Raw genomic sequence first — 57,311 nt, forward strand, 5'->3', positions numbered from 1 at the left:
TCGGAGTTGGTCGAAGGCTTTTTTGATATCGTGCATAAGGCTATCTCCGTGTTTTATTATGAGCTTAGCACCCATAATATACACCGGAGTAGCCTTCTGTACGAGTCTTTTTCTGTTCATCGAGTTTCACACAACGGGTCTTAGTAAATCATCCCCCACTCCGCGCCTCATCCAGTCGTTCCCGAAATTCTTCTACATCAGAGATCGGTGCCGTACAGCTGGTTGCAGTGCAGATGAGCGCCACCGGCTTCCCGGAATCGAGGTTTCTGACAGCGCTTGCTGCAACCTCCGGGATATACTCATTCTCCTCTGCATCCGAGACACGCTGCAAAACCTCCAGAGGATATTTCTCCCGCTTCGCAGTCTCCCACAGCTCCGACTCACCATCACCGATGACCAGGATATGCAGCGGTTCACGGATTACTTGTGATACTGCCAGTCCAAAGGTGGAGGCAAAGGTTCCGTACCGGGATGCAGATTCGGCAAACCGTTTGAGCGTAACTTCCGCTTTTTCATGATAGTGTACGTTATCGGACAGTAAATAGTACCGTTGGAGCGCCAGGGCTGCGATGCTGTTCTCTGCAGGGGTTGGCGAATCCTGAATCGGTTGGGAGCGGATGTCCAGGAAACCGAGCGTATCGCCGTTCCCGGTCGCGGTGTCATAAAATCCCCCGGCCTCCTCATTCCAGAGATGCTCAAGCGCATAATCCAGACACTGTTGCGCCCGCTCCAGATATCCCGTCTCTCCGGTTAACTCATAGGCCAGGAGGGAGGCTTTGGCGTAAAAGACTTGATCACCAAGCAATCCCCAGTCCTCGCCGGGCGTATCGCCGAGTCGGTGTACCAGCCCGCGTTCCCTGTGCCAGCCCTCCTCCCAGATCCTGTCCAGGGTTTTGAGGGCCAGTTCTGTCAAATCCTCTCTTTCCAATATCCGGCCTGCTTCCAGGATTCCCGCCGCCATCATCCCGTTCCAGTCCACATACAGTGTGGTGTCGATAAATGGCTCCGGGCGCTGCTCTCTCGCCTCTAACAACTTCCGGGAACCAGATTCAATAGCCGATTCAACGGTTTCGACCTCTTTGCCTAGTTCTTCGGCAATGTTCTCCGGAGATTTTCTGATCCACAATACGTTTTTCGCCGGATTCTCCTGCATGTCCCCCTGATTGCGGATGTCATAGTATTCCTTAATAATCGTCGCCGTCTCTTCATTCAGTACCGCATCAACTTCCTCCACCGTCCAAGTCCAGTAATCGCCATCGTCCTCCATGGAATAGTCCGCGTCCTGGCTGGCATAAAATACACCATGCCGGGTATCGGCACCTTTTTTCATGATATAATCCACAAGATTTTCTGCGACCTGGCGATAATACTCATCTTCAAACAATTGCGCCCCGTATGCATAGAGCCGTAGTAGTTCCGAGTTCACATACGACATCACCTCGAAGTGCGGCACATGCCACTCTTCGTCCACCGAATACCGATGAAATGCACCGCCCAGCTGGTCGTGAAATCCCCCGCGGGCCATGGAGGTCAGTGTATGCGTTACCAGATGCCGGATTTCCGATTCCCCGGAATTATTCCAGAAATGAATTGCCAACTCCAGTGCCGTGGTTCCGGGAAACTTTGGTTTGTTTCCGAATCCACCATGCTCGGAATCGTATCGCTCCCGGATATTGACAGCAAACGAGTCGAGCATCTGCGGCGAAAGTTCACCAGCTTTGAAGGATTCGGCCTCCTTGGAGAGATGCTCTCTAATTTTTGCGGCATTCTCCAGCGCCTCATCCTTGTTCTGCCGGTAATACTGTGCCACTTTCGGGAGCAATTCTTTCATCCCCGGACGGCCGTATTGGGATTCCGGTGGAAAATAAGTCCCCCCATAAAACACCTCACCTTCCGGCGTCAGAAAGGCCGTCAGCGGCCAGCCGCCTTGTCCGGAGAGTGCCTGCACCGCTTTCTGATACCGGCTGTCGATATCCGGCCGCTGGTCACGGTCGACTTTGATGGCGACAAAGTGCTCGTTAATAATCCCGGCGATTTCCTCTTCACTGTAGGATTCCCTATCGATCACGTGACACCAGTGACACCAAACGGCGCCGATATCCAACAGGATCGGTTTATCCTGCTCACGCGCTGCCTGAAACGCCTCTTCGCCCCACTGGTACCAATGAACCGGCTGATCGGCGGCTTCCCGTAGGTACGGGCTTGTGGCGTCTGCTAGTCTATTCGTTCTTTTTCCCGTCCTCTGGTCCATATTACATCCTCTTGTTCCGATGATGCTAACACTTACCATCACCATAATGATAATCTTTATCCGCATGAATATGGATAATAACCAGTTCCGATAAGAGGTGCAAACCGGAGTGTCGGGCTTTTCCTTGCGTTTATTCCAAGGTGCATCTACATTTTTGCATGGCAAATCATGAAACCTCACTATCAATTCCACTTCAGCTCGGTTTAATGGGTGCGCTCATCATCAATATGATGAACGGTGTCATACACCTGTTTCGGGCCTTAATTTGGGCGCAAATTAATATCTGGCTAACGCTCACGATACTCGGAGTGTTAGTCGCGGCGGTTTTAAGTTGGCAAATTTTGCAGCTCATTGATATCCAGCATATCAATTACGGATTTCAGCTGGGGGGCCTTTGGGTGATTACCACCGCGATTCTGGATTTTTTTCTCTATATTTTGCCCAGAGAAGGTTCCATCACGTCGGCATATGCCCAATTAAGTAACACACTTTTATTATATTATAGTTTAATTTTGGGGATACCGACTCTGGTAGGAATTGTTCACGCAATTCGTGCGAAGGAAAGGAATTAAGATATGGCTGAGTCATCTGTGAGTGACCGTTCATCGGAAACCACCACTGCTATTATTGTTATCAGGATATTTGCGCTGTTTATTATATTGGCGGGGATGGCATTGGTCGTTGTTCCTATCGTTATTGGGGAACGGAATACACTCACACTATACGCCTATCTCTTTTCCGGTATTGGATTAGTCGTCGTGGGGTACGGCCTCCTTCAGCTATACATTTGGGGGATGTATTTGCTGCTCGGAGCGGATGCCATCGCCATTGTTTCCCTCATAATTACCTATCGTACACTCCCCTTTTTCAAGAGTTTGTTTATTATTCTCGGCTTGCTACTTGCCGGATATTTTATTCTGAACCGGGATCTCCTGAAACGCAGCGATAAAATCTAACGCCACCGCGCCTGCAGGTATTTAGACTGACGGAATGCGAATAGCAAAGGATTCGAGGTTACACATGGACATTTTCGAAAAGTGCTGGGAATTTACGGACGCCAAGACCGCGCGGGAGGAGGGCTGGTACCCCTACTTCATTCCAATTACCGAAAATAAAGATGGCCAGGCCATTGTTGACGGTGTTGAGCGAATTATGATCGGTTCAAACAACTACCTGGGCCTCACGTATCACCCCAAGGTGTTGGCGGCGGCCAAAGAGGCCACTGACAAGTACGGCAGCGGCTGTACCGGAAGCCGATTTTTAAACGGTACTCTGGATATGCACGAAGAACTGGAAACCAAACTCGCCGAATTTATGCACTGTGAAGCCGCGCTGGTGTATTCCACGGGATACCAGACAAACCTTGGTGTCATCAGCACTCTGGTAGGCAAAGATGATTACGTCATCATGGATAAACTCAATCACGCCAGTATCGTTGATGGCGGATTGCTCTCATTCGGTGAAACGGTCAGATATCGCCACAATGATATGGAAGATCTGGAACGGGTACTGTCCAAAATTGATGAGGACGCAGGTAAACTGATAGTGGTGGACGGCGTTTTTTCCATGGAAGGCGACATCGCACCGCTTCCCGACATTCTGGAAATTGCAAACGAGTACGGCGCCCGCCTGATGGTGGATGATGCGCATTCTATCGGTGTGCTGGGCGATCACGGGCGCGGCACCGCCGAGCACTGGGGGGTCGAAGAGGAAGTGGATCTGATTATGGGCACATTCAGTAAATCGTTTGCGTGCGTTGGCGGGTTTATCGCCGGGAAAAAGGACGTTGTCGATTTCCTGCAGCACAAATCCCGGAGCCTGATTTTCAGCGCCAGCATGACGCCGAGTTCGGTGGCGACGGTAATTGCTGCACTGGAGGTCATCCAGGAAGAGCCGGAACGCCGCGAACATCTCTGGGAAATTACCAGATATATGCAGGAAGGCTATACGAAACTTGGATTCGACATAGGCAAAAGCGCCACGCCCGTGATTCCTGTAATTATCGGAGACAATATGAAAACGTTCGGTTTCTGGAAGGCGTTGTACCAGGACGGGGTTTATTCGAATCCGGTCGTGTCGCCGGCGGTGCCGGAGAAATCGTCGCGGCTGCGGACCAGCTACATGGCCACCCACAGCAAAGAGCAGATGGACAAAGTCCTGGCGAAATTCGAAGAGCACGGAAAACAGTTTGGAATTATCTGAGATGCAGTTCGAAAGATCCATAGGCCGACAGCTCATACTGTGGCTTGTTGCCACACTTCTCCTCTGGGGGTGCGGCGCGTCAGACAATCAGGAGTTTACATCAGTTACTGACAATTATTTCCGGCAATGGGCGTCCCAACATCCGGTCGAGGCGGGGCAGGTTGGTTTTCGTGAGTACGATCACCGCCTGCCGGATCTGACCCAAACCGGGCAGGAAGATCGAAAAGAGTTGTACCTCTCTACGCTCGATGATTTGGACGGGATCGATCCGGCAGACTTAAGCACGCAAAACCGCATAGATTACTATATTTTAAACAAAGCGCTTCGATATCAGGTCTTCCGTCTCGATACGCTGAAGGTATTTTCCTGGGATCCGACGCAGTATACGGAGACAGTGACGTCAGCACTCATTGACTTCGCCAGCGATCCGGTAGTCCCCGATTCCCAGCGTGCTAAGGCTCTGATACGGCGCTTGCAAAATCTCGGCGGCTGGCTCGGTCAGGTCATCGGACAACTCGAGAACCCCACCCCGGAACATACCGAGGTAGCAATCCGGCAAGCCCGGGAAATTGCAGATTACCTGTCGAATGGCGCGTTCCTTCCTTTATTTGAGTCACTGGATCAACCGACCCGGACTTCATTGGAGAACTGGGCGTCCAACGGCAGCAATGTGTTAAATAAATTCGCCGGTCAATTAGAGAGCCAGGTATTGCCGAATGCCTCCAGGCAAGTCCGGTTGGGCGGTTCATATTATGCACAAAAATTCAGGTACCTCATCAGTTCTGAGGTTCAGCCGGAACAGATTCTGACACAAGCCGAAGAGCAGGTCACGGCTCTTAGAGATACGCTTTTCCTTGCGGCAGCAGGATTGGCTGAGGAGTGGTGGAGTATCCGATATCGCAACCCAAACCGGGGGCAGAAAACCCGGTTAATCCAGCGGGTAATGAACCGTATTCGAGAGAGTCATTCTGCAGAGGATGAGATCGTCCAATATCTGAACTCGCAGCTCGGTCCAATGGAAGAATTCGTCCGGCAACATAAGTTGATATCCCTGGCACACGAGGTATCCCTGCGTGCCCGTTCGGACGTACTTTTGCTTCAAGGCAATACTGTGGCCCGGCTCCATAATCCTGGTTTGCTGGAGCAAGAATACCTCGCGGAAATCCTATTCCGGGCAATTCCTACAGACTGGTCTGCAAAGCAAGTTCAGGAATTTCTGGAAGAGTACAATAATTTTGCACTCCAGCTCGTTGCCATGCGATACGGCATTCCGGGACAATATATGCAGGAATACTATGCCCGCCGATTTCCGTCTCTGGTGCGCTCCCTCTACGGCGGTACGGTCCTTCGCCGGGGGTGGGGATCCTATGCAGAAAAAATGATGGTTGATGAAGGCTGGGAACAGGAATCACCTGAAATCAGAGTCTTACAGGTACAACGCGAAATTCGGGATGCACTCATCGCCGTACTGGATCACAGAATTCATATCCAGGGATTAAACCGGGCTGAAGCGATAGCTCGTCTGCGCACCGATGGATTCATTACTACTGCAGAAGCGAACAGAATTTGGCGTTATCTCCAGATGAATGCTGTTACTCCGTCAGCCTCGTTTATAGGGAAAGAACAGATACTTGACACGCGGCGGCGATACCGTCAGCAGTATGGACAGGATTACTCGCTTCAGGAGTTCCACCAGCAGATTTTGAGCTACGGTTCTATTCCCCTGGACTACCTCCGTCAACTCCTACTGGCAGGTCGCATCTGATGCCGAAATATCTGCTCGGTCTTTCCACGGGTAGTATCACCGTCGGCCTGGCGCTTATTTTTCTTGGTCCCAATTTATTTCCGAATATCTCCATCTCCTACAGCGTATTCTGGTTACTCATTGCCGGTGCCCTGATGGGAAGTGGGATCGGCTTGGTCGGTCATTATATGGAGAATTTGAAGTTTTACGTCAGCGGCACCTTTTTGGGGATAATCATTTTTGGAATTTCCGGTATAGTCTTGGATACAAACACATTATATTCAATTCTTCTGGGAATCGGGTTAGCCCTGGTCACCGGATTTATTGTCGATAATTTCGGAATCAATGACTGGACTAAAATGGAATCATCCACCGATTCAGAAGAACAATCTGAACCGATTAACCATTAGCAAAAACGGATGACGCAATGAATCAGAACAACGCAGGTACATCCCCTCCGGTACCGGACGAGACCGGCAAAACATTCATGGGCCACCCCCGCGGACTGGCGACCCTCTTTTTTACAGAGATGTGGGAGCGCTTCAGCTACTACGGGATGCGTGCCCTTCTCGTCCTCTTTATGACTGCCCCACTCACCGTAAATAACCCCGGATTGGGGTTTGACGTTGGCAAAGCGACGGCTATTTACGGTTTATATACTTCGATGGTATATTTGCTGGCGCTGGCAGGCGGCTGGGTTGCCGATAATCTCTGGGGCCAGCGTAAGGCCGTATTTCGGGGCGGCGTGATTATCGCGGCCGGACACTTTACCATGGCGGCGCCATTAATTGGTTTCCCGGACGTGGCTTCGTTTTACGGCGGCCTGATCCTGATTGTATTAGGTACCGGCCTCCTGAAACCTAACGTCAGTACCATGGTTGGCGATCTGTATCCGGAACCGTCGGATGACGAAAAGAAAGAACTGGAAGCTACAGGGAAAGATGCCGAGGATTGGGGTGCCCGCCGGGATGCCGGTTTCTCCATCTTTTATATGGGCATCAATATCGGCGCCATTTTGGGACCGACAATTTGTAGCTTTCTCGGAGAAGGCTATAATTTTCACTGGGGATTCTCTATCGCGGGATTCGGCATGCTGCTGGGGCTTTTCCAGTACAAGCGCGGTGCCAAATACCTTGGCAATGCCGGCGAACTCAAGATCGATGATGATGCCGAGACACTCCAGCAACGGAGCAAGTTATTTTACACCGTTACTGCGGTGGCTGCAGCTGCGCTCATTTTGTTTGTTTTTCTCGCCACGAGCGGCATAATTTCCATCACGCTGCAAGCGTTTGCCACGGGACTTGGTTACGCTATCATTGTTCTGGCAATACTGTATTTTGTCTATCTGTTTGTCGCAGGCGGATACGATACGGATCAGAAAAAGCGCCTCGGTGCAATTTTCTGGCTGTTTATTCTGGCCGCAATTTTCTGGAGCGGTTTCGAGCAGGCCGGGTCATCCATGAACCTGTTTGCCAGAGATCTGACCAATCGGATGATCGGCAATTTTGAGATGCCGGCCGGTTGGCTGCAGAATATCAATCCGGCATTTATCGTAATATTTGCGCCGATTTTCGGATGGCTGTGGACGTGGCTTGCCCACAGGAACGCCAATCCCTCTATCCCGGCGAAATTTGCATTGGGACTGCTCGGTCTGGCAGCCGGATTTTTTGTACTGTCGTGGGGAGCTGTGAACGCCACAGCAGCCAATCCGGTAACGCCGGCCTGGCTAATCGTTACCTATTTTCTCCATACCTGCGGCGAGCTGGCGCTTTCACCGGTAGGCCTGTCATCCATCACCAAACTGGCTCCCAAGGACAGAGTTGGCCAGATGATGGGTATCTGGTTCATTGCCGCAGCGCTCGGAAACCTGTTCGCCGGACTGGTGGCCGGCAGCCTGGAATCCCTGGCGCCATCGTCACTTTTCTGGAACGTGGCGCTGATTATCGGTGGCGCCGGCCTCGTGGCACTGCTGGTATCACCCTGGATGAAAAAATTGATGGGGAACGTGAAATAGATCAATGAATCAGTACTGTGGCTGGCAACCCTCGGAAGGCTGCCAGCCGCGACCTTTAGAAAAAATTTCGAATTAATAACTTTGACCTTGGTATGGAGCCCCCCGGCTTTACAGCCGGGGTTCCTGCTTTGACTCCGCCATTCGGCGGAGTCTGGGCGGAATCCCGCCCAGAAAACCATTCATCTACGGGTTCACACACGTGGTTTTCTGGATGGCGGGATAAAAAGGGCTGAAGCCCCGTAAAAGTTCAAAGTACCTCAAATACCCCGCCATATCCCATGGGGATCCCGATGGGGAATGACGGACTATTCAATTATTGGGTCTCCATGCTCATAAACGCAAATGTTTTCATCGGCATGGACTTTTTGTTCGAGTAGACTCAACGTTCATTTCGTAAAGAGAATACGAGATTTTGATGGAAGCTTTGGAATCTCATTCCAAGGCCGGTTCTAGATACCCTGTAAAATCGTAAAAAAGTTACTCTTTAGAAATAATCTGTACGCCGCTGCTGGCGCCGATACGGCTGGCACCGGCTCTTACCATTTGTATTGCATCTTCTGCAGTCCGAATCCCTCCGGAAGCTTTTACTCCCATATCTGTCCCAACGGTATATCGCATCAGGGCAACGTCGTGTACCGTTGCCCCGCCTGAGGAAAATCCGGTAGACGTTTTTACATAGTCTGCACCGACTTCTTTGGCCAGAAGTGACGCTATCGCCTTTTCTTCGTCTGTCAGCAGGCACGTTTCCAGAATGACCTTGACAATACAGTTCGGCGCGGCCTCTACCACTGCGGCGATATCATCCTGCACATAGGCGTAATCGCCGGCCTTCAGATGCCCAATGTTGATGACCATATCCAGTTCGCTTGCGCCATCAGTAGCCGCTTCTCTAGCCTCTCCGGCCTTTAAATGGCCTGTATTTGCCCCCAGCGGAAACCCGACCACTGAAGCCACAGGGATTTTGCTCCCTCCAAGGGCTTTTACACAGAGATCCACAAATGAGGGATTCACGCATACACTGGCGAACTTATATTCTTTCGCCTCTTCGCAAATTTGTCTGACCTGTTCCGGCGTCGCCTCCGGCTTCAGAATAGTGTGGTCGATAATACCTGCAAGTGCAGCCGGTTGAAAATTCGTGGGAGTTGATTGAGCCAATTTTTCCAATGAAGATAATTCGGTCGAGCCGCTCGTATCAATTCCGTCCAGCCAGAATTTGTTCTCATCGTCGCCGGAAAATTCGGAAAGGATCCGGTCGGTTTCATACTGAATATTTGTGAATTCTTCCATTACAGTTCCTTGTATTAATCCGAGGCTAATTCCTTGAGCCGGTTCAGATATTTTGTTGTCAGCTCGTCAGCCTTTTCCTTACTTCCGGCCTCTCCGTAAACCCGTATAATCGGCTCGGTGTTGGACGTTCGTATATGTACCCACCTGTCGCTCCAGGTAAATTTTACACCGTCCTGAAGATCGATCTCCGCCGAATCCGATTCTTCCTGAATTTGCGATAGCATCTTTCGGGGATCGGAATCGCCGATGTCCAGTTTCTCCTTGCTCATCACAAACCGGGGCAGGCTCTCAAAGTATTCACGAATAGAAGTATCCAGATCGGTGAGGCGCTGCAGAACCAGTGCTGAGGCAACCAGCGAATCCCGGCCAAGATGACTTTCAGCGAGAATCACTCCTCCGTTTCCTTCACCGCCGATGAGGGCATCCAGATCCGCCATTCGTGTGGCCACATTGATTTCACCAACCGGTGTGCGTACAACCTCTGCCCCATATTTTTCTGCGATTTTGTCCACTGCGAGCGTTGTAGAGAGGTTCGTTACCACCGGCTTGTCCATCTGATCCGAATCCTGCGATTGGAGCTGCGCAAGGACGGTATCAACGGCCATCACCAGTGTGTACTCTTCGACCAGGTACTTCCCGTCACCGTCCACCAGTCCGCACCGGTCGGCATCCGGGTCGACCACAATGCCCAAATCGGCATTCTGACGCTTCACCTCTTCACTCAGCTGGGTCAGATTTTCCGGAAGCGGTTCCGGTTCGTGTGGAAATCGCCCGTTTGGCACACAATTGATTGGCAGGACCTCGCAACCGAGTTCTTCCAGCAGTGCCGGCAGTGCAATCGATCCGGCGCCATTGACGGCATCGACGACGACCCGGAATTTCCTTTTCGCGATTTTCTTTGGCTGAATTATTGAAAGATCCAGGATGGACTCAATATGTTCATCAATGGCGCCGTGAATCTCCCGGACATCACCTATCCTATCCCATTTTTCGAAGGTATATTCCCCGTTCCGGAGTATCGAGAACATCTCCTCCACCTGCGTGGCATCCAGGAACATCCCGTCGGCGTTGATGAACTTCAGCCCATTCCACTGCTCCGGGTTGTGGCTGGCGGTAATCATGATACCGCCGTCGGCATTCAGGTGTTCGGTCATCAGCTGAGCAGTCGGCGTTGGCGTGATCCCGATGTCGCACACTTCAATCCCTTTTGCGCGAAGCGTGGCGATCACCAGTTGCCGGATGAGCAGACCGTGCTGACGACTGTCTCTTCCCACAACGACCCGGGGACCATCAACCCAGTGTGCAAACGCTGAGATGTAATTCACGATGGACTGGGGAGTCAGCCCGGTTCCCACAATTCCACGGATTCCGGAGATGCTTTCTATTAAATCTTTGGGCATAAATGCCTCTCTTCGGGTTAATTTTTATTCATCAAATACGTCTTACAGAATTCAAAAGTATTCCTCCTCTGCATCCCGGCAGGTCATCACCCTTTTGGCTTGACCCAAAAGGGTTACAAAAGGTCAAGTCTGCGTAATTCATTTCGATCACGCTTCCGGCTCCTTTCGGGCCAGAATCAGAACTCCCTCATCCTGCAAACGGACTCGGTCAAACAGCTGATTCTGGCTCTTCCTACAGTCGCCGAGCATGTATACGAAATGAATTACGAGGCCAGAAAGAAAATCGGTTCTCTTCCATCAGTTAAAAACATAGCAATTTCATTGTGGGATGCTTCAACACAATTTTCAAGTTTAGTGTGAACCAAATGAAACCTTTCCATGCACAATTATTCCCCACAACTCCTGTTTTTAAAATTAACGTTAATCCTCTTTCATGCATAGTCTCAATAAATATTATACACTAATTTATAGCTCTGAATTTACAACTTCATTCCTGTACTGCGGATAAATTTCGGCGATTTCCCGCGTGAGTTTGATGAACTCCCGGATATCAAGTTCTTCGGCGCGCTGGCCGGTATCAAACGACAGTGTGTCCGGGTCAAAGGCAGATAGCGGCAGATAATCCAGAGCGTTCCGCAGGGTTTTTCTGCGCTTTCCGAAGGCCGTTCGAACCACCACGCGATACAGGTCGAAATCGGGAATATGCCGGCTCCATCGATCGTGCCACCGGAGTGAGATGCAGCCGGAAGCGATCCTGGGCTTTGGCCGAAACACATTGCGGCTGACGCTGAATTCGAACTCGGTGTCTGCATAGGTCTGAAGCAACACTGAAAGAATGCCGTACGATTTATTCCCCGGATCGGCAGTCACCCGGTCGGCGACATCTTTCTGCATCATCAGAAAGACATCAACAATTACATTCCGATGCTGAATGAGATGAAACAGGAGCGGCGAAGTAATGTTGTACGGGATGTTTCCCAAAACGCGGATCGGTTTATCAGTCTTTTCAGCAATCTCGGTGATGTCCGTATCGAGAACGTCCGCATGGATTATCCGGACGGTAGACTCCTCACCTAACTCTCCCCGGAGATAATCCACCAGTTTTTCATCCAGCTCCACCGCCACCGTTTCCACACCAAGCTCATCCAGATACTTCGTCAGCGCACCCTGTCCAGGACCAATCTCGATGATTAATTCATCGGTGCGCGGAGAAAACGTGTGCAGGATTTTCCGGACAACATTGTCATCAACCAAAAAATTTTGCCCAAGAGATTTACTGGCAGAAAACTTCATAGGGGCAGGCTGAACAGGCCGATGGCATTTTCGGTAGTGACTTTTTCTACTGTATCGATGTCTACCGACTTCAACTCAGCCACTTTTTCCGCTGTATGCCGGACAAATGCAGGCTCGTTGGTTTTACCGCGCTTCGGTACCGGCGCCAGGAACGGGCAGTCCGTCTCCACCATCATATGGCTGAGATCCAGTTCGCGGATAGTTCTGGTGACCGTCTTGTTACCGAAGGTTGCGATGCCGGAAAAGGAGATGATGTATCCGGTGTCTGCCAATGCCTGTGCCATATCTATATCCGAGGTAAAGCAGTGCATTACGCCGGTCTTCGGGCCGTAGTTTAGCATGAGTGATTTCATATCCTCATCACTGTCGCGGTTATGCACCACTACGGGTATATCCAGTGACGATGCCAGTTCCAGCTGTTCCCGGAAGATCCGGCGCTGAGTCTCTTTCGGCGTGTATTCCTTGAAATAATCTAATCCGATTTCGCCGAGTGCCACGACTTTAGGATGCTCCAACTGTTCTTCAATCGTTTGGAGCCATTTTTCGGGCAAGTCTTCTGAGTCGTGGGGATGGATGCCGACGGTTGCGAAGACGTTATCGTACTGTTCGGCTATTTGGATAGCCAATTCATTCGAATCGGGATCGATCCCGGGACAGACGATATACTCCACACCATTATCTTGAGCCCGTTGGATAATCTCATCCCGGTTGGAATCGTAGGTATCGAACTGAATATGGGCGTGGGTATCGATTAACATAAATCAGCGGATCGGCGAACCAGGCGGCAGTTTCTCAGGCACCGTCAGCAGACCGAATTGATCATCCCCCTCTGCAGCCAGGAGCATCCCTTCGGAGACTTCTCCCATCAACTTGGCCGGTTCCAGGTTGGCCACCACGATGATCCGGCGGCCTTCCAGTTCCTCCGGCTCAAAACGCTGGGCGATGCCGGCGACTATCTGTCGCTGTTCGCTGCCTAAATCAATTTGCAATTTGAGTAGCTTGTCCGCCTTTGGAATGGCCTCCGCTTTCGACACTACTGCCACCCGCAGATCCAAATCCTGAAAATCGTCAAAGCTGATCTGCTCCTTAAATCCCGGAGGAGAGTAAGATGCCCCCTCCTCGTCATCAGGAGACTCAGTCACCCGGTTCTGCAGTTTCTCGACCTGCGCCTGGATGACGTCATCATCATATTTTTCGAACAGAATTTCGGGGGCATTCAATGCATGGCCCGGTTCAACGCTAAATACTGCTGCACGTTCCCATTGCTGGTCGGAGACGTCGCCCTCCAGGTTCAGCATCTTCCAGACCTTGTCCGCAGAGAACGGCATCAGCGGATGCATATAAATGGCCAGCGCCCGGGCCGTCTGGATAGAATAATAGATCGCCGTGCCGCAATCCTTCATGTCGGTCTTCCGGGTTTTCCACGGCTCTTTATCGTTGAAATACTTATTCGCCGCTTTCGCTGCCAGCAGAAACGCGCGCACACCGTCCCGGAACCGGTAATTATCGAAGGCTTCTCCCATATTTTCTCCGGCTTCGGTCAACGCTTCCACCAACCGATGTTCCAGGTCACCCACAGCGGCTGGCTCCGGTACTTTACCGTCAAAATATTTATGGGCAAAGTGGAGCGCCCTATTGATAAAATTACCAACGATATCCGCCAATTCGTTGTTATTGCGGGACTGAAAGTCCTCCCAGGAGAAGTCCGTATCCCGGAGCTCCGGCATCGTACTGGCCAGAGCGTAGCGCAGCGGATCCGGCGGAAAATCTTCCAGATATTCATCCAGCCATACGGCGATATTTTTGCTTGTGGAAAATTTCATCCCCTTGAGATTCAGGAATTCATTGGCAGGAACATTCTCCGGTAAAACGTAATCGCCGTGTGCCATCAAGATCGCCGGGAATATCAGACAGTGGAATACAATATTATCTTTTCCAATGAAGTGGGTTAAATGGGTATCGTTATCCTGCCAGTATTTTTTCCAGCGATCCGGATCGCCTTGTTGTTCGGCCCACTCTTTGGTGGCGGAGATGTACCCGATCGGCGCATCGAACCAGACGTACAGTACCTTATCCTCCGCTTCCTCCAGCGGGACATTGACGCCCCAGGAAAGATCCCGGGTGACCGCTCTGTCGGAGAGCTGTTGATCCAACCAACCTTTCACCTGGGAGAAGACATTGCTCTTCCATTCGCCCTCTTTGGGAAGGATCCATTCCTCCAACTGATCCTGCAGATCTCCTAATGGCAGATACCAGTGCGTGGTCTTTCTGACCTCCGGCTCCGAATCCGTCAAGGCGCTACGGGGATTAATCAGTTCCGTTGGCGAGAGGGAGGAACCGCATTTTTCACACTGGTCTCCATACGCTTCGTCGTGACCGCATTTGGGACACTCGCCCACCACATACCGGTCAGGAAGGAACATCTGTTTTTCCTCGTCATACAGCTGCTCCTCAGTCTTCTTCTTGAAAATGCCTTTTTCGTGGAGTTTGGTAAAAAAGTCCTGCGCAGTCTGGTGGTGCACCGGCAGCGACGTCCGGCTGTAGTTATCAAAGCTCATCCCAAACGCTTCGAACGCCTGCTTATTCCTGGAGTGATATGTATCTACTACATCCTGGGGCGTGATGCCTTCTTTTTCAGCCTTGATGGTGATGGGTACGCCGTGTTCATCGGAACCGCAGATATAGAGGGTGTCCCGTCCCTGGAGGCGGCAATAGCGGGCATAGATATCAGCCGGAAGGTAGGCTCCGGCCAGCTGCCCGATATGAATCGGGCCGTTCGCGTACGGAAGTGCACTGGTAATCAGGTATCTGTCTTTAGCCATAGAAGTCAGGAATCGCTTGTAGTTTTGGATTGATTGTTGAGTTCGGAGAGTGGTTTTTCCACCATTTCTGCCCGTTCGGTTAACCAGAAATGGACGATGTCGTTAAATATATCGATATGATTGACACGGCCTTTCCCCTCGGGCAGGTCAAAGATTTCACCCTGTTCGGGAAAGTCGTCCATCTTTTCCTCATAATACGAATATTCATACCGCAGACAGCACTTGAGCTTCCCGCACATGCCGGTGAGTTTGGATGGATTCAGCGGTAGTCCCTGATCCTTGGCCAACTGGGTGTTCACCGGCTCGAAGCCTTCCATGAATGACGAACAACAAATCCGGTTACCGCAGACGCCCACGCCGTCATGCCGCTTGGCTTCGTCCCGGACGCCAATCTGTCGCATTTCGATGCGGGTCCGGTAGATCGCCGCTAAATCCCGGACGAGCTGGCGAAAGTCCACCCGCTCATCCGCAGTGTAGTAAAAGGTGACTTTTTTCCGGTCAAACTGAAATTCTATATCGGTCAGCTTCATGTCCAGGTCAAGCGCTTCGATACGCTCCTGGCAGACCTCCCAGGCTTCCTCTTCCTTCTCCTGGTTATCAATCAGATGGGCATAATCGGCCGGCGAAAGTTTCCGTAGCACTTTTTTGTCGGGCACCACATTATGGTCACACTTGGGACAGATATGGGTGACGATGCCCGAATCTTCACCGTGCTCATCGGTTTCAACAATAATTTGGTCGCCGCGCTCAATGGGCTCCTTATTTTCGCCGGGAGTATAAAGGTAGCTTCCCCGACGGTTTCCCTTGAATTCAACGAAGACTGTTTGCTGTGCTGTATCGGTGGCGATAGCCATAATTTTTTTCCTGTAATTTCCCGTGTATCGCTTGGTGTAACTGCACTTGCAAGCTGTACAGTGCAAGGCGAATATAGACGTTTCGTTCAATGAAATCAACGGCATTCTCCAGCAGTACCTGTGCCGTTTGATAATCGATTTCTTCGTAATGATTTACAAATTTTTTAATTTTATCAAGCATCTCCTGAAAGACCAGTTGCTCCACATTTTCCGTCTCTGACCACAACCGAGCGTCCCGCAGCCACAGTTGAATAAGCAACAGAAATCGGCGGAGCGCCAGGTCCGAATCTTTGGCCAGCCCCGACAACATGTCGACCTGTTCCTTGATTGCCATCGGCTTCCCCCCCATTACCGCCTGAAGGAATTTGACGATACGATCTTTTTCCTTTGCCAGGTCCCGACTGGCCAAATCCAGAGCAAAGCCGAAATCACCGTTCGCCATCCTGGCGATTTGGCCCAGGGCCTCTCTCTCCTCTATCGATGTGTATTGCTCCAGGCCCTCTTCTACCTCTTCCCGGGTCAGTAACCGGAACGGTACCAGCTGACAGCGAGATTGAATGGTCTCCGGAATGGCGTGTAGCACGCTGGTGCAAAAAACGAATGACGTGTGCTCCGGCGGCTCCTCGACGATTTTCAATATTGAGTTAAACGCCGAGTCGTTCATCCGCTCAGCTTCAAAAATGAGAACGATCTTCCGGCCGGACTCCGCCAGCCCCATATGAATATTCTTCTGCATCTGACGTATACTGGAAATCTTGATGTTCTGTGCTTTGGAGATCCGGATCTTCCTGTATGGATTTTCACTTTTGGCAAGAATGGCTTCCTGTATCTCTTCGATCACCGACCCACCTAACCCCTTCAGCGGATCGCTTTTATCGCCTCCGCCACCTGGCAGCGCGTAAATCATCGACAAATTCGGGTGCTGCAGATGTCGCATCTGCTTACATCCCCGGCATGATCCGCAGGGCTCGGTTCCGTCGGACTGACAATTCATAATGGCGGCAAATTCCATCGCCATAGCCTCTTTGCCCGTCCCCTCCGGACCATGGAACAGATAGGCGTTGGCGTATCTACTCCGCTCGGCGATGCTGTGGAGCCGTCCGAGAATATCCTCCTGACCAACGATGGGAAACAGTTGCTTCATCAGCCTTGTGTCAGCCATATTTCCGGATTCAGTTTTTCGCGATTCCCCCAGATCTCAAAGTGCAGTTTGGCGCCGTCCAGCGACCCGGAATCGCCCACCTTGGCGATCACATCACCGGTGCTCACGTAACTATTGGGATTTACCTGTATATCGACGACGTGTGTATACACCGTGTAAAATCCGCTGCCATGATCGATAATTATCATATTCCCGTAGCTCCGCATAAAGGTGATGGTTGTCACAAGTCCGTCTAGTACTGCTACAACATCCGTGCCTTTTGGTGCCGCAATATCGATCCCGGGGTTTTCAGTAACGGTTTTCAATTTTGGATGCCGGTATGTTCCGAATTTTGTCACCACGTCGCCGGTCGCCGGCCATGGCAATTTCCCTTTCAGGCTTGGAATGTCCGTCGTTGTTTCCATCCCCTGACTCGCCCGTTGCCGGGCCAAACGCCGTTCCCGCTCCTCCCGGGCCTTTTCCTCTTCCAGTTTGGCGATAAGTTCCTGTAAATCCTTTACGGCCTGCTGTCGCTCTTCGATATTCTGCCGGAGTGATTTTTGGTCTTCCTGTACGGAGGCCAGCAAATTCTGCCGCCGTGACCGATCCTTTTTCAGTCGGGCTTCCTCTTTCCGGCGTTCGGCAATCAAGCGTTCCTGCTTTTGGATCTGCTCCCGGAGTTCAGCCCGGTCACTCTCGATCTTTTCAATGGTATTATTGATCGCATGAAAGGTCTTTTTATCCGCCTCGTTGATGATGCTCAGATATTTATACCGGATGAGTGCCTGATTCAGAGAACGCGAGGTCAACAGGAGTTCGATGTCGCTGTAATTATCCTGCTTGTAAATCCGTACCGCACGCCTGGCGAACCGATCCTTGAGTTCGGTAAGTTTTTCCTCGCTCGCTGAGAGACTCTTATTCAGATGGTCAATCCGTTTCTCCCGTTCTTGTTGGGTGCGTTCCATCTGCTGGACCAGCTGTTGGGTGTAGCTGATGTCCTTTTCCAGAGAATTCAGCTGCTCCAGGAGCGATTGCTCCCGTTTTTGTTTCGTTTCCAGCTCCTGGCGAAACTGCTGGATCTCTTTTTCCAGTGATTGGAGTTGCTGCTCCTGGGACCGTATCTTTTCCCCGAGGTCCTGGGCAGACGCCGGAACCACAGCCGCACTCAGGAGTACTATGATAACGCCAAAAGTCAGTCGGTTTCGAAGCATAAGATGCCAAGATAGAGACGTCTCCGTCCAGATTCAATAATTATGATGATATCGAACAAAAGCGTAAGCTGGGCTTTCATGGAAAAATTCTCCGTTGGACAGTCTCTGCCGACGTTGTTAGTGATGGGATATCCATTTAGGAACCCCACTGTCATGGACGCTGTGTGCGGTCAACGGCGGCTGTTAAATCATTTATTCCGGGAAAATCGAACTTGACTCCATTCCACAGCCCTTCGTACCTTCACCGAAACAGTTGACACACCGGACTAATTATGATATCACCTCTTTGGGACAACATATTTAAAAAGCGGTCGGATGAATCCGAGACAGTCCTCGCACTACAGGGCGTTCCAATTTTCCAGGAACTGGACAAATCCGAATTCGTGGAAATCGAGAAACTGGTACACCAGCGGACGTACACCCAGAACGAAACAATTTTTTCCCAAGGCCAACCCGGGCTCGGGATGTATATTGTACTGAGTGGTAAGGTCAACATTGTCCGACATGACGAAGAGGGCAACAAGCTGATTCTGGCCAGCCTTTCCCAGGGAAGCTTCTTCGGAGATATGTCCCTACTGAATGATGCTCCCCGATCAGCGACAGCGGAGGCGGCTGAACTTTCCCAGATCATCGCTTTTTTCCGTCCTGACCTGTTCGACCTCCTGAACAGGAAGCCAAAAACGGGCATCAAAATTATAACGGGTGTCGCTAATGTCATTGCAACCCGTCTCCGGGCACAAAACGAACTCACCCAGGAACTCCAGGAGCAGGTGGATTCGCTTCAGAAGGAATTGAACGAGTTGAAATCCACACAGCAATCCGCAGAATCTCCCTGACCGATGAACCAACCCCAAGAGTCTCCCAAACAGGTTATTACGCTTGATCCACAGCTGATTACCGGGTTGTGGAAGTTCATTTTTGTTATCGTGCTCGGCTATATTGCCGTAAAAGCGTTTCCGTACATTTCCAGTGCGCTCGTACTCCTGTTAGTTTCGGTGCTGTTAACTGCCATTCTCTCTCCGTTTGTGGACATCCTTGAGCGACGTAAAATTCCCAGAGCCCTCAGCGCGTTAATAGTTCTGCTAGTGTTCCTGTTTACCATTGCACTGGCCTTCTGGTTTATTATTCCCATGGTACGGGAGCAGGCAATGGCAATAAATGAGTTAATCCAGTCCCAACAACCGACCGAACTCCTGGAGACCTTCCAGAATTGGATTTCAGAAAAGCTGCCTGCTGCGGCATCAGCGGAAATTCAGAAAATCGACTTTTCCGGTCGTATAAACACCTTCTTCAGCGATTTTCTCTCCGGCAGCGTCTCCTTGCTCTTTAACATCGCCGGGATGGTGTCGTCGCTGTTTATCGTCCTTGTGATCACATTCCTGTTGATGAAGGACAGTCGGAAAATCACCAAAAGCATCGTCAGTTTGATTCCCAACAGGTATTTCGAACCCGGGCTGAACTTATTGGACCATATCCAGACGCAACTAAGTAACTATATCCGGGGACAACTGACCGACGCACTGGTTATCGGTCTGCTCTCCATCATTGGCCTCTGGATACTGGATATCAAGTATTTCGTCTTTATCGGCCTGATTGCCGGTATAGCAAACCTGATCCCGTACATTGGCCCGGTAGCAGGTGCTATTCCGGCTATGCTTATTTCCATCATTAACAATCCAGGCGAACCGATTATGCTCGTCTACATTGCGCTAATGTTTGCCATCGTTCAGATGATTGACAACTCGATTGTTTCCCCCACGGTGATGTCCAAAAGTGTGAACATGCACCCGATTTCAGTCATCATCATTATTATAATTGGCGGCAGCCTGATGGGTGCCTTCGGTATGTTAATTGCCGTCCCGGCGGCCGGAATTATTAAGGTCACCTTCGAACAAGTAATGTGGACGCTGAAGCACTACAAAGCGATATAACTCTTACAGTTTTACCCGTTCCGTCTCGGTCACTTGTTCTCTCTGAAAATAGATATACTCATATAGTTGATTCGTCAATCGATAGACCCAGAGTTCGTACTGTCGTCCCTGGAGGTCTTCCTCCCGGAAAATCTCCCCGGGCGGGCCGTACAATTCTCTGACCATATCTTTGTACATTCCCCTCTCCACCTGATAGACTTCTAGCAGCGCATATTTTTTGGCTTGCTGCTCTAATTTTTCTTTAGACAGAGCAGACGTCATCTCGCCACGGAGCCGCTCTCGAACCGAATACCAGTTTTGAGCATGGAGGATTTTCAGCGCCTCGTCCGCTCGCTCCCGGAGCGACTGATTAATAGCCAACGCCCGGCGGATAAAATCTTCAGCAGCGATGGTTGCTCCTTCCGATGCCGCCCGATGCGCGTCCTGCAGATATCCCCGTGCAACCCTGAGCCGGAGATCGTACTCCAGCTCGTCATATTTAGGGACGTGTCCGATGGAATCCGCCTTGCCGATTTCCCGGAGTGCCGGCTCCCACATCCCCGCCTCTACAAATTTCTCTGCCCGATCGTAGTGGAGGTCGATCATACGCCGGGAGATGGAATCCTCCACCACTGCGCTGATGGTCCTGGCCGACTGGTACAGGGAGTCCGCAGATTGGAGATCTCCCTGTTCATGGCTTTCTACAGCTCTGCTCAGAATAACCCGGCTTATCTGCGCCTTCCGTTTTAGAAGGGTATCCTGAATCGCCGGGTCGGAAATTTCGGAGGCCATGGCATACGTTTCAAGGGCCTCTTCGTAATTCCCGTTTCGGAATTGCTGCTCCGCCTGCCTGAAATACTGGTAAGGGAGCAATCTCTCGATTTCCTCAAGTTTTCTTCGGGCGCGGGGCACACGTGAGTGACCGGGATAAGTTCGGATAAACTGTCTAAATTGACTTTTGGCCTTCAGGTAATCTTTCTGCTTCATACTTTGTCGGGCATCATCTCCAACCGTTTTCCCGCCGCCGAATAACAGTCCAAAATTAAAACTCAATCCGTGGGAGCTGATGTCGAGTGCCTTAATCGGTGTCAAATTATCCGGATCGCGGATGGCCGGAAACGGCAGCCAATGATATCGATAAGAAAATCCAATGTTTACCTTGGAGCCGGCCATGTCAATATTGGTCCAGCGCAATCCAGCCCCAAAGATCTGGATGAATTCCTGCTCCGATCGCAGATACGGTTTGCCCAGGTAATCCGAATACAGCCACAGTTGGCCCTGCCCAACAGTATAATCGAATTGAAAATAGAAGTTATCGAACGGTTGATAGAGAAGGGATTGCGTCAACCCGATTCCAAAGATCGTGGGTCTATAAGTGGCCCGGCTGCCGGATGACGTCCATGACTCCGAGCCGTATACCGATATCGCATTCCGCTGGAAAAACAGGTTGGCACCGATGAGATAATCCAAAAAATTCTGACGCCAGAGCAAATGCAAATAATTGTACTTCAGGATATCGACGGAGACGGTAATCGGAATTTTGGCCACGGCATCGCCCAAATTACCAATAGTTGTCTCCGTGGAGTCCAGGAGGTAAAACGGATCGGCGGCGTAAAAACCGCCCCCAATGTTTATATCATAGATGGAAAACGTAATCGGCTTTCGGTACGGGATGCGTCCATCCGCCTCCTGCGCGAATCCACTGATAATAATTAACAGAATGAGTCCGCTGAGGATGTTACGCAGCATTTGAGATACGGAGATGTACTTGATTTCTCTGGATAGGGCATGCGGCATGGGTCATCCCAAATTCAGTAATTCAGCGATAGCCCGATGATGGCCTGCTGAAAGGCCGATTCGCCGGTTCGGGAAGTATAAATATAGGTCCCGCGCACATAGGAAGACTGCATAAATTCGTATCGAATTCCCAGGGAAGTCTTGGTTTCCCTGGTGAGCGCTCCCTGGAGAAAGGACTTTTCCGGCACGTACGGCACACTGGCCGGATGATCGTGAGATTGCTCAAAATCGCCGGCACCGTGACGGGAATGCATCACCGTCCCGGTAATATTCCACCGGCGCCCAAACCCCTTATCCAGTGCAAGGAGCGTCCTGTCACTGTTCGGCTTCAGGGGATATCCGAGACTGGTTCCAAAGTGCCGGTAGATATTCACCCTGTCCACATGCGTGTACACCCACGGTTCAATTCGGACATATTCAAACGTCACGCTGCTCCCGGGGATATCGATGGGATCAATCCAATAAAATCCCAGGAGACCTGCCCACTTGTTCGCAAAATATTCGGTAAACGATTTATTGAACACAAAATCGTCAAACAGGGCCTCCCCGTATATGGTAACCTTGTCCCGGAGAAACGCGGTAAAACCGATGGCTCCGGTGTTATTATCCCTGTCACCCACGTTCATCTCCGCGGCGGTATATGGGATAAACGGATTCAGATAGGTGTACTCAATTCCCCGGGCATTAGTGGAGTCACCATAGATAACCGTCTCACCCACAGAGAACTGCAGCCAGCGGACCGGTTGCCATTCGAGACGGTGGCCCCCGAGAAATCGCTGCCCGTAATTGCTGTTCAGTTTCCCCATGAGAAAAGTAAACCGTAATTTTCCGAACCAGCCGGCGTAGTGCAAAAGATCAAATTCAGGTGCTGCACCCCCGATCTGGAGGCCTGCGATGCGTCCCCGCCCCCACTTCGGTGTATCGTGCAGATAGCTAATGCGGCCAAGATTCGATTCCCAGAAGATACCGGTGCGAATTCGATTGCTGTTCAATACCCCGTCCCGGACGGTATACGCCCGGCCTTCTTCAGCACCGAATTCACCATAGGTCGTATCTTCGGTGAATTCAACGAACGTCAGCCAGCGGAGATACCCAGTAATGCTACTATTCGACTCGCCGGAAGGATAGTAACTGCCGCGCATTTCCCCGCCGAATCCGATGACCGGATAGGGGGCATTATTCGACTGGAGCCGGTTAGAGAGATCGGCCATGACATCACCGGTAAACCGCCAGTTTTGATGGGAATACCTGACCAGGTGGTTTTCTCCCTGCTTCGCCTCGTATCCCTCAAACAGTCGGTAGGCATCAAATTCCTGAAGATATTTTAGTAGGCGTTGGCGGTCATATCGGGTCAAATTCTCTCCAGCTTCGGATGCCCGGTATGTTAATACGAGTAATTCGCCGATTTCCTCCCGGGTGTTCGGCCTGGAATACAGCCGGAGATCCCGGATAAAGCCTTTGGCTTCCAGGCGCTGGAGATACTCGTACACCGGATGATTAATGTCAACAATAGAGTTGGTGGCATTTGCCGGCTCAGAAAAAATTATACACAGCACAATCACTGGCAAAAATGACAGCAGAATCCGACTCTGGTTCGAGAATTTTCGCATGGTATAATAGACCGCCGTCAATTTCATTACTGAAAGGAATTTTTCCGGTGCAGTGAAAGTATGAAAAAATGGGTGCAGGAACGAATATTTTTTCTTGGGTTGGTATTGTCATTTTCCTAAACGACCCTTCAGGAGAATTGAATTACAGGAGTTCTTTGAGTTGGTGTAAGATATTATTGAACGATTAAATACAAATACGAAATTATCCAAATCTCAACCGTCTTTACATTTTTTTATTATCCCTCCACCTTTTGCCTTGATGCGCTTGTGCGGAACACTTGGACGCTAAAAGGTGGCAAAAAATCAATGCTGAGAAATCCATTGTTAGAACTTCTATACCTCACTTCAGGACAGAACCGGAACTCGGTCGCTATGCTCCCTCAAACAGCCGGTTCTGCCTGTCTTCAGTTCGGCAGAAGTTCCTACACAATGCATTTCGAGGCCAGAATAAACATAATTTATTTTGGCCTGTTAATAGCGACTGCTGGTATGAGCACGAGCGAATTAGTGTCTGGCGAAGTCCTGACACAACCGGGTATGGGAGATTGGAAACATCCGGCTTAGGTTTGTCTGGAACTATATATGATTAATTACATAACCAGTCATCTTGAGCGATTCCGCATTGGCGGGAGAGTCGTCTCGGTCGGGATGACTGGTTTTACTTTCCTTTCGTTTACCATTGCACCGTCACCGCTGCTGTGCGACCGGTGAGGGCAATTCAGTTTACGATAACATAGCATTCCGCAGACCCTTTCAGGGTCGCCAACCCCTGAAAGGGTCACAGAACGGGGCGTGAATTGACGAGACCACCATAGCCTTCTTCAGTAGTCAGCGTGTGGTATTTCGTTAAAGAGACATTGGTGAGGCAGTCTGAGCAACACCGCGCAAGCGGAGGAACCGGCCCAAGGATGATCTTTGCCGGGGAAAGTTCTCACCAGTTAATCCCCAGATGTGCCCTAACCAGATTCCTCCTCCGGGAGGAGTCCCTGCCGGGACGTTCACTTCGTTCATTTGGAATGACTCACTATTATTACTCATGAGAACACCACTAGTCCCCCTGAGCGAGCGAAGCGAGACGAAGGATCTGGTAATTTTCTTACGGAGAAACCCTCACGAGATCCCTCCTCCGGAAGGAGTCTCTGGTGAGACGCTCGTCCGGCAGCCGCCAGACTCGGTCGGGATGACTGGCCTCTACCATTTACTATATAGCCACCCCCCAGTCATCCTGGGCAAAGCCTGGCAACGGGATTTCTCCGCGGAACTTCAGACGACCGGATCTGTTTTATTCTTTAATCTTTCGGGGATTTGGTCTAATTTTCAAATTCCATTGAATAGAATTGACGGAGGCCCGAATGGACATGAATGAAATACCCGCTTTGAATAAACTTAATTTAACCCGATGAGCGTCGTACTGTACATTATCATGTGGTTGGTGGTCTTCGGATCGGTGCTTATTATCCCGTTCGGAGCGCCGGGGACGTTTATCATCGCCGGGGCCGCACTGCTGGAGGGGATGCTCACCGATTTTGTACATGTATCCTCCAATCTCGTAATCTGGCTGTTTGCCATCGCCGTAGCGCTGGAAGGTTTGGAGTATTTAATCACAGGGATGTCCGCTAAAAAATACGGTGCATCAAATATCGGCATTGCCGGCGCCATTATCGGGGCGCTGGTTGGTGCTGTGGTGGGATCGGGGATCGTTCCTGTGGTTGGCACACTGCTAGGAACGTTAGCAGGTGCATACATCGGAGCCGTCGGTGTGGAGATGTTTCGGACCAGTTCCGTCGACAAGGCGTTGCGGGCGGGTTATGGAGCCTTTCTTGGAAACGCCGGAGGCAAAATAAGTAAAATGGTCGGAGCTATCTTTATGATAATCCTGATAGTCAGGAGTTTTGTAGGTACATAATGTTAATTTTAGACCAAATTATGGCTAAGCGAATCCCCGGTAGAGACGTTTCATTTATCATCTCTGCATGGAAAAGTTTATTTGTATGTGCTAAAAAATCCGGGTCCGTTTTTATTCTCTTGGTCTTTGCGGGATTGCTGGCGTTCGCATCGCCAACCACTATCTCCGCTCAACCATATGATTTCAGTATTGCCCGCCTGCAGTACGATGGCGGCGGAGACTGGTATAGTGATCCCAGTTCCATCCCGAATTTGATCAATTTCCTTCGTGAGAACAGTGCAATGAAGGTCAACCCGGATGAGGTACGGCTGAAGCCCCAGGACCCGGAGCTGTTTCTCCATCCGTATCTGTATATGACGGGACACGGGAACATCCGGTTTTCCGAAACGGACGTGCAACGGTTGCGTCAGTATCTCACAAACGGAGGATTTCTCCATGCCGATGATAACTACGGAATGGATGAATCATTTCGCCGCGAGATGAAAAAAGTCTTCCCGGAGAAGGAATTTGTGGAATTGCCATTCGATCATCCCATTTACCATATAAAATACGATTTCTCCAACGGGCCGCCCAAAATTCATGAGCACGACGGAAAGCCTGCCCAGGGATTCGGGCTGTTCCACAACGAACGCCTGGTGGTGTTCTACACCTACGAGACAGACCTTGGAGACGGCTGGGAGGATACCGATGTTCACGACGACACGCCGGAGCAACACCGCAAGTCACTTCAGATGGGAACGAACATCGTCCTTTACGCATTAACACACTAAAAACGCCGGGAATATATGTCTCAATCACCAGAGAACAGAATTCGAAAGATACTCCACCGGTTCCGCACGTATATTGCTGCGGAGCATTTCCGCACCGGCCTCATCGGGAGTCTTTTGCTCGGAACCGTGCTGCTCGGCATCGCTATTACCGCCGAATCACTCTGGTATCTGGACGGCGCCAGCCGGACTCGCCTTCTCTGGATCACGGGTGGAACAGTGGCCCTGGTACTCTTTGGCAGTGGACTCTGGGTAGGCTTCATCGGAGCTGGTGGATCGGCCCGTTATTCGGATTTTTCCCTGGCAAAACGCCTTGGCCAACATTTTCCCGCTCTTGCCGATCACGTGGCCAATGCCCTTGCGCTCATCCGGGAGAAAAAGCAATACCACTATTCCAAAGATTTAATCGATGTGAACCTCAAATCGGTTGCCAAGCAGTTGGAAGGGATCAATCCCAGAGATGCGGTGGCGTCCGAAACCCGCCAGTTCCTTGCCAGGGGACTCGGGATTGCCATAGGGCTCTGGCTGGTACTCTGGCTCCCGTTCTTTGGGAGCGTAACCGACGGAGCCAGCCGATTGTTTCATCCGAACACCACTTACGAAATCCCGCAACCGTTTACCTTTGAGGTTTCTCCCGGCAATGTGCAGGTATTGAACTCCGATCCGGTGCCGGTAACGGTTTCCGTCGATGGCGAACTCCCGGACGACGTTCTGCTGACCCGGACCGAGCCGAATCAGTCGCAGACGATCGTCCTTACCCAGGATTCAACTGGACATTATCGCCATAAATTCCGCGATGTGCGCCGGAGTTTCGAATACACCGTCCACGCCCAATCCCCGCATTGGTGGGACCGATGGGATGAAATTCGGACGGAAACGTTCCGGGTTCAGGTTATGAGCCGTCCACAGATTCAGTCATTGGCAATGCGACTGGTGCCGCCCGAATACTCGGATCTGGAACCGCGCCAGCAGGAAATTACTTCCACGGAAATAGTGGCCTTAAAGGGTACTAAAGTCGAACTCACCGGGAAAACCAATAAGCCGGTTAAGTCCGCCGAAGTCGGATTCGAGTCCCGCAATGCCTCGCAATCCATGGACATTAACGAAACCGATATCCGATCAAGCTTTCGGATAATGCGACCCGATGCCTTCTCCATCCGACTCAAAGATTTTCAGGATATAGCAAATACGAATCCTGCAAATTACAAAATTACGCCGCTTTCCGACGAGTATCCGCGTGTGGAAATACTCCAGCCGCAAGGCGACGTGGATCTGGGTGAATCGTTGCAGATCCCGTTTCTATTGCGACTCCAGGACGACTACGGTTTCTCGAAACTCGCGGTACAGTATCAAATCGTGAAGCCGGCGGCCTCCGATCGGGATACGACCTGGAAAACCGAATCGCTTCCGCTGAGCGAGTCCGGACAAAAGGTGCGCGAGTATACCCATCGCTGGGATTTAAACCCGTATAACCTGTCGCCCAGGGATATGGTCCGCTACCGGATCGCGGTATGGGATAACGATCGGGTGAGCGGTCCAAAGGTGAGTCACAGCCAGGTACAGACGGCGCGATTTCCGTCGCTAAGCGACATGTTTGCGCGGACGCAGCAGCAACAGTCCGGCGCCATGGAACAGGCAGAGGAGATCCGACGGCGCGTGGAGAAGATTAAGAAACAGGTAGATGAACTGACTCTGGAAATGCAGAAAAAGGAGGAAATCACCTGGCAGCAGGAGCAGCAGGCGGAAAACATTGTGAAGTCTCATGAGGAGCTGAAAAAGCAACTGGACGAAGTGAGCAAACAGTTGGACAACATGTTGGAGGAAGCGAAAAAACACCAGCTGTTCAGCGAGGAGCTGGCGAAGAAATATCAGGAATTGCAGCAGGTGTTTCAGGATGTGATGACGCCGGAACTGGAGGAAGCGCTGAAGCAGCTCCAGCAGGCCATGGACCAGGCGAATCCGGAAGAAGTCCGCAAGGCTATGGAGAACCTGCAGCAGAATGAACAGGATCTGACACAAAGTATTGACCGGGCGCTGAAGCTCTTTAAACGGGTGCAGATTGAGCAGCAGATGGACGAAGTGGTGAAGCGTATCAGTGAGCTGGCGGAGCAGCAGCAAAATATCGCAGATAAGGCGGATTCCGCTTCGGCGGACGCCCGATCCGAACTGAGTCAGGAGGAGCAGCTGGCGGCCGATGAATACGAGATCGCCGAGAAACGAATGGAGCAGCTGGCGAAATCCATGGAAGAATTTCCGGTGATGCCATCAGAGCAAATGAAAGAGGCCGTATCACAGGCGAAGATGGATTCCATTCTCCGGCAAATGCGCCAATCGCAGCAGTCGTTCCAGCAGGGCCAGATGCAGTCCGGCCAGCAGCGGGCGCAGCAATCCAGTCAGCGACTTAAAAACCTGGCAAATCAATTACAGCAGACCCAGCAGGCATTGCGGCAACAGACTATGAACGAAGTTTTGGACGAATTCCGTGCGGTCCTGCGGAACGTTCTTTCGCTCTCACAGCAACAGGAGGCGCTCCGCAATCGAACTGCTCCGCTCCAGGGAAAAAGTCCGCAGCTGGGTGAACTGGCCGACGAGCAGCAAAGTTTGCAGATGAACCTCCAACGAACGGTCGGACAATTGATTCAGCTCTCCCAGAAGACATTTGGGGTGACCCGGGATATTGGTAAGGCGTTGGGAAACACCGCATCCAACATGCAGCGATCGGTCCAGAGTCTGGCTGAGCGTCAGGCGAGTCAGGCAGCCAACCGTCAAGGGGCAGCGATGGCATCGCTGAACGAAACCGCGCAGCAACTTGTCAACGCCATGAATAACCTCCAGTCTCAGGGCAGCAGCACCGGTTTCGAGAATTATCTCAAGCAGATGCAGCAGATGGCCAGTCAGCAGCAATCGCTTAATCAGCAGTCCCAGCAGCAGTTGGGGCAACAGGGCAATCCCTCACCTGCGCAGCAGGCGGCTATGCAGCGCCTCGCCGCCCGGCAGATGGGGATCCGTCAGTCGCTCCAGCAGATGCAGCAGGAGATGTCGCGATCCGGTGAATCGCAGGGCATGGGCGATATGCGTGGCATGACCGAAGAAATGAAGGAAGTGGAGGAAGATCTCCGGAACAAACGGTTTACCCGGGAAACTATCGAGCGTCAACAGAAGATCCTCTCCCGGATGCTGGACGCAACACGCTCCATGCGAACCAGGGATTTCAGCAAGAAGCGGGAATCTCAGACGGGCGAAGAAGTCGTCCGGAGCGGGCCGGCCGGCTTGCCGGAGAATTACGGCGAGCGCCGGAATCTGATTCAGGAATCGCTGGACCAGGCATTGCGTGAAGGATACAGCCAGTCGTACGAGTCGGTAATCCGGAATTACTTCAATTCGTTGAGTGAGACACAGACGGAAGAGGCTGGGTCCGGGGAATGATGCGAAATTTTTCTTTTATTGAGCGATTCAGAGAGTCACGCGTTCCCGGGATGGACTCCTCTCGGAGAAGTAGGCTCAGCGATATTAGCAAACCTAATCCCATGCATTTCTCACCCTTCGACAAGATCAGGGTAACGGCTTTTTCTCTAATGATTATTTTAGGAGTACTTTCTTTGCCGAATTTGGCGGATGGCCAGATTCAGCTGTTGCAGCAGCGGCAGTTAGAAAATGTACCACAGCAAGATGCGAATATCCGAAATCAACTGAGACAAGCCTCCGCCCTTGAACAGCAGGGCCGGCTGGAGGAGGCCTCCAAAGTTTACCGGCAGCTGTACGAGCAGCATCCGGAGCAGGAGGCAGTCTACCGGAATTACGTAGATATTTTGGTCCGGATGAGCGATTATGGCGCCGCCGAAGCTGTCATTTCCCGATATCTGAAGTCCCACCCCAGCGATATCCAATCATTGGTGAAACTGGGAACGGTATTCTACAATCAGAATGATAAGGAGAAAGCCCTCCGCCAATGGCGTAGCGTGCTGGAATCGCTGGGACGCAACACCCGGAACTATCAGGTGATACTGAACGAAATGGTGCGGAACGGTCTGTACACGGAGGCCCGCGAAACGGCCAATGAAGCCAGAGATGTCCTGGGGCAGCCGTCGTTTTATGCGCTGCAACTGGGATCGGTGTTTTCATCACGGTTAAACTATGATCACGCCACTGAGGAATATCTCCTCTATTACCGGCATCACGGCAGGAATGTGAGCTTTCTGATTTCGCAGATCTCGCGATTCCCGGACGAACCGGAGGTAAACGACCAGGTGATTCCGGTGCTGGAATCCGCTATTGAGGAATATCCCAAAGATACCAACCTGTACAAGATCCTGGCTGACTATCTGTATCGAATCCAGGAGTATGATCGGGCATTAGAACACTATCGAACTCTTGAACAACTGGAGCAGGCGCCGGGGAAATACCGGCGGACCGTGGCGGGTGATTTTCTTGAGGACGAAGAGTACGTCCGGGCCAGAACATTGTATCGAACTCTACTGAATTTGGATGAACCGATACAAAATCCGGCATCACTGCGATACGGTTATGCTGAAGCCGGCTACCAAAATCTTCTGGAAAAATATGACCATGAGTCAGGCGTCACGGTGTTCCGCCGCAACATCTTTTGGGATCCGGATTTTGTTGTGATTCCGGAAGAGGCCGGGCCTGAACTCTCTCAGGTAGTTGCGGATTTCGACTCAGTCGTAAGTATTGACACGAACACCGAATACGCTCAGCTGGCGGAATACCGACTCGGAGAACTCTACTTTCGGCTGGGCAACGATTTCGACCGGGCTATGCAATACTTCCGGCAATGCACCGGCGATCCCAACCATCTCAGATATGCGGAGTCGCTTTTATATGTTGGAAAGGTATATCTCGCCAAGGGAAACATCGAAAAGGCCCGCAACCACTGGAATCAGGCTATCGATAAAATTAAAAATCCCGAATCCTCGATCCCGCAATCCATGCGATTGTATCGGGCGGGTACCTTTTTCTATGCCGGTGACGTTGACAGCGGATTAACCCAGCTGACCGACCTGTTGAACTCCGTCAACCTCTCCTCCGAATTGTTCAACGACATTATGGAAATCCGAACGCTGGCTGATAACGCGCTCAAAAATAAATCGGCTTCCGATACCTCAACATTCCGGCAGTTTTTCCGGGGCGAGTTTTACCTGAAACAACACAAGATCACTGAGGCGCAGAAAGCGTGGCTTCGGATTCTGGACATGGAAAAGGATGCGCCGGTGGCCTCGTATGCGTTAGTTCGGGCAGCGCAGATGGGCCGGCTGCTGAATCAACGAGAGCAGGTGCAGAACTGGCTGACGTCGGTCATAGAGAATTATCCTGAGACGCCGATCGGTGATCAGGCTATGTTTCTGCTGGGCGAAGTGTACCAGGAGGAGAACAAACTGTCCGAAGCCATCCACTGGTATGAGCAAGTATTGGTAAAACATCCGGGAAGCATATTAGAGCAGATCGCCCGGCAACGAATCCGTCAACTCCAGCAACAGACGTCATAGCCTGCACCGTTCATGAAACATTATCAGGACGATTGAATGAAATCCTTGATGCGAGGTGTCAACATGTTGAACTGAAAGTAATAATACTGGAAGAATTATACCATGTAGAGACGTTCTATGGAACGTCTCTACAACATTGAAAATATTGAATTTATACCATAGCAGATTTATTGATTTATTACAAATTATGAATAATTAAAGGTAAATATGCGAAAAAAACTCATCACCATTTTTGTCGTACTCCTTCTCCCTCTCTCCATCTTTGGGCAGCAAAAACTGCTGATTCCCATGGATCAGAGTCAAACCGACCACCTGAAGGCTTACGGCGTGGCATACTGGACGCTGAAGCAGGGAATTAACGTGGAGTGGCTGCTCAATTACAAGGGCGGCTCGTTCCTCATCGATTATCACGACGGCATCGCCCGGGAGTGCCGGGTGCGAAATGTTACGCACCAAACAGTTTCGCCAGGCCAGGTGACGCAGATCTATTCGACCATCGAACAGAATAACATGGACATGGTGCTTCTGGAGAAGGCGCCAAAGATCGCGATATATACGCCGCCGAACAAGCGTCCCTGGGATGACGCGGTGACCATGGCGCTGACTTACGCGGAGATCGATTACGAAACTCTGTGGGACCGCGGAGTGCTGGATGGTGAGCTCTCGGAATATGACTGGCTGCATCTCCATCACGAAGACTTTACCGGACAGTACGGCAAATTCTACAAAAATTATCACACCGCGCCGTGGTACATCGAGCAACAGATGAAATACGAAGCCATGGCGGAGGAGCTGGGGTTTAAATCGGTGCAGGCACAGAAGAAGGCGGTCGCATGGCGTATACGGGAGTACGTAGTCAACGGGGGATTCATGTTCGCCATGTGCTCGGCAACTGATGCATTGGACATTGCCCTGTCCGCCCAGAACGTCGATATCGCCGGCACCGTCTACGACGGGACGCCGATGGATCCCAATGCCCAGCAGAAGTTGAATTTTTCGCTGACGTTTGCATTCGAGAATTTCCAGCTGGAAACCGATCCGCTGGTTTACGAATATTCGAATATCGATATCCCACCGAGTTATTCCGCGCCGATCCGCGGCGCCGAGGGCGACTACTTCAGCCTGTTTGAGTTCTCCGCCAAATACGATCCGGTGCCGACCATGCTGACGCAGAACCACGTGGCCGTGGTGAAAGATTTCATGGGACAAACCACGAGTTTCAACCGAAAGTTCATCAAAGACGATGTGGTTATAATGGGAGAATTCGAGGGGACACAGCGGGTAAAATATCTTCATGGAAACGCCGGCCAGGGGACGTTCACCTATTACGGCGGACACGACCCGGAGGATTTTCAGCATTTTGTCGGGGATCCTCCGACTCAGCTGAGTCTGCACAAAAATTCACCGGGATACCGGCTGATCCTGAACAATGTGTTGTTTCCAGCGGCGAAGAAGCAGAAGCGGAAGACGTAACTACCGTGTGAGAGTGTTCCGGTGTTTAAGTGTTCCGGTGTTCAAGTGTTCAAGTTGTACAATTCTTAGTCACCTATATTCATATATCTTAATCGGAGCCTTCCCAAACGAATGAATCACCCATAGGGGTTGGTGCTTGCAAACCCTTTATACAAACACAATAAATAGCCCCGGGCTTTGCCAACAGGGTCCATGCTGGGCAATTCACTGAGTATCGTTCTTTTTAATACCACACTTTTTTAGCCCTAAAGGGATCCCCATGGGAAAAAAGTGTACAAAAATCCGGCGGCGCCGTTTGTTTCTAGAACATCTATACTAATTTCCCCTACTTTTGGCCGGCCCCGGAAGGAATCCCTTTGGGACTATATATCTTGGGCACCGTTTCGATGAGCGACAGACAGCCAGAACCAGCTGTTTGAGGGGACGGAGTGAATTCCGGTTCTCACCCAACGAGATTGGCTTCATGTGTTTTAATCCAATCGGGTTTTCTGAGCGTTTCATTTGGGTTCTGCTTGTGAGTCTGGTCAAAAAAGGGGCTGAAGCCCCTGAAAGGTTTGGTGAAGTCTTAGTTTCCCCGCCATAAATGGCGGGGCTATTCAAATATTTTCTAATTTCACGATATTACTTAAACAAAAAAACCACTAGTCCCTTTTTAGACCGAACACACTTGTTATATTACGACCAAAACCTAACAATCCACATTTTCACCAATGGAGTAATTATTGAAATGAATATTACCGTTCGCAGGGCACGGCGTAAGGATGCCGGATACATTGCAGATTACAACATTGCCATGGCCCGGGAGACGGAAGATAAATCTCTGGATAAGAATACTGTGATTCGGGGAGTTCAAAGCCTGATGGAGACTCCGGAGTATGGATTTTACCTGGTGGCAGAGGTGGACGGTAAGGTTGCAGGATGCCTGCTGATCACCTACGAATGGAGCGACTGGCGGAACGGGCTCTTCTGGTGGATTCAGAGCGTGTATGTCGCGCCGGAGCATCGCGGACAGGGTGTGTTCCGGTCCATGTACGAATACGTGGAGCGGTCTGCCAGAGAAGATGAAACTGTTTGCGGCCTCCGGTTGTATGTGGAGGACGAAAACGAGCGGGCGCAGAGCACCTACCGGGCGCTGGGAATGGAACGGACCGGGTATCAGCTGTGGGAGGAGGAGTTCTGATTTGGGATTCTCTCCGTAAATGAATAGCACGCAGATGAACGCAGAAAAAATGGATAACCACTGATTAAAAACAGATGGGATATAACACCGAAATACACCGAAAAAAACTCCAATAAAATGGAGCCCTCAGGCTGTACAGCCGATGTTCCGGGCCATGGTCTCCATATAGCCCGGTATCAGAGGCGATAACTTTACCGGTGCTTGCGACCCTTTCAGGGGTCAAGAGCCTGAAAGGGTATTTACGAATCCTGATGCTTGCAGGTTAATTCTCCCGGCGCCAAAGCCCGAAGGAATGGAACCGAGTGATCTTGTTTGATTGCTTCCGAGGGTTCCTTTACGAGATCCCTCCGCTCGCTTACGCTCGGTCGGGATGACTCAGTTTATTGATTTCTTTAAAATGGCACTACCAGTCGTCCTGAGTGAGCCATGCCGGGAGAGTCGTCCCAGACGGGTCCCTATTGGGAATGAGCTCATAGTGCATCTCCGGAGATTCCTTTACGAGATTCCTCGGCTCACTGACGTTGGCTCGGAATGACCGGCTGGGCTGCTGGCGGTGGTCTCCTCCGCGGTGGGGTCGATGACAGTTTTTGTTTAAATCATGAGACAGACCGCCACCGACGCTGTCAGCGGTCGGCGGCGGGATTTCTCAACATCAACAGATAACCCTTTCAGTGTCTTAAGGGTTATTTTTCCATTGGGGGCGATACCTGCCGCTTGCAGGTTAATTCTCCCGGCGCCAAAGCCCGAAGGAATGGAACCGAGGGATCTTGTTTGATTGCTTCCGAGGGTTCCTTTACGAGATCCCTCCATACTCTCCGCTCAGTCGGGATGACTCAGTTTATTTTGTTACTGTAAAATGGCAATACCAGTCGCCCCGAGCGAGCCGCGGCGGGAGAGCCATCCCAAGGGGGCCCCTATAGTGAATTGCATCTCTGGAGATTCCTTTACGAGATTCCTCGGCTCACTGACGTTCGCTCGGAATGACCGGCTGGGCTGCTGGCGGTGGTCATCGTCGATGCGGTGGGGTCGACGACAGTTTTTGTTTAAATCATGAGACAGACCGCCACCGACGCTGTCAGCGGTCGGCGGCGGGATTTCTCCACATCAACAGATAACCCTTTCAGTGTCTTAAGGGTTATTTTTCCATTGGGGGCGATACCTGCCGCTTGCAGGTTAAGTCTCCAGCGCCAAAGCCCGGAGGAATAGAACCGAGGGTTCTTGTTTGTTTGCCTCCGAGGGTTCCTTTATGAGATCCCTCCATACTCTCCGCTCAGTCGGGATGACTTTTTTTGAATCTGTAGCAGTTTCCGCAATTCCCCCTTCAATCGTTTGCGTTCTGTTGGCTATATTGGAGAAATGAAAATTGCAAAAAACAGAGGATGCTTGAATTATGGAGACTTTTAACGTATCAACCGGCCAGCGTAACGAATTTACCGAGATCACCGGCAAGGTGTCGAATATCGTGCGGGATTCCGACGTTCAGAACGGGATCTGCGTGGTATTTACGCCGCACACGACGGCCGGTATCACAATTAACGAAAATGCAGATCCCAGCGTGCAGCATGATCTGAAGCTGAAACTGAATGAGGTCTTCGATGACGATCCACGATTTCGCCATATGGAGGGAAATTCGGACTCCCATCTGAAGTCTAGTACAGTCGGATGTTCTGAGCAGATTATTATTGATGGCGGACGTCTGGTGCTCGGCACCTGGCAGGGCATCTATTTTTGTGAATTCGACGGGCCCCGGACCCGAAAGGTCCACGTTCAAATACTGAGTCAGTAACTTCTAGTTGTCCCTCTGGGATTCCTCGGACTTGACGGCATCCCAGTGGGCGTCCAGCTCCTCCAGAGTCATGCCGTCCATGTCCAGATTCTCATCGTTGACCCGTTTTTCGATAGCCTGGAAGCGCCGGATGAATTTGTTGATGGTATGACGGAGGGCATCTTCCGGATTCACCTTGAGGAAGCGTGACAGATTCACCAGCGAAAACAGGAGATCCCCGAACTCCTCCTCAATTTCTTCTGTGGCGCCGGATTCGACAACTTCCCTTAGTTCTGCAATTTCCTCATCGACTTTGTCCCATACCGGTTCGGCGGAATCCCAGTCAAAGCCGACCTGGGAAGCTTTTTGCTGGAGACGGTTGGCACGAATAAGTGCGGAAAGGGATTTCGGCACGCCGTCGATCACCGATTCCCGGCCCTCCTCCATCTTGATCTGCTCCCAGTTTTTGATAACCTCATCTTCATCCTCCACATCGGAGTCGGAAAACACGTGCGGATGCCGCCGGATGAGCTTTTGATTAATACTCTCGATGACGTCATCGATGGAAAATTCGTCGTCTTCCTCGGCGATTTGCGACTGAAAGACCACGTGCATAATCAGATCGCCGAGTTCGCCCTTGAGTCCTTTGGAATCCTGATGGTCGATCATCTCCACAACTTCGTGAGCTTCTTCCAGGAGATGCGGTACCAGGGATTTGTGGGTCTGCTTCCGGTCCCACGGACAGCCGTCCGGTGAGCGCAGGATCTTCAGGATTTCAACCAGGGCTCTGAATTTGTCTTCAGGAAGATCGGGTAGGTTTTGGGGCATAGGGTCTTATAATATCCAATTTTTTTAGCCCTGAAGGGCATTTCTGTTAGCAAGTATTGAATCCCCCAGACAAGCCGCAGTATATGACCAGGCAATGGTGGGGTGGGGCTGAAGCCCCCAAGGAGATACAACCATTCCTCCCCCGCCATAAATGGCGGGGCTATTCATCATTGTCCACTCCATGCTGCTTAATACCATACTATTCAGGAGGTCTTCGACATCCCAGGTAATTTGCAAGTTAAATGCAGATATACACACAACTCACCCTCTTGTTCTCCCTCTCTTCTGAAGAGAGGGAGTCCCAATCCGCACCCTGTTGGAGGATGGAGCTGTGTTTTTAAATTCTTATTCAAGCGTATCGCTTTTTTCCGAGGACTGGGCAACGGGTTGCTGCTCAGGCAGGACTATTCGCACCCGTGTAATCCGGTTACCGTGAACCCGGTCGATGATATACCGGATGCCCTCGTTTTCGATCTCGGTTTTTTGCTCGGGAATTTCGCCGACGCGGGAATAGAGAAAACCTCCGAGTGTATCGAATTCACGTTCCTCCGGGATGTCGAGTTCCACTACGTCGTCCAGATCGTCCAGGGTCATCCGGGCGTTGACCAGGATGGTATGCTGATCCAACCAGCGGTACATCGGTGTCTCGAAATCATATTCGTCGCGGATCTCTCCAACGATCTCTTCGATAATGTCCTCCAGCGTAACCAGTCCGGAAGTGCCGCCGTACTCGTCCACAACGATAGCAATGTTGGTTTTCCGCTGCTGGAATTCCCGTAGGAGTTTGTCGATCTTCATCTTTTCCGGGACAAAGTATACCGGTCGGGAGAGCATGGCGATCTGCACGTTTGCTGCGGTTTTTCCCAGATACGGCAGCAAATCTTTGGCAAAGATAATCCCGGTGATATTATCCACGCGCTTGTCGTAAAGCGGCAGGCGCGAGTAACGATGCTCTTTAATAATATCGATGACTTCCTTCACCTTCATGGAGGTCGGGATGGCCTTCATATCAATCCGTGGGATCATAATTTCCCGTACAAAAGTATCACCGAAATCGAAGATGGAATAGATCATCTCCTTTTCCTGTTCCTGCAGCGTCCCCTGACTTTCACTCACCTCAACCAGTGTGCGGATCTCTTCTTCCGAGAGGAACAGATTTTCCTTTTTAATTCCCAGGATCCGGGTAAAAAAGTTGTTGATGCTGTACAGCACATACGCAATCGGATAGAGCAGGCGGAACACCAGCAGCATCGGCATACTGATAGCCCGGCTGAAGCGTTTTGTATTTCTCACCGCAATAATCTTTGGCGTAATTTCCCCCGTTATCAGTACGACGATCGTGACGATAACGACCTGGATAGCCACAATAATCACCTCATTGATGCCCAGCTGGACCGCCAGGGCGCTGGCAATGAGGGCCGCCAATGAACCGATGGTTATATTGACGATGGTATTTCCGGTGAGGATAGCGATGAGCAGTCGCTTTGGCTTGGAGAGCAGGTACAGGATACGCTCGTTGGGGTGATCCTGCTGTTCCCTGATCCGTTCGATTTCGTTGTCTCTGAGGCTGAACAGCGCCGTCTCAGAGCCGGAAAAAAAGGCACTCAGCAGGAGCAGCCCGAGAAAGAGTAAAATCTGGATCGCCAGGAAGGACATAGGCTCAAATAATCTTATGGAATAGAATTACGGCAGATGTTGTACAATTAGCGGTTCGTCGAACGATGCGAGGTGCCGGTCCTCTTTGGAGGTCATTATTGCCTTTTTCTCGTCCGTATCGTCTTCGTAGCCCAGCAGATGGAGAATCCCGTGAATCGCCAGCCGCAGGATTTCCATGTCGGCGGTTACATCGTACTCCATGGCTTGTTCCGCCGCCCGATGCAGGCTGATGTACACCTCACCCTCAACCTTGCTCTCCTCATAGGAATTGAGCCGAAATGCGATAACGTCGGTGTACACGTCCTGCCCGAAAAACTCATGCTTCAGTTCACGCAAATATTCGTCGTCGACCAGGATGATATCGATTTCCGCCTCTGTACACTGCTCCGCATCCAATACCGAGCGAACCGCCTTCAAAACCGGCGTTTCATCATATTCAAGCCCCTCCAGATTGGTTTCAATCCGGATACGGTGAGCCGGAGTGGCTAGGCTTTGGTCGCTTTGAGGTTCTTCCGCCATTCTTTCTGTTGGCTTTTATTGCCTTTCTGCTGGTCAGGATACTCAATCCGCAGGTGGTACATACCGAACAGGATCGGGACAAACGCCTCGCGGATTTCGCTCAGCTCTTTGATCGTGAGCGGACAGTCATCCAGCTGACCGTCCTTGAGGCGCTTATCGAACATCATATCGATAAACTGATGAAATTTCTGTGGCGTGGGGTTTTTGATGGAACGGGTGCCGGCCTCGATGGATTCGCAAAGCATAACAATCCCGGTTTCCTTGGTATTCGGCTTGGGCCCTTCGTGCCGGAAGTCCGCCTCGTTGACTTCTTCCCCGGTTTCCGCGGCATTTTCCAGCGCCTTTTGGTAGAAATATTCAATCTTCATGGTGCCGTGATGCATGGGAATAAAGTCAGCGACTTCCTTGGGAAGATTATGTTCTTTGGCCAGTTCCAGCCCCTCTTTCACGTGCGCCTGGATAATCAGCGCGCTGAGCTGTGGCTTCAGATTATCGTGCCGGTTTTCGCTGCTTTTCTGGTTTTCTACAAAGTATTCCGGCTTGTTCATTTTGCCGATATCGTGATAGTACGCGCCGACCCGGGCCAGCAGCGAATTGGCGCCGATGGCCTCAGCGGCCGCCTCTGCCAGGTTTCCGACCACCACGCTGTGATGATAGGTTCCCGGCGCTTTCATGGCGAGTTGCTTCAGCAACGGCCGGTTCAAATCAGACATTTCCAGCAGCGTCATATCCGTGGTGATCTTAAAAGACATCTCGATGAGCGCGATCAAGCCGTACGTCAGCAGCGGCGAGAGAACACCGTTCCCTGCCGCCCAGACGAAATTACTGCCAAGGTGTCTGAGATCCGGCACGAGCGTCAATTCTGTGGCGAACAGGGCCAGGTAATACGCCCCGGTAATATACAGGATGGCGTAATAGAGCTGGTTCCGCGTGCGCAGACGCCGTACCGCATAAATGGCCAGCGTACTGGCGAAAATGGTGGTAATAAAGAAATTCATCCGGTTGCCCAGGAGCACCGAAATAAGAACGGTCAGTGTAATGGTCCCAAAGAAACTGACCCGCGCGTCATAAATTATGGTGAAGAGCATCGCCGCAATGGTAATCGGGATGAGGTACTCGGAGAGCCCCCACTGGTAGTAGATAAAGTAACTCAATACGGTAAACATGATAAATACCAGCGAAATGAGGAGAACATGCTTATTGTCCTCGTAAATCTCCGGCCTGTACGTCAGCAGGAATGCTACAAAGAAAAACAGGATAATTGCCACGAACAGCAGGCGACCGGTGTAGGTATAGACTTGCGAGAGGATCCCCTGTTCTCCGCCGCGTTTGGCCTTGGCGGCTGCCAGTGATGTGAGTTTCCGCTGGATCTCCGGTGTGACCCTGGTGTTGGCATCGACAATTTTTTCATTCTCAAGGACAATGCCTTTACTGATGGGCACTCTGGCGATGGCCTCTTCCTGGCGTCGTTCGGTCACTTCTTTCTGGTATACCAGGTTCGGCTCCATGAAGTGTACCACGACTTCGAATACGGCACTGACCAGCTGCTGGTTATCCTGTCCCAGCGCGGATTGAATCTGACGTTTGGCATTAATCCAGGCCTTGTTTCGGTCGTTATGGCTCTGCGCCGATTCAATGACTTCTTCGCCGCCGGATTGAATCGCCACCTGGTTGCTTGTGATATTCTCCATGGGGATATCATAGATCCCCTCGGCGAACTGGTCCCGGGTAATCCGTTTGACAATCGGCTCCAGAAACGGGACCAGCCGATCGGATCCGTCCGGCGCCTGCGCCATCAACAACACGTTCCACTTGTCCTGGCGGATATCGATACCATAGCTATCGTTAAACGATTCCACCAGCGAGGCGAAGGCCAAGGAATCTTTATAAACGGTATTCCCCTGCTGGGTATCACCCTGGGGAGTGGCAGAACCCGGCAACTCGGAGAGCGACGACTGATATCGCTGGTAAACGCGCCGGATCTGTTCCAAATCGGCAAAAAAGTTGGAGAGTTCGGTCAGTTGGGTGTCGACGACTGCCGGCTGGCGCCTGAATACAAACGGCACTTCCTGGCGGGCTTCCCGGCGATCCTCTTCCAGTTCCTGATCGGATTTCAACACCGGAAAGGTAAACGGCGCAATAATCGGCTCATTGGTAATTTCGTTGACCTGGTAGTTATACTCGACCGCCTCACTGCGGGGAAACATCAGCGCAGTGAGTACCAGAATCACGATCAGCAATCCGACTTTTACCCAGGCGCTGGTGCGCCACGGGCTATCGTGGGAATTCTGCTTACGGGAATTCCCCAACTTTCCCTTGGACGGGATACCGCTTCCACTGTCCGACGATCCTGATGATTTATTCGCCATACCTATTCTTTTAAGACCTCACGCGCAATTATCAGTCGCTGAATTTCGGAGGTTCCCTCACCGATTTCCAGTACTTTTGCATCTCTGAAGTAGCGTTCCACCGGAAAATCTTTGATGTAGCCGTATCCGCCGTGTGTTTGCACCGCCTGATTCGTGGCCCAGGTTGCCAATTCCGAGGTGTAGAGTTTTGCCATGCCGGCTTCTAACTTAAAGTCCTTGCCCTCGTCTTTTAGCCGGGCGGCATTGTACGTTAAATGATGTGCCGCTTCGATTTTCATTCTCATGTCAGCCAGAGGAAAGCTCACCCCCTGAAACCGCTTAATCTTCTTTCCAAAGGCTTCCCGTTCGTTCACATATTTCCTGGAGGCCTCGAACGCCGCTTCCGCCAGGCCGAGTCCCATGGCCGCAATGCTGATGCGTCCGCCGTCCAGGGTCTCCATGAACTGGGCGTATCCGCGATTGATTTCACCGAGCAGATTTTCTTTGGGAATGCGCATATCCTCAAAATGGACCTGTCGCGTATCCGACGCCCGCCAGCCCATCTTTTTTTCCTTTTTTCCGATGACAAGTCCCGGCGTGCCGGCTTCCACAACAAAACAGGAAATCCCATCGCTTCCCTTCGCGTCCGGATCGGTCACGGCCGTAAAGACGATGACACCGGCCTCGCCGCCGTTGGTCATAAACATTTTGCCGCCGTTCACGACCCATTCGTCGCCGTCGGGTACAGCTGTGGTTTGCGTGCCGGAGGCATCGCTCCCGGCCTGGGGTTCGGTCAGACCGAATGCGCCCAACCATTCACCCGAGGTCATCTTTGGGAGATATTTTTGCTTTTGCTCATCAGTTCCGAACCGAAAGATGGGAAATGTTCCCAGTGATGTGTGTGCCGCCATGGTGATAGCGGTTGATGAGCAGGCTTTGGTAAGTTCTTCGATGGCCAGGGCGTAGGATATGGTGTCCATTCCGGCGCCGCCGTATTCCTCGGGATACGGGATGCCCATCAATCCGAGTTCGCCCATCTGCTCCACTAATTCCGTGGGAAAGCGCTCGGTCTGATCCAGTTCGGCGGCTATCGGTTCCACCTCGTTCTGTGCGAAATCCCGGACCATATCGCGGATCATCTTGTGCTGTTCGTTGAAATAACCGGACATATTACCCTTTGATAGTATTGTAAAACATTATTATAACCACGATTGGCCAATATAAACGCGGGTGTGGATCGTTGCAAGATTTTTTGGGAGAATCGGAGAGCGTCGAATATTAGCCAAGGTGGGCCTCATTCTTGCTATTGAATCTCTCCGCGGCAGACCACAGGGTATTACCAAGCAATCGTGGAGTTGTAAAGGTAAGGAGCTGAAGCCCCTGAAAGGTTTGATGAGGGCTTCGTTTCCCCCGTCCCGTCCGGACGGGATGGGGCTATTCAATTATTAGACTCCATGTTTCCCAATACACATATGTTCAGTATTTGACCGTCAGGGATGCTGTGAGCGATCAGTGACGGAATGAGTGGCCTCAAGAAGGGGAATCACACCCTCCGCGGATGGCCGCTTTTCGCGCCATTCGCGGTCATTTCCTTTGGACTTGGAGTACTTGGAGTATTTACCGCCAATGACGCTGGGAGCGGTCAGTGGCGTGCAAGTCCCCCTCCGCTAATGGTCACTTTTCGTGTCGCCGGTGGTGAATTCGGAGATTCCACTTTTTGTCCGTTTCCATATACCAGAAACTTGAGGCAAAATCCTTGGAATGAAGTCCGGGCAGGATAAAAAAATCCTCTTATGATTGAACATGAATAGTCCAAAGTGGCAACTCGGGGAATTGAATGATATCTTTTCAACCCCGTTCGGGGTTGTGGGCATTCAGGTAACTTCTTCGGCCCACCGGCTCCGCCGGTGGCTATTTATGTTGAAGCCCTTTGGGCGTCCTTTCTTTTTTTCTGTCCTTTCCTCTTCCTCCCCGAAAACGCGTCGGGATTTGCAACTTCGGAAGTGGAAGGGGAATAGGTTCTTTGCCTGGTTTTGGATTCACGTCTCTCCCTCTTTTTTGAAGAGAAGGAGAACAAGAGGGTGAGTTGTATTCCAGTAAGAAGAACAAGTCCTTTCGACTGAGTCCGGCAGCCGCCGGACGAACGTCCCGGAAGGGACTCCTCTCGGAGGAGGAATCTCGAAAAGGAACCTCCGAAGGGTGGACGACCAGATCCTTCCCCGTAGGGATCCCTCCGGGACGGCTCTCCCGCCAGTGCGGGATCGCTCAGGATGACTGGTATTATTCTCATGAGTAAAATGGTGAGTCATTCCGAGCGAACGAAGTGAGTCGAGGAATCTGATGAGGTATTCTCCGGAGGATAGAAAACGACATCCCTCCCCGTAGGGATCCCGTTGGGACAGCTGCTCCGATATATTGGAGCAGCCGAGGGATGACTGTAAATACTCATTTTTGAGTTGTTGATTATGGTGGTATCACCACTGTCGGGAAATGATTCGCCTTTGAATGGGATTCAAAGGCTTGCATATCAAATCAATCCTCGCAATGTTTGTGACGGCGAATATTACGAGACGGATAACCTATTCGTTTACCTCACCGACCAGTCGATATAATTCACCAACGCATCAGTGCGGCAGCCCAGGTGAATCCGCTGCCGAAGGCGGCCAGGCTGACCAGATCTCCCTTGGAAATACGGCCTTCCTCCACCGCTTCGTGCAATGCTATCGGTATGGAGGCCGCCGTTGTGTTACCATATTTATGGATGTTGCTCATATACTGGTCTTCGCTCAGATTCAGCCGCTTGGCAATGGCTTCGGTGATCCGGAAGTTCGCCTGGTGGGGTACCACCATGTCCAGATCTTCTTCGGTATAGCCGTTCGCCTCCAGGCTCTCCCGGATGACTTCCGGAAACCGGGTGATAGCGTGTTTAAAAACCTGCCGTCCATTCATCTTGGGGAACACCATGCCTTGGTCGATCATCTCTTTGGAAATCCACGGTTTCTGAAGCGTAGTCGGCGCCTCGACCCAGAGTTCGTCGGCATATTTTCCGTCAGCATGAAGGTGGGTGGACAGGATGCCCTTGTCCTCGGCTTCAGTCCCGCGAATCACAGCTGCCCCGGCACCATCGCCGAAGAGGACGGCTACGTCGCGGCCCTCGGTGGAGAGGTTCAGTCCCACGGAATGCACCTCGGCGCCTATTAGTAACACGGTTTCGTGGGTGCCGGATTTCACGTATTGATCGGCAACCGACAGCCCATAAATAAACCCCGAGCACTGGTTTCGGACGTCCAACGCCCCAACGCCGCGGAGACCGAGTTTCCGGCCGAGATAAACGCCAGATCCCGGGAAGTAGTGTTCCGGACTCAGCGTGGCGAAGATGATTAATTCCACGTCATCTATGGTACAACCGGCGTTCTCGAGCGCTTGATTGGTCGCATGGACGGCCAAATCCGCCGGCCCGGTGCCGGGTTCAACAAATCGGCGCTCCTGGATACCGCTTCGCTCCCGGATCCACTCATCACTGGTATCCATCATCTGTTCAAGATCTTTATTCGTCACAACCCGCTCAGGGACATACATACCAGTACCTGCAATATAACTTCGTCTCATGATGCCTCCCGGTTTCATGTTATTTCAAATGAACGAATAGCACGTTGTCCCCGACAAGTCGGAGAACGTCCCGGAAGGGACACCTTCCGGAGCAGAAACGGCAAGATAATCGCTGATCAAAATATGTAGGTGGTTCTAATAGCATTGCATCCTATCCCTAAAGACAAAAAGCTAGTTTTTTTGTGCAGATACTCTGTATTGCAACCGGACGATCTACGAAAATCTGCAGAATCTGCGTCATCTGTCTGCTATTAAAATATTTGGGTTTAAAAAATAGGTCAATCTTCGGTTGAGATGACAATATAGATGCAAATGAACCAAGATTCGAGAATTTTCTCCGCAGCGCACGGCAAGTTGTTTCCCAGAGATGGGTATGGTGCTCTGACTACGGCCTAGTCTGTAAGCGGCGATGCAACTTCATTCTCTTTGGAAAGAATAATATCCCGGACGTTGAGCTGGATAAATTCCCGGCCGTTCCAGCGGTTTTTTTCCACGACGAAGGCCAGATCGATGGGCTCGTTTTTGATGAGAAGCTCGTAATATTCACCCATCTGGAAGGCGATGGCGTCCAGCATGGTCCGGCCCTGTTTGACCTTGAACTTCAGGTGGTTCTCCCCCACTATCCGCGGCAGTCCGGCCACCGAGAGGTTTCTGGCGCCGAAGACCGGCCGCATATTCTTCGGCCCATACGGACCCAGCCGCTGCAGCATCTGCATCATCTGGGAGCCGACGTCTGTGAACCGGATATCCGTTTCCAGCGTGAGCCCCGGTACCAGCATGTCGTCGGTGATTTCTCTTGCTGCAATCCTCTGAAATTGCTCTTCGAACTGCTCCAGGTTTTCGGTTTCGATGGAGAGTCCGGCCGCCATAGCGTGACCGCCGTACCCGATGAAATGGTCGGCGCACTCGGTGAATGCATCGTACAGGTCAAAACCGGAGATGCTCCGGGCGGAGCCTTTGCCGACACCGTTATCCAGCGAAATGATGACGATGGGCAGGTGGTATTTTTCCTTTAGCTTGGAGGCGACAATCCCGATAACGCCCTGGTGCCAGTCTTCCTCCCAGAGAACGAGGGACCGCACTTCGCCGGAGGAGAGCTTCGGGTATTTGGACTGGACCAGGTAGATTGCCGAATCGTAGGTGCTGCGTTCGATCTCCCGGCGTGCCGTGTTCTCCTGGTCCAGTATCTTTGCCAGCGATTTCGCCTCGCGCCGGTTCTCCGTAGTGAGCAGATCCACGGCGCGGGTGGCGCTGCCGAGCCGACCGACCGCGTTAATCCGTGGCGCGATCTGGAAGACGATATTTCCGACGTTCAGGTCGGCGCCCTCCTGGAGCTTTTTCTCCAGCCCGCTGACCTTGATAAGCGCCCGGAGTCCGGGTTTATTGGATTTTGGTAATTGTTGGATTCCGGCGTGGACCAGCATCCGGTTCTCGCCGGTAACCGGAACCATATCCGCCGCAGTGGCCAGCGCGACCAAATCGAGGTGCGTAAAGAGTCGTTCTTCGCTCCAGTCTCCATCGTTGGGACCGGCGCCCCCGGAAAATGCTCTGCACATGGCCTGCGCGTATTTGAATGCCACCCCGCAGCCACAAAGACCGGTGAACGGGTATTCGCAATCGATGCGGTTCGGATTTAATATGGCCGCAGCGTCCGGCAAGGACTCCGGCGGCCGGTGATGATCGGTGATAATAATCGGGATTCCGAGCTCGTTGGCGTAATCCACTTCCTCGAATGCGTTGATGGCGCAATCACAGGTAATGATCAGGCTGGCCCCGATATCTCTGGCATATTCGATGCCTTGTTTTGAGAGGCCGTATCCCTCGGATTCCCGGTCCGGAATATAGTAATCCACATCGACGAGATTATCCCGAAAGAACCAAGTGAGCAGCGCAGTCCCCGAGGTCCCGTCCACGTCGTAATCGCCGAAGATAAGGAGCTTTTCGCCGCTGCTTATGACATCGGCAACCTTTTCGATGGCTTTCTCCATGCCCGCGAGCATATACGGATCCCAGAGATGGTCGAAGCTGGGGTTGAAAAAGGTATCGGCTTTTTCTTTGGAATCGAGGTTCCGGTTCAGCAGAATACTGGCAACCGGAGGGATGACACCAATATTATCGGCATAGGAGCGGACGGTTTCCTGATTCTTCGCCTGCCCGAACTCCCTGTATTTCCACAGTTTCTTTTTGCGCATACAATCCTGAAAGGTTTGAGTGACAAATTAGGTGTAAAATGATAGGGCAGGTTTGGTCAAGGATCAAGAGATATGATTTATTACCGAATAAAATAGCACGCAGATTGAATGGAATTAGGACCGCCTTTGAATGAGATTCAAAGGCTACATGGATTAGCCTCGCAATCTTATTGCGAGGAAGAAATGCATTTTACAGCTCTAAGGCGGCTCAATATGAATAGCCCCGGGCTTTAGCCCGGGGATAATGGAAAAATAACATAAAAAAACCCCGCAGGGGATCCTGCGGGGCGATTGGTATTGACAATTGATCTGTAAGCCGAATTCTGTCCTCCGGCGGTAGCCGAATGGATAGTCATTTATCTGCGGTCGGGATGGCTCCCGGCCTGATGCAATCTACCTGGAGAGTCCCGACGAGTCGGGATCGGCGGGAAACCGCGATTCTCTCCAACTTGATCTTACTCCGGATGGGGTTTGCCCGGCCTCCGGCATCGCTGTCGGAGCGGTGCGCCCTTACCGCACCATTTCACCCTTCCCCGATAATGTGCTATTTGCCGAATCATAGATTCGGATAGCACTAATCGGGGGGTATCGTTTCTGCGGCACTTTCCGTCCTAAAGGGACCTCGATGTTATCGAGCATCCTTCCCTGCGGAGTTCGGACTTTCCTCCCCGATAGAATACTTTAGTCCAAATCAGAGATTTGGTGAAATTCAAATCGGGGCGACTATCCGATCAATTGTCAAAAAACATGGTAATATTTATTCGTCTTTGCCTTCGTCCTGTTCTTCCGGCCAGTAGAGAAACCGGCCACAGATCTCACACGGCATCATGCGATCTTTGGTCCGGATTTCCACCAAATTCTGTGGCGGAATCCGCTGCAGACAGCCTCCGCATGATCCCCGGACCACCGGGACCACAGCCAGACCATTCCGCGCATTCCGAATGCGGTCGTAACGGGAAAGTTTCGAACGGGGGATATCTTTGACGATCCCTTCCCGCTCTTTTTCGAGTTTTTCCTGTTCCTCTTCCGTTTTCTTGATGGTCTTTTCCAGGTCGGATTCCCGCTTTTCCAGGTCTTCCGCTAATTCCTCGACCTGGTTCTCTTCCATGGCGATGGCTTCCTCCAGCTGCTCCTTTTCATCGGAGAGTTCCACCAGTTGCATCTCTGCTTCATCCACGGATTTTTTAAACTGTTCAATTTCGGAGGTGAGTGCATCATACTCCTTGTTGGTGGTCACCAGATAGAGCTGATCCTGCTTCTCCTCCACTTTCTCCGATTTGTCATCAATGGTAGCCTGATGTTTGCGTTCCTCCTTCTTGATCTCTTCGAGGCGGCCCTTGTCCTCTTCCAGCTGCGCTTCATGCTTCCGAAGCGCCTGGCGGGTCTCCCGTACTTTCTCAGGGAGGTCCCCCTTCAGTTCCTCGATCCGCATTAATTCCTTGTCAACCTGCTGTAACTCGATGAGTTTTTCCAACTCGCTCACTGATCATTCCTCCGTCTATTTCCCTTGTTTCTCATTGGGTCGGTTCCTGATATTTTTCGGCTCCAAACAAAAAAAAATGCATCGAATAATCGATGCATTTTCAAAATTTAGCAGTGTGTTGATATGTCCAACGTTCGGTCCGCCCGGGATTCTGTTTTCCGGCGTTGCTCGTTTTGCCTCCGTTTGGTAATCCGCAGTCGGGAAAAACGACGTATCCGGTTTGGGTAAACCATTTACGTGCTGCTCGCGGCTTTTTTGTTAATAATCAACACTCCTCTGTTCCAAAAATTTTCTACCTCAACTGCTTTTCTCGTGGGCGATACTGGATTTCCCCGAAGGGATCCCGCCGGGAGAACCAGTGACCTTCTCGACAGGTCGGGACACTCTAACCAGCGCCCGTCCAGTAAGAAAGGACAAAATTCCCACTTCATAGCTTGTCAATTAGCGTGTGGGCGATACTGGATTTGAACCAGTGACCTCTGCCATGTGAGGGCAGCACTCTAACCAGCTGAGCTAATCGCCCAAGTCACCCCATCCTTCATTTCTCAAAAAGCATTTATGAATTTAGACGTCACTTGAGCGAACTGCAAGGGGAAATTGTTAACTAATTTACAATGGGTTTGATGTACCGCGCCGGTAGAAAACAACCTCAATCATTACAAGATAGGTCAGAGTTGAATAACACTTGGGTCAAAAGAAGACAAATAATAATTCATCTCTAAGTTTCGAGCAGACTTTTTTCAATGCACTTTGTACAAAAGTGTGGAAAATTATATTTGCTCTTTCCGAGATATTGCACAAAGAGCTGGTCTAAAATATTAATATTACATATTCGTACTCCCTTTTTGTCTTGATACAAAAAGGGGAAAAATCAAGGCGGTCAAGTCTATTTCTGTCATGCCAACGGCTTCCTCGGGCGGGAATCAAAACTCCCTTCTGTCAAACAGTTGATTCCCGCTTCTCCTCAGGGCGCCGGGCATGAAGACGAAATAGACTTGAAGGCCATTTACATAACCTTAATTATTCATAAACTCGTGGACTTGTGATAAAAAATATCGTGTTTAGTTGTTCAGAATCAACGATTTGTAGAGACACGCCATGGCGTGTCTCTACCCCAGAATATTTTGGTAGCGGAGTACTGCCAATTCATACCATACATCCGGCCATTACTTCAATGCACAATTCCGAAGATCTTTTTATGAATAATACAGGATAAGTAAAAGGAAATTTAAAGCACCCCAAACCTTTGCTCCCGGCCTTGAAAACTAGATTGCCCCGTCGCTCGGTGAGCGGTTTCAAACCAGTTTTCTCCGCCGGATTTTTTAGCACTTTTTAAAAAATGCAGAGAAAAGGAAAATTCACCGATATTGGAATTCGCTCAAAAATGGTGACTTAAGTATTTCAATACTGCACAGTTATAACGATACAAAAACAAGCACATCTGGATTCTCCCGGAAAATTAAACTATTTTTTAATTATGAAATACGACGCCGCATTTTTCGAGGTTTTTGCAGAGGAGGAGCGCCTGCTCAGGGAATATCTTCCGGAGGGGTACTCTTGGTACTTTACCGATGACACCATCCAGGACGACGGCATCGACGAGTTGCCCTCGGCGGTTATTTCTACCAGGACGCAGTCGAAATTTCCCAAGGATTGGTTGCAGGATCTTGAGGCCATATTTACACGGTCCACCGGGTATGATCATGTAACTCCGCTGTTGGAGAAATACAGTCACCTCGATTCCGGGCATCTCCCGAAATATGCCGCGCGGGCGGTGGCGGAACAGATATTGATGTTGGCGCTGATGCTGTTCCGGAGGGTCGATCTGCAGCGGGAATCAATGCAAACTTTCGCCAGAGATGGTCTCACCGGCCGGGAACTCACCGGGAAAACGCTGACCATTATCGGTGTCGGAAATATCGGCGGGGAGCTGGCCAACATCGGATACGGTCTCGGGATGAACCTTATCGGCGTGGATATAGTCCCACGGGGTGAGATGATTGCAAAGTATCTACTTGAGTATCAAAATTTAATCCCTGCCATCCAATCGGCTGATATCATCTCCTGCTGTCTCCCGCTGACTGAGCAGACCCAGGGCATGCTTGATTATGACGCGCTCTGCAACGCGCCAGCATCTGCGCTCTACATTAACGCCGCCCGGGGGGAAATTACCCCGCCGGCAGATCTTGTTCGATTACTCCGGGAGGAACGACTTGCCGGGGCGGCTCTTGACGTGTATGATGAAGAGGGAACGTTAGGCAGCGTCCTCCGGGGAAATACATCTTTGGAAGCCATAGAAGATAATGCGGTCAGCGATAGTGTGGAGGCCACGCTGAAACTGATGGAGCATCCCCGGGTCATTGCGACTCCTCACAACGCCTTCAATACTGCGGAGTCGACGAACCGCAAGGCGAAACAGACCGCGGAAAATATCGGCCACTATCTCAGCGAGGGCAGATTTTTGACGCCGGTGCCGAGGGAGTGAATTTGATCTTTGAATGTGAAATAATGACGGTGTTTTTGGCGGTTAGTTAGGTTATACCATCCTTTAGAGTGTTTCCATAACTCATTAATCTTTCAAAATTTCTTTCCACTTTTGTCTTGAAACAAAAGTGGCAAAAATTCAATGCGGCCACGTCTATTTCTGTCATGCCAACGGCTTCCTCGGGCGGGAATCAAAACTCCCTACGGTCAAACAGTTGATTCCCGCTTGTCCTCAGGGCGCCGGGCATGAAGACGAAATAGACGTGGAGGCCATTTACACAACAACCATAAGTAAAAGGATATTTTAAGCACCCCAAACCTTTGTTATCGGCCTTGAAAACTGGTTTGTTCCACCGCTCGGTGAGCGGAAGTGAGTGAGAACCAGCTGTCTAACCGGAGGGAGTTCTGGTTCTCACCTGCAGCGAACCGTTAGCGGTTTCAAACCAGTTTTCGCAGCCGGATTTTTTGGCACTTTTTTCTAAAAAAAGTGCAATAATTAAACGATTCTATTAGGAAGCACACAAAATTGTGTTTCCTAACTCCACCTCCGGACTGGGGGGACGTCTACTATTAAGTTGAACACCTAGGCTCCCACTTCTTGCCACTTTTTGCTTGACCACTTGCGTGGAATACATGGATACTAAAAAGTGGCAAAAAGTCAAGGCGGTCCCATCTCTTTCTGCCCCATCGGGATCCCTTCCGGGACGATGCCAACGGCTACCTCGGGGCAACTCAGAACTCCCTCCGGTCAGACAGCTGAGTTGCCCTGTTCTCGGTACGTCGGGCATTGATACGAAAGAGTTATGGAGGCCATTTGAACAAGCACACGTATTTTTGGTAAAAATCCGTTAGGGCTTGCGACCTTAGGGCCTTATTCCGCCCTCGATCCTTTCCCGACAATCCTCACCACTTGGCATTCCAAAAGGGTAGGCTAATAAAAGTTATCTTTCAAAACGTTTTTTTCGCCTAATATGTCAATTTAGACAACATAATCTTCGGCATTATACGAATTCATTATTTCCCTTTTGTCTTGATACAAAAGGGAAGAAAAAATCAAGGCGACGCTCTTTATTTTGACCGTTTCAAAATTCGCTCCGGGCCAGAACCAGAACTCGGTCGCTTCGCTCCCTCAGACAGCTGATTCTGGCCTTTCTACGCTCATCGAATCGGTGCCCAAAATAAAGAGCGAGGCCGAAAAATAACTTCGTTTCTATGAATATAAAAGACCTTCTATATATCCGGCGGAACCGCTCATCGGCCTTGTCCGGAAGAGATCCCGTCTACCATTAAGTTGAGTACCTAGGCTCCCACTTCTTGCCACTTTTTGCTTGACCGATAGCGTGGACCATATGGACAGTGAAAAGTGGGAAAAAGTCAAGGCCCCGATAACTTACTACCAACGGAATTAAAAATTCCGGGTAGTAAGAATCGGGGTAAACTGACAAATCAATTTCGGTATTGGCTGAAATGCCCTCCGGGCTCAAACCAGAAACTCCCTTCGGTCAGACACCTGATTTGAGCAGTCCTCCGGCCAGCGGCCAATTGAGCGCAATTGATTTTTAGGCCATATAACATTAAAAAGGTAAAAAAGAATTTTGTTAGTAAATCCCCAGAGGGTTTTTTCGGAAATTTGGTTTCTATGCATAAGAGATTGACAGTAGAGGTATTTAAACTACAGAAACAATATACGTTCTATTATTAATTTAGGTCAGATTGTCGGAAAGAATCTGTTGGAATTATTTTGCCGAATCGTTAACCTTTTGCGATTGCGGATATGTCAACCCAAGTATTGGAATCACTTATGCGAAATATTGTGAAATATTCTTTCCTGTTTATTCTCGGCATTTTTCTAAGCGGCAGCCTGCTTGCCCAGAACCAGTCCGGTGAACAGCCGGCTTCCCGGTACCTCCTGCCAGGTGAACAGAGTCAGATCCAGATGCAGGTGAACATCTGGGGCGAGGTCCAGAAGCCCGGTATCTACAAGGTGCCCAGCGAAATCAATCTCATTGCCTTACTTTCAAGTGCCGGTGGACCGACCGATTACGCAAAACTGAGGGAAGTCCGGATCGTGAGAGCGTTCTCCGATGATGCGGAGCAGGAAGTTATTCACGTGGATTTGGAAAAGTACCTGGACAATGCGGACATATCCGGCTTACCGGAATTGTATCCGGGGGACACCATTTTTATCCCTGGGAATTTCAGAAAATACTTTTCAACGACACTCGGTATAACCAGTGCAATTACCGGTATAGCGTCCTCACTCGCGCTGATAGTTGAGCGGCTTTCACGGATACAATAAAGAAAGTAGGAGAAGGGAAATGGGTAAGAAAGAAATGTTGGTGGTTTGTAGTTAGTGGGGCCTTGTTCAATTTTTCGTTCTTTTGATTTTTTACCTTCCGAACTTTTTTATTCTCAATAAAAATGTTTAATAGGTTCACCATATCGTTCCTTGTTTCAGTCATGGGACTAATGCTAGCGGCCTGCGTGACCGACATCGAGGATCCGGAACCGCCGGAGCCGCCGGAGTGGGTGTATCCTGCCGTTCTTGGTGAGTTTCCCAGAGAAGGTGTGCGGCCGGTCGCCGGGGAGGATGCGCTGCTTCTGGAGTGGCAACCAAGCCAGGAAGCCGATATTGCCGGGTACCAGATTTACCGGGCGGATAGTTCGCTGGACGTTTTCGAAATTGTCGGAACGGTCGAGGAAAAACAGGGCAACCTCGCCACGGAATTTCAGGACACCACGGTTCCGATTGATACGCTGGTCTACTATTATTTACGGGCAATCGACGATTCCGATAATAAGAGCGATCCTTCCGATACTCTGAAATTTGTGCTTCTGCAAAAATCGGGTTTATCTCAATTTAAAGAGCCACCCGATCAAAAACCTGTTCTGGAGTGGAATATCTCTCCGCCGGAATCCAACGCCGGCTTTTACCTGGTGGAACTCGCCGATGATTCTAAAAATACCTTAACGGTCAGCCCAGTGATACCACGGACCAGTTATGCCCGCCAAGCCATGGACTCCTGGACTGTTCCGGATTCGCTGGAACCCGGAGCGCAGTATTTCTGGAGGGTGTATGCTTCAGGTCTGCTGGACGAGGAGGACCGGCCGCATGCCATGAGTCTTTCCGGGTGGAGGACGTTTACGGTCCGGGAATAGATCGGAAGCACCGCCGGGGATTTTGAGTGGGGAGAGCTTTGAAATTATTAAACAACACACCTCACCCTCGGTCCCTTCCCGACGGCTCTGGACAGGCTCCTCAGCAAGAAGAGGGATGTCCGACCTTCACTACCTTCCAACCGAACACCGCAACATCTTGTCATCCTACTTTTATCTTGACATAAAAGTAGGCAAAAGGTCAAGGCTGACAAATCAATTTCGGTATTGGCGGCACTGCCCTCCAGGGCAGAATCAGAACTCAGTTGCTCCGCTCCTTCAGACAGCTGATTCTGCCTGGCTTCCGGCCAGTGGCCAATAGAGCGAAATTAATTTGAAGGCCAATTGAACAACAAGAATCTATCTCAAAGTTTCGGTTATTAAAATCTCCAAAGAATATTTTTTCGGAAATTCAGTGTCTGAGTGCGGGGCTCTGACGGCGGAAAAAGTTGAATTACGGAAACAACACACCTCACCCTCGGTCCCTCTCCTCAACAAGGAGAGGGAAGAACAACAAGCGGAATAATTCTCACCGTTTTTCATTGGCACTTTCACCGTAGGGATCTCGTTGGAATTTCTAAAAATATGCCTTGAAAAAATATCATTCAACCCCATTGGGGTTGGAATCTTATCTTACTAATGATCCCCGTCCCGTCCGGACGGGACGGGGCTAATCATGTTCAAGCCCTCCGGGCTTGTTAAAAACCGAGATTTCTCCACTCCTTTCGGTCGGTCGGAATGACAATTGATGAGAGGGTAGTATATTTTGTCATCTCGACTAAGGAGCCGTCAGGCGACGCACGGAGAGATCTCGTCGTTGGTGCTTTTATTGTTTTGAAAAGCGAGATTTCTCCTCCGGAAGGAGTCCCTCCCGGGGCACTCCCTTCGGTCGGTCGGAATGACAATTGATGGGAGGGTAGTATATTTTGTCATCTCGACTAAGGAGCCGTCAGGCGACGCACGGAGAGATCTCGGTGTTGGTGTTCTCGGCTGCTGAGTGCACAGAAGAAAAACCGAGATTCCTCCTCCGGCAGGAGTCCCTGGTGGGACACGCGTCCACACACCGGACTTGGTCGGAATGACACCTTATTGAACAACCCCTCTCCATCCCTGACCCTTTCTCTTCAGAAGAGGAAGAGAACAAAAGGCCACTACTTAATAGGAGTGAGTTATTTTGAACAGCGAGATTTCTCCATTTCGGTCCGACCGAGTCGGACCTACAGTCGAAATGACAATGGGTTATTTTACCAACACAACTCCATCCCCTGTCCCCTTCCTCTTCGGAAGAGGAAGGGGTACGCACCATCAAATATCCAAGTCTTCTTTTCCCCTCTCTTGGAAGAGAGGGGAATAAAAGGGGTGAGTTGTGTTGAAAGAAGGTTGAGAGTTGGACAACTCATTCAACCCCGTTGGGGTTGCGTTTTGGTCTGGGGGATCCGTACCCCACCGGTTATCACCGGTGGCTATTCATATTTGAGCCCTTCGGGCTCGACATCTACACGCGCCTCAAGCCGCGACTAACAACTGGTTATTTCTTTTTCCTTATACCTTATTCCCCTATACCCTTATATCTTTTTTACTTTTCACGATTAGCGCCCCTCATAGAGATCCCTGGTGGGACAAGTGTTCCAGGCAAGCCCACAAAAGCGCCGTCTTCCGACTCACGAATTTTGAACTATAACACAATAACACGGTAACTCTTTAGCACTGACGTAAGTTAATCACCGGTTGAGTAATTGATCATACTCCTGATGGGAACCAACCCACACCCAGATAAAATCGGAATCATCCTTTATCGCAAGCGCACGGTAATTTCGGCCTACTCTTGCTGACCAAACATCACCGATCTTTTTAAAATGCAGTGACGGGTGGTATGGGTTGTCTTTAACCTAAATTAAGTGATTTTATGCGGCGATCTGCACCAATCTGTTGAGCGCTAAGGCTCCGTGAAATCCTCGACAGACCCTCCGGGTATGCCTCCGGTTTCACAAAACCCTTTTCATCTCAACATCTTGGCACATCTCATCCACAACAACCGCTCAATTTAGGTTTGATTAACTAAAATTTTTCCTTGCCGTCTTTTGGATGGTTTCTGGTAAATCTTCAAAACAATCCCAAAACCGTTGCGTCGCCTTATCCCGCCGTTGCGGGATTCCGCCCCAACACAGAAATGGGACTCCATGCCTCTATAATCATGATAAATTTTTAATGGCTTCCTCTTTCAGAAATTCTAAACGACCTTTCTCAGCATCGTCCCGGATTTCTTCGTCCCATTTTTCCCAATCGCGTTCTATGATCCAGTCACGCAATTGCGAAAATTCATCAACAGATAGTGATTCAATTTCCACCAGGACCTGTTCCAGTTTTGTCATGATTTCCTCCCCATAAAAATATCTCCAGCCTTTTTCCAATATTGTATAGGCGATTTGCGGAAATTGCAACTCAAATCATCTGCTCATAATGGGTTCCCGGCCGCGATCAATCGCGGCTCTACGTGGTGCTATCTATCCCAGTATTGGTTTTATTTACCGTTCCTTCAAACAGTCGGGTCTGCCTAGCCTCCGTTCACCATCGTGGTGCCTAAAATTAACAGCCCCAAAGGGATCCCTTCCCGACGGCTCGGGACAGGCTCCTCAAGAAGGACAGGGAGGAATAAAGAACGTAAACCCAAAGGATACCTCAGGTCGTTGATCGGCCTTGCCATTCGGTTTGTCAAAACGGCTGCCGAACTGCCGTACAGCAGAACCCACTGTTTGACCGGAGGGAGTTTGGGTTCTGATAGGCAGTGAGGTGTAGGCGTTTCCAACCGAATGGCCCAGCCGGATTTTTGGTACTTTTTCTAAAAAAGTACACAGAATAGAGAAAAGAGGATATATTTGTAGTTTTTTAAAAACACGATGTTCGT

General features: G+C 50.8%; 40 protein-coding genes, 1 tRNA gene and 1 other RNA gene. 18 read left to right on the forward strand and 24 right to left on the reverse strand.

All coding sequences use genetic code 11. From position 1 onward, the window contains the following. Nucleotides 1-148: 148 nt before the first annotated feature. Nucleotides 149-2,251 (reverse strand): thioredoxin domain-containing protein, encoded by a 2,103-nt coding sequence (locus tag K9N57_15900; protein MCF7805669.1) that lies wholly within the window; start codon nucleotides 2,249-2,251, stop codon nucleotides 149-151. 158 nt (nucleotides 2,252-2,409) lie between these two features. Between K9N57_15900 and K9N57_15905 the strand changes: the two genes are divergently transcribed. The 6 genes from K9N57_15905 (at nucleotide 2,410) to K9N57_15930 (ending at nucleotide 8,211) form a co-directional block, all read left to right on the forward strand. Continuing rightward, a complete protein-coding gene (locus tag K9N57_15905) occupies nucleotides 2,410-2,823 on the forward strand; it encodes a hypothetical protein (GenBank protein MCF7805670.1) in 414 nt (137 codons plus the stop codon). 3 nt (nucleotides 2,824-2,826) lie between these two features. After that, nucleotides 2,827-3,207: a hypothetical protein gene (locus tag K9N57_15910; GenBank protein MCF7805671.1), complete on the forward strand. Its 381-nt coding sequence runs from the start codon at nucleotides 2,827-2,829 to the stop codon at nucleotides 3,205-3,207. Between the two features lie 64 nt (nucleotides 3,208-3,271). Continuing rightward, the gene (locus K9N57_15915) at nucleotides 3,272-4,453 is read left to right on the forward strand and encodes an aminotransferase class I/II-fold pyridoxal phosphate-dependent enzyme (protein MCF7805672.1); all 1,182 of its coding nucleotides are present in this window, start codon (nucleotides 3,272-3,274) and stop codon (nucleotides 4,451-4,453) included. Nucleotide 4,454: 1 nt separating this feature from the next. Continuing rightward, complete coding sequence (locus K9N57_15920; GenBank protein ID MCF7805673.1) at nucleotides 4,455-6,218, forward strand: DUF885 domain-containing protein; 1,764 nt, start codon at nucleotides 4,455-4,457, stop codon at nucleotides 6,216-6,218. Further along, on the forward strand, nucleotides 6,218-6,607 hold the full coding sequence (locus tag K9N57_15925) for a hypothetical protein (protein MCF7805674.1): 390 nt from the start codon (nucleotides 6,218-6,220) through the stop codon (nucleotides 6,605-6,607). The genes K9N57_15920 and K9N57_15925 overlap by 1 nt, the downstream gene beginning before the upstream one ends. A gap of 17 nt (nucleotides 6,608-6,624) precedes the next feature. After that, nucleotides 6,625-8,211: a peptide MFS transporter gene (locus K9N57_15930; GenBank protein MCF7805675.1), complete on the forward strand. Its 1,587-nt coding sequence runs from the start codon at nucleotides 6,625-6,627 to the stop codon at nucleotides 8,209-8,211. Nucleotides 8,212-8,688: 477 nt separating this feature from the next. Here K9N57_15930 and deoC read toward each other — a convergent pair whose 3' ends face one another. The 8 genes from deoC to K9N57_15970 all read right to left on the reverse strand — a co-directional run bounded on the left by deoC (nucleotide 8,689) and on the right by K9N57_15970 (nucleotide 18,219). Continuing rightward, entirely contained in the window at nucleotides 8,689-9,498 is an 810-nt protein-coding gene (gene deoC, locus K9N57_15935; protein MCF7805676.1) for a deoxyribose-phosphate aldolase, read from the reverse strand. A gap of 14 nt (nucleotides 9,499-9,512) precedes the next feature. Beyond that, complete coding sequence (gene glmM, locus K9N57_15940) at nucleotides 9,513-10,898, reverse strand: phosphoglucosamine mutase (GenBank protein MCF7805677.1); 1,386 nt, start codon at nucleotides 10,896-10,898, stop codon at nucleotides 9,513-9,515. A gap of 465 nt (nucleotides 10,899-11,363) precedes the next feature. Then, nucleotides 11,364-12,191 carry a 16S rRNA (adenine(1518)-N(6)/adenine(1519)-N(6))-dimethyltransferase RsmA gene (rsmA, locus tag K9N57_15945; protein MCF7805678.1) on the reverse strand — a complete coding sequence of 276 codons (828 nt, stop codon included), beginning with the start codon at nucleotides 12,189-12,191 and terminating at the stop codon, nucleotides 11,364-11,366. Then, nucleotides 12,188-12,949 carry a TatD family hydrolase gene (locus tag K9N57_15950; protein MCF7805679.1) on the reverse strand — a complete coding sequence of 254 codons (762 nt, stop codon included), beginning with the start codon at nucleotides 12,947-12,949 and terminating at the stop codon, nucleotides 12,188-12,190. The genes rsmA and K9N57_15950 overlap by 4 nt, the downstream gene beginning before the upstream one ends. A 3-nt stretch (nucleotides 12,950-12,952) precedes the next feature. Then, complete coding sequence (metG, locus tag K9N57_15955; GenBank protein MCF7805680.1) at nucleotides 12,953-15,013, reverse strand: methionine--tRNA ligase; 2,061 nt, start codon at nucleotides 15,011-15,013, stop codon at nucleotides 12,953-12,955. Nucleotides 15,014-15,018: 5 nt separating this feature from the next. After that, complete coding sequence (locus tag K9N57_15960) at nucleotides 15,019-15,867, reverse strand: stage 0 sporulation protein (protein MCF7805681.1); 849 nt, start codon at nucleotides 15,865-15,867, stop codon at nucleotides 15,019-15,021. After that, complete coding sequence (locus K9N57_15965) at nucleotides 15,824-17,029, reverse strand: hypothetical protein (GenBank protein MCF7805682.1); 1,206 nt, start codon at nucleotides 17,027-17,029, stop codon at nucleotides 15,824-15,826. Before K9N57_15965 ends, K9N57_15960 begins: the two co-directional genes overlap by 44 nt. Beyond that, nucleotides 17,011-18,219 (reverse strand): peptidoglycan DD-metalloendopeptidase family protein, encoded by a 1,209-nt coding sequence (locus tag K9N57_15970; protein MCF7805683.1) that lies wholly within the window; start codon nucleotides 18,217-18,219, stop codon nucleotides 17,011-17,013. Before K9N57_15970 ends, K9N57_15965 begins: the two co-directional genes overlap by 19 nt. A 272-nt stretch (nucleotides 18,220-18,491) precedes the next feature. Between K9N57_15970 and K9N57_15975 the strand changes: the two genes are divergently transcribed. Continuing rightward, nucleotides 18,492-19,055, forward strand: a complete 564-nt coding sequence (locus K9N57_15975) for a cyclic nucleotide-binding domain-containing protein (GenBank protein MCF7805684.1) — start codon at nucleotides 18,492-18,494, stop codon at nucleotides 19,053-19,055. 3 nt (nucleotides 19,056-19,058) lie between these two features. Then, on the forward strand, nucleotides 19,059-20,150 hold the full coding sequence (locus K9N57_15980) for an AI-2E family transporter (GenBank protein ID MCF7805685.1): 1,092 nt from the start codon (nucleotides 19,059-19,061) through the stop codon (nucleotides 20,148-20,150). A gap of 3 nt (nucleotides 20,151-20,153) precedes the next feature. Here K9N57_15980 and K9N57_15985 read toward each other — a convergent pair whose 3' ends face one another. After that, nucleotides 20,154-21,926 (reverse strand): hypothetical protein, encoded by a 1,773-nt coding sequence (locus K9N57_15985; protein MCF7805686.1) that lies wholly within the window; start codon nucleotides 21,924-21,926, stop codon nucleotides 20,154-20,156. Between the two features lie 14 nt (nucleotides 21,927-21,940). Continuing rightward, entirely contained in the window at nucleotides 21,941-23,563 is a 1,623-nt protein-coding gene (locus tag K9N57_15990; GenBank protein ID MCF7805687.1) for a capsule assembly Wzi family protein, read from the reverse strand. 1,372 nt (nucleotides 23,564-24,935) lie between these two features. Here K9N57_15990 and K9N57_15995 point away from each other — a divergent pair. From K9N57_15995 to K9N57_16020, 6 genes are all read left to right on the forward strand, one after another. Next, nucleotides 24,936-25,442 (forward strand): DUF456 domain-containing protein, encoded by a 507-nt coding sequence (locus tag K9N57_15995; protein MCF7805688.1) that lies wholly within the window; start codon nucleotides 24,936-24,938, stop codon nucleotides 25,440-25,442. A 20-nt stretch (nucleotides 25,443-25,462) separates the two neighbouring features. After that, nucleotides 25,463-26,212 (forward strand): DUF4159 domain-containing protein, encoded by a 750-nt coding sequence (locus K9N57_16000; GenBank protein MCF7805689.1) that lies wholly within the window; start codon nucleotides 25,463-25,465, stop codon nucleotides 26,210-26,212. A 15-nt stretch (nucleotides 26,213-26,227) separates the two neighbouring features. Further along, the gene (locus K9N57_16005; GenBank protein MCF7805690.1) at nucleotides 26,228-29,635 is read left to right on the forward strand and encodes a hypothetical protein; all 3,408 of its coding nucleotides are present in this window, start codon (nucleotides 26,228-26,230) and stop codon (nucleotides 29,633-29,635) included. 173 nt (nucleotides 29,636-29,808) lie between these two features. After that, nucleotides 29,809-31,713, forward strand: coding sequence for a tetratricopeptide repeat protein (locus K9N57_16010; GenBank protein ID MCF7805691.1), 1,905 nt, complete (start codon nucleotides 29,809-29,811; stop codon nucleotides 31,711-31,713). A 207-nt stretch (nucleotides 31,714-31,920) separates the two neighbouring features. After that, on the forward strand, nucleotides 31,921-33,186 hold the full coding sequence (locus tag K9N57_16015; protein MCF7805692.1) for an asparagine synthetase B: 1,266 nt from the start codon (nucleotides 31,921-31,923) through the stop codon (nucleotides 33,184-33,186). A gap of 727 nt (nucleotides 33,187-33,913) precedes the next feature. Then, nucleotides 33,914-34,366: a GNAT family N-acetyltransferase gene (locus K9N57_16020; GenBank protein ID MCF7805693.1), complete on the forward strand. Its 453-nt coding sequence runs from the start codon at nucleotides 33,914-33,916 to the stop codon at nucleotides 34,364-34,366. Between the two features lie 591 nt (nucleotides 34,367-34,957). Here the strand turns inward: K9N57_16020 and K9N57_16025 are convergent. Beyond that, nucleotides 34,958-35,176, reverse strand: a complete 219-nt coding sequence (locus K9N57_16025) for a hypothetical protein (GenBank protein ID MCF7805694.1) — start codon at nucleotides 35,174-35,176, stop codon at nucleotides 34,958-34,960. Between the two features lie 580 nt (nucleotides 35,177-35,756). Between K9N57_16025 and K9N57_16030 the strand changes: the two genes are divergently transcribed. Next, nucleotides 35,757-36,152: a secondary thiamine-phosphate synthase enzyme YjbQ gene (locus tag K9N57_16030; GenBank protein MCF7805695.1), complete on the forward strand. Its 396-nt coding sequence runs from the start codon at nucleotides 35,757-35,759 to the stop codon at nucleotides 36,150-36,152. A gap of 3 nt (nucleotides 36,153-36,155) precedes the next feature. On the opposite strand, the gene mazG is transcribed toward K9N57_16030, so the two are convergent. The 10 genes from mazG to K9N57_16080 all read right to left on the reverse strand — a co-directional run bounded on the left by mazG (nucleotide 36,156) and on the right by K9N57_16080 (nucleotide 49,289). After that, on the reverse strand, nucleotides 36,156-36,959 hold the full coding sequence (gene mazG / locus K9N57_16035) for a nucleoside triphosphate pyrophosphohydrolase (GenBank protein MCF7805696.1): 804 nt from the start codon (nucleotides 36,957-36,959) through the stop codon (nucleotides 36,156-36,158). 345 nt (nucleotides 36,960-37,304) lie between these two features. Then, nucleotides 37,305-38,615, reverse strand: coding sequence for a hemolysin family protein (locus tag K9N57_16040; GenBank protein MCF7805697.1), 1,311 nt, complete (start codon nucleotides 38,613-38,615; stop codon nucleotides 37,305-37,307). Between the two features lie 27 nt (nucleotides 38,616-38,642). Continuing rightward, the gene (gene ybeY / locus K9N57_16045; GenBank protein MCF7805698.1) at nucleotides 38,643-39,134 is read right to left on the reverse strand and encodes an rRNA maturation RNase YbeY; all 492 of its coding nucleotides are present in this window, start codon (nucleotides 39,132-39,134) and stop codon (nucleotides 38,643-38,645) included. Further along, nucleotides 39,101-41,503: an HDIG domain-containing protein gene (locus tag K9N57_16050; protein ID MCF7805699.1), complete on the reverse strand. Its 2,403-nt coding sequence runs from the start codon at nucleotides 41,501-41,503 to the stop codon at nucleotides 39,101-39,103. The genes ybeY and K9N57_16050 overlap by 34 nt, the downstream gene beginning before the upstream one ends. Before the next feature lie 2 nt (nucleotides 41,504-41,505). Next, on the reverse strand, nucleotides 41,506-42,651 hold the full coding sequence (locus K9N57_16055; protein MCF7805700.1) for an acyl-CoA dehydrogenase: 1,146 nt from the start codon (nucleotides 42,649-42,651) through the stop codon (nucleotides 41,506-41,508). 1,444 nt (nucleotides 42,652-44,095) lie between these two features. After that, complete coding sequence (locus tag K9N57_16060; protein ID MCF7805701.1) at nucleotides 44,096-45,091, reverse strand: ketoacyl-ACP synthase III; 996 nt, start codon at nucleotides 45,089-45,091, stop codon at nucleotides 44,096-44,098. A gap of 392 nt (nucleotides 45,092-45,483) precedes the next feature. After that, nucleotides 45,484-47,283 (reverse strand): single-stranded-DNA-specific exonuclease RecJ, encoded by a 1,800-nt coding sequence (recJ, locus tag K9N57_16065; GenBank protein MCF7805702.1) that lies wholly within the window; start codon nucleotides 47,281-47,283, stop codon nucleotides 45,484-45,486. 296 nt (nucleotides 47,284-47,579) lie between these two features. Further along, nucleotides 47,580-48,022: RNase P RNA component class A (gene rnpB, locus K9N57_16070), an RNA gene on the reverse strand. Nucleotides 48,023-48,040: 18 nt separating this feature from the next. Beyond that, on the reverse strand, nucleotides 48,041-48,766 hold the full coding sequence (locus K9N57_16075; protein MCF7805703.1) for a hypothetical protein: 726 nt from the start codon (nucleotides 48,764-48,766) through the stop codon (nucleotides 48,041-48,043). Between the two features lie 449 nt (nucleotides 48,767-49,215). Further along, nucleotides 49,216-49,289 (reverse strand) — tRNA-Val (locus K9N57_16080). A gap of 954 nt (nucleotides 49,290-50,243) precedes the next feature. On the opposite strand from K9N57_16080, the gene K9N57_16085 reads away from it, so the two are divergent. The 3 genes from K9N57_16085 (at nucleotide 50,244) to K9N57_16095 (ending at nucleotide 54,409) form a co-directional block, all read left to right on the forward strand. Beyond that, nucleotides 50,244-51,251 (forward strand): hydroxyacid dehydrogenase, encoded by a 1,008-nt coding sequence (locus K9N57_16085; GenBank protein ID MCF7805704.1) that lies wholly within the window; start codon nucleotides 50,244-50,246, stop codon nucleotides 51,249-51,251. A 1,800-nt stretch (nucleotides 51,252-53,051) separates the two neighbouring features. Continuing rightward, complete coding sequence (locus K9N57_16090; GenBank protein MCF7805705.1) at nucleotides 53,052-53,549, forward strand: SLBB domain-containing protein; 498 nt, start codon at nucleotides 53,052-53,054, stop codon at nucleotides 53,547-53,549. Between the two features lie 161 nt (nucleotides 53,550-53,710). Continuing rightward, nucleotides 53,711-54,409, forward strand: coding sequence for a hypothetical protein (locus K9N57_16095; protein ID MCF7805706.1), 699 nt, complete (start codon nucleotides 53,711-53,713; stop codon nucleotides 54,407-54,409). A gap of 2,189 nt (nucleotides 54,410-56,598) precedes the next feature. Here the strand turns inward: K9N57_16095 and K9N57_16100 are convergent. Then, the gene (locus K9N57_16100; GenBank protein MCF7805707.1) at nucleotides 56,599-56,778 is read right to left on the reverse strand and encodes a hypothetical protein; all 180 of its coding nucleotides are present in this window, start codon (nucleotides 56,776-56,778) and stop codon (nucleotides 56,599-56,601) included. 261 nt (nucleotides 56,779-57,039) lie between these two features. Next, a partial coding sequence (locus K9N57_16105) for a hypothetical protein (protein ID MCF7805708.1) occupies nucleotides 57,040-57,311 on the reverse strand: 272 nt, incomplete at its 5' end.

This window comes from Candidatus Neomarinimicrobiota bacterium (assembly GCA_021734025.1).
Lineage (GTDB): Bacteria > Fidelibacterota > JAANXI01 > JAANXI01 > JAANXI01 > JAANXI01.

What these genes read in the sequence shown, in the direction of transcription:
- K9N57_15900 (MCF7805669.1), bottom strand. Translation starts at nt 2,251, where the DNA reads ATGGACCAGAGGACGGGAAAAAGAACGAATAGACTAGCAGACGCCACA.
- K9N57_15905 (MCF7805670.1), top strand. Translation starts at nt 2,410, where the DNA reads ATGGCAAATCATGAAACCTCACTATCAATTCCACTTCAGCTCGGTTTA.
- K9N57_15910 (MCF7805671.1), top strand. Translation starts at nt 2,827, where the DNA reads ATGGCTGAGTCATCTGTGAGTGACCGTTCATCGGAAACCACCACTGCT.
- K9N57_15915 (MCF7805672.1), top strand. Translation starts at nt 3,272, where the DNA reads ATGGACATTTTCGAAAAGTGCTGGGAATTTACGGACGCCAAGACCGCG.
- K9N57_15920 (MCF7805673.1), top strand. Translation starts at nt 4,455, where the DNA reads ATGCAGTTCGAAAGATCCATAGGCCGACAGCTCATACTGTGGCTTGTT.
- K9N57_15925 (MCF7805674.1), top strand. Translation starts at nt 6,218, where the DNA reads ATGCCGAAATATCTGCTCGGTCTTTCCACGGGTAGTATCACCGTCGGC.
- K9N57_15930 (MCF7805675.1), top strand. Translation starts at nt 6,625, where the DNA reads ATGAATCAGAACAACGCAGGTACATCCCCTCCGGTACCGGACGAGACC.
- deoC (MCF7805676.1), bottom strand. Translation starts at nt 9,498, where the DNA reads ATGGAAGAATTCACAAATATTCAGTATGAAACCGACCGGATCCTTTCC.
- glmM (MCF7805677.1), bottom strand. Translation starts at nt 10,898, where the DNA reads ATGCCCAAAGATTTAATAGAAAGCATCTCCGGAATCCGTGGAATTGTG.
- rsmA (MCF7805678.1), bottom strand. Translation starts at nt 12,191, where the DNA reads ATGAAGTTTTCTGCCAGTAAATCTCTTGGGCAAAATTTTTTGGTTGAT.
- K9N57_15950 (MCF7805679.1), bottom strand. Translation starts at nt 12,949, where the DNA reads ATGTTAATCGATACCCACGCCCATATTCAGTTCGATACCTACGATTCC.
- metG (MCF7805680.1), bottom strand. Translation starts at nt 15,013, where the DNA reads ATGGCTAAAGACAGATACCTGATTACCAGTGCACTTCCGTACGCGAAC.
- K9N57_15960 (MCF7805681.1), bottom strand. Translation starts at nt 15,867, where the DNA reads ATGGCTATCGCCACCGATACAGCACAGCAAACAGTCTTCGTTGAATTC.
- K9N57_15965 (MCF7805682.1), bottom strand. Translation starts at nt 17,029, where the DNA reads ATGGCTGACACAAGGCTGATGAAGCAACTGTTTCCCATCGTTGGTCAG.
- K9N57_15970 (MCF7805683.1), bottom strand. Translation starts at nt 18,219, where the DNA reads ATGCTTCGAAACCGACTGACTTTTGGCGTTATCATAGTACTCCTGAGT.
- K9N57_15975 (MCF7805684.1), top strand. Translation starts at nt 18,492, where the DNA reads ATGATATCACCTCTTTGGGACAACATATTTAAAAAGCGGTCGGATGAA.
- K9N57_15980 (MCF7805685.1), top strand. Translation starts at nt 19,059, where the DNA reads ATGAACCAACCCCAAGAGTCTCCCAAACAGGTTATTACGCTTGATCCA.
- K9N57_15985 (MCF7805686.1), bottom strand. Translation starts at nt 21,926, where the DNA reads ATGCCGCATGCCCTATCCAGAGAAATCAAGTACATCTCCGTATCTCAA.
- K9N57_15990 (MCF7805687.1), bottom strand. Translation starts at nt 23,563, where the DNA reads ATGAAATTGACGGCGGTCTATTATACCATGCGAAAATTCTCGAACCAG.
- K9N57_15995 (MCF7805688.1), top strand. Translation starts at nt 24,936, where the DNA reads ATGAGCGTCGTACTGTACATTATCATGTGGTTGGTGGTCTTCGGATCG.
- K9N57_16000 (MCF7805689.1), top strand. Translation starts at nt 25,463, where the DNA reads ATGGCTAAGCGAATCCCCGGTAGAGACGTTTCATTTATCATCTCTGCA.
- K9N57_16005 (MCF7805690.1), top strand. Translation starts at nt 26,228, where the DNA reads ATGTCTCAATCACCAGAGAACAGAATTCGAAAGATACTCCACCGGTTC.
- K9N57_16015 (MCF7805692.1), top strand. Translation starts at nt 31,921, where the DNA reads ATGCGAAAAAAACTCATCACCATTTTTGTCGTACTCCTTCTCCCTCTC.
- K9N57_16020 (MCF7805693.1), top strand. Translation starts at nt 33,914, where the DNA reads ATGAATATTACCGTTCGCAGGGCACGGCGTAAGGATGCCGGATACATT.
- K9N57_16025 (MCF7805694.1), bottom strand. Translation starts at nt 35,176, where the DNA reads ATGGAGGGATCTCGTAAAGGAACCCTCGGAAGCAATCAAACAAGATCC.
- K9N57_16030 (MCF7805695.1), top strand. Translation starts at nt 35,757, where the DNA reads ATGGAGACTTTTAACGTATCAACCGGCCAGCGTAACGAATTTACCGAG.
- mazG (MCF7805696.1), bottom strand. Translation starts at nt 36,959, where the DNA reads ATGCCCCAAAACCTACCCGATCTTCCTGAAGACAAATTCAGAGCCCTG.
- K9N57_16040 (MCF7805697.1), bottom strand. Translation starts at nt 38,615, where the DNA reads ATGTCCTTCCTGGCGATCCAGATTTTACTCTTTCTCGGGCTGCTCCTG.
- ybeY (MCF7805698.1), bottom strand. Translation starts at nt 39,134, where the DNA reads ATGGCGGAAGAACCTCAAAGCGACCAAAGCCTAGCCACTCCGGCTCAC.
- K9N57_16050 (MCF7805699.1), bottom strand. Translation starts at nt 41,503, where the DNA reads ATGGCGAATAAATCATCAGGATCGTCGGACAGTGGAAGCGGTATCCCG.
- K9N57_16055 (MCF7805700.1), bottom strand. Translation starts at nt 42,651, where the DNA reads ATGTCCGGTTATTTCAACGAACAGCACAAGATGATCCGCGATATGGTC.
- K9N57_16060 (MCF7805701.1), bottom strand. Translation starts at nt 45,091, where the DNA reads ATGAGACGAAGTTATATTGCAGGTACTGGTATGTATGTCCCTGAGCGG.
- recJ (MCF7805702.1), bottom strand. Translation starts at nt 47,283, where the DNA reads ATGCGCAAAAAGAAACTGTGGAAATACAGGGAGTTCGGGCAGGCGAAG.
- K9N57_16085 (MCF7805704.1), top strand. Translation starts at nt 50,244, where the DNA reads ATGAAATACGACGCCGCATTTTTCGAGGTTTTTGCAGAGGAGGAGCGC.
- K9N57_16090 (MCF7805705.1), top strand. Translation starts at nt 53,052, where the DNA reads ATGCGAAATATTGTGAAATATTCTTTCCTGTTTATTCTCGGCATTTTT.
- K9N57_16095 (MCF7805706.1), top strand. Translation starts at nt 53,711, where the DNA reads ATGGGACTAATGCTAGCGGCCTGCGTGACCGACATCGAGGATCCGGAA.
- K9N57_16100 (MCF7805707.1), bottom strand. Translation starts at nt 56,778, where the DNA reads ATGACAAAACTGGAACAGGTCCTGGTGGAAATTGAATCACTATCTGTT.